This window comes from Variovorax sp. GW823-FHT04F07, from assembly GCF_058795995.1.
In genome coordinates, this window is record NZ_JBXAIG010000003.1 from 560,061 (window position 1) to 615,855 (window position 55,795).

A 55,795-nucleotide genomic window follows, 5' to 3' on the forward strand; every position below is an offset into this window, starting at 1 on the left:
ACGTCGAGACCGGCATCGCGCGCTTCAACGGCCCCTTCGACAACCCCGCGCTCGACATCCTGGCCATCCGCCCGAACATCGCGCAGCGCGCCGGCGTGCAGATCACCGGCTCCGCGCAGTCGCCGCGCGTGAAGCTCTACGCGGAGCCCGCGCTGTCCGACGCCGAGACGCTGTCATGGGTCATCCTGGGCCGCGCCTCAGCCACCAGCGGTGGCGAGTCGGCGCTCTTGCAGCAGGCCGCCCTGTCGCTGCTCGGCAAGATCGGCGGCACCACCACCGGCGGCAGCCTGGCCAGCCGCTTCGGTCTGGACGAACTCGGCTTCAAGGGCCCCGGCAACGGCGGCGACCTGCGCGAGTCGGCCGTCACGCTGGGCAAGCGGTTGTCCAAAGACTTCTACATCACCTACGAACGCAGCCTGGGCGGCACCTTCGGCACCCTCTTCATCTTCTACGACCTGACCAAGCGCCTCACGCTGCGGGGCCAGGCGGGGCAGACGAGTGGGGTGGACCTGATCTACACGGTGAAGTACGACTGAGGGCCGGGATGCCCCAAACTGGTAAAGTGCGGGCCGCGCTGCAGCAGCGGCGCACACCGTCTTCGTAGTTCAATGGATAGAACGGGGTCCTCCTAAGACTCAGATACAGGTTCGATTCCTGTCGAAGGCACCAGCAAGCCGTTGATTCTCAGAAACGCCTTGCTTGGCCAAACAGATCCAGGACACGTGGCCCTTGCTTCTCTTCCTGGCGTCGATCAAGCCCACTGGCTTTCCTCCTTGGCGCCCAGCCGTCCGGTAAACGCGTTCATCCACAAAAGCACCAGGTGCGACGTCGGGTAGCGCTCTTCAATACCCCGTCAAACGAATGAAGAGCATTGCAGGCGCCGTCGATAGATTGGCCGGCTGTTCAACAGCAACCAACGGCGATCATGAAGCTTTCAGTACCGCTTTTCCCATCTCGCATCCTTTGCGCCGTGCGCACAATCAAACCTCTCGCCATTGCGATGTCGTTAGGCCTCAGCTTTGGCATCGGGCCAACCTTTTCCGCACACGCCCAAGGGCCACAGAACTTTGCGTCGTCTCAGCGATTGATTGATCTGGACTTCTTTGCTGCAGGACTGAAGGAGAACACCAGGAATGTTCGTCCATTCATAGAAAAGATGGATGCGGCGATCCACGCCGGCGCCGACATCGAAGCTGCGAACGCTCACGGGAACAACCCGTTGTTGAACGCGACATATTGGGCAGCCTGGACGACGGTCAGTGACTCGGGGGTCAATGATGTCGTGGCCTTCTTGTTGGCGCGGGGAGCCAACCCCAACCGAGAACACTCAGGCATGGGCAACATGACACCCATGCACATTGCCGCCCACTCTCTTTGGCCCAACGTCGAGTTGGTGGAGCTGTTGTGTGCAGCGGGCGCAAAGGCCAACAACCTCATGGTGATACCCGAAGACAGCTTCCCAGGAAACGATGGACCGATCACGGTCTCGGGATTCCCGCAGGTTCAGGAGGCGATTCGAGCCTGCGCTCGAAAACAGTAAAGCTGGTTGCAAGGAGGCCCCATCTTGTCGATTCGAATCGAGCGGCAACCCGTCTCACGGCATTGGCCACGAAGCGAGGGCCCTCGCAGCGCTCCAGCACTCTGAGCCCCCTGTGGCTGTAGATCGGCGGAACAGAGGGTCATGCGCGTACGCCCCGCCCCGCGCAGGAAAAAGGCGCCCCTCTACGACCCGACGGCGCGCCGGACTACTTTTGGATGCACCACGTAACGGCATGCTGCCCTTCGTAGCAAGAGACAAACAACAGGGGGCAAGCGATGAACAAGACCGAGGCCTTGGCGGCCATGGTGGAAGTGGCACGGATCGGGCGCGGCATGACGCCCGCCGATGCACTCACGCAGCTGGGCGAGCTGATCGCGCAGGAGTCGCCGGACGATCCGGCGCATGACGTGAAGGTCGAGAAGCTGCTGCGCCTCGGCGCCTGCATCTGGTCGCTGCGGCGCGGGGTGTTCCTGCCCGAGCCGCCCGGGCGCAGCGACGAACCGGAAGCCCCGCCGGTGCAGCGGCCCCGCGAGATCGCACCCATCGGCACAGTGCCCGCGCGCGCATCGCACCCCGTCTCCCACCACCCGGTGATCCCGGCCCTGAGCACCTCGGTGCACTACGGGCTCGCGTCGGCCTTCACACCACCCGAAACTCCTCCACCACAAAGGCCGTGATCTCCGCCAGGAAAGTCTTGGCGTGCGCCATGGTGCGCTGGCCTTCGGGCGAAGCAAAGGCGGCGTTCAGCGTGTCGGTGTTCTCGAACCACAGTTCCACGATGCCGTCGATCGGCAGCTCGGCGTAGCCGCAGGGCGTGCCCTTCTCGAACTCGCGCGCGACCACCACGTTCTGGCGGTAGCCGGCCACGCCAGGCATGCGGCGCACGTGGTCGGCGTGCACCTTCCATTCGCGGCGGAAGTCTTCTTCCGACTGCGCGACCGGGCGTCGCAGGGTCGAGATGCGCTTGAGCATCGCCGGCCCCGCCGACGATGCGGGCGACGGCGGCGCGATGACCTCGGTCTGCTCGACCGTCACGATGTGCAGCCCGCCCAGGAAGTGGCGCTCGTCGGCGCGGATCTCTGCAGCCAGCTCACCCGTGTTGAAGGCCGCATCGGCCTGTGCCGCCGCATCGAACTGCAGCTGCGAGAAACCATCGAAGTCCCACGGTCCGCGCACGAAGTCGATGCCGCGCTGCAGGCGGTCGGTCACGCGGTTCTGGCGGTAGGCGCGCAGCGTGGGCAGCCGCGCGACGAGCGGGCCGTGGCGTTCGCGCCAGTGGCGGCTGAAGGCCTCGTCGGTCCAGCCGGGCTGCTTGCGGATCAGGCCCATGCGCAGGGTCGTCGTCGTGGGTTCGGTCATCGGTCGGTCTCCTTGTGGGGTTGCGCGTTCTGCGCTTCGGCGCGCGCACGCGCCAGGCCGGGCGCACGTTTGGCGAGCCACACGCCGTGGCGCACGGGCCAGCGCTGGTACTGCGGGTCGGCGCCGAGCGCGGCGGCCGCGTGGTGCGGCCAGTAGGGGTCGAACAGGGCTTCGCGGCCGAGCGCGACGAGGTCGGCCTGCCCGGCGGCGAGCACGGCCTCGGCCTGTTGCGCGTCGACGATCATCCCGACGGCCTGCGTGACCACGTCGGCCTCGCGCCGGATGCGCTGCGAGAACGGCACCTGGAAGCCCAGGCCGCGCGGCACGGGCAGTGCGCGCGTCTCTTCGGTGAGGCCGCCGGACGAGCAATCGATCACGTCGACTCCGCAGCGCTTCAGCTCGCGCGCGAGCGCCACCGAGTCGTCGAGGTTCCAGCCGTCGAGCGTGCCGTCCACGGCCGAGAGGCGGCAGAACAGCGGCTTGCCGGCGGGCCATGCGGCGCGCACGCGCTGCGCGATTTCCAAGGCGAGCGACATGCGGTTCTCGCGGCTGCCGCCGAGCGCGTCGTCGCGATGGTTGGCGTTGGGCGACAGGAAGCTCGCCACCAGGTAGCCGTGGCCGAAGTGCAGCTCGACCACGTCGAAGCCGGCCTGGTCGGCGCGCACGGTGGCATCGACAAAACGCTGCACGACCTCGGCCATGTCCTGCGCATCGAGCGCGCGCGGCGCCGACCAGCCCGGGCCGGCCGCGAGTGCGCTGGGGCCCAGGCGCTCCCAGGGTTCGTCGTCGGCCGCCATGCGCGCCGGGTCGATGGCCGCCCCACCCTCCCACAGCGGCTCGCTGCCGGCCTTGCGGCCCGCGTGCGCCAGCTGCACGCCGATGGCGCTGCCTTGCGCGTGGACGAAATCGACCACGGCCTTCAGCGGCGCGATCTGGCTGTCGTTCCACAGGCCGAGGTCGGCGGTGCCAATGCGCCCGCGCGGATCGACGGCGGTGCTCTCGGTGAGGATCAGGCCCGCGCCGCCGAGCGCGAACTTGCCCAGGTGCACCAGGTGCCACGGCGTGGCATGACCGCGCTCGGCGGCGTGCTGGCACATGGGCGAGATGACGATGCGGTTGACCAGCGTGAGCTCGCGCAGCTGCAAGGGCTGAAACAGCAGGGGAAGAGATGAATCAGGCATGTGAAGGAATCAAGGGGCCGGCGCAGCCACGGGCCGCGTGCCGAGCCAGGTGCCGCTCATCACCGCGGCAAAGCCGAACAGGTGCCACCACGTGAGCACTTCGCCCAGCAGCAGCGCCGCGAACAGCACGCCGAACACCGGCACCCAGTAGAGAAAGACGGCCGTGCGCGCCACGCCGATGACGGAGATCGCACGGTTCCAGATGAGGTTGCCCGCGGCGGTGGCCGCGATGCCCGAGAACAGCACCAGCGCCCACGGCCACAGGCCGGGAAAGAGCTGCGCCGCCCCGAGCCGCGACGGCCCGAGCAGGGTGTGCACCACGAGCATGAACGTGCCGATGAGGTAGATGACCCAGCTGATCGACAGCGGGTCGACCTGCCGCGCCAGCCGCTGCACGCCCGCGCCGCCGACCGCGAAGCTCACCACCGACAGCGCGAGCATCAGGTCGCCGATGCCGGCGCTCGACAGTCCCGCGCCCGGGTGGCTCAGCACCACCGCCGCCACGCCCGCGAAGCCCAGCGCCACGCCCACCATGCGGCGCGCCGTGAAGCGCTCGCCGAAGACCAGCGCGGCCATCAGCGCCGACACCAGCGGGCTCAGCGCCATGATGAGCGCGCCGTTGGTGGCGGTGGAACGCAGCAGCCCCTGCGCGAACAGGATCTGGTTGCCGTAGACCATGAGGAAGGCGCAGCCCGCCATCACCGCGAGCTGCCGCGCCGTGAGCCGGGGCACGCCGCCGCGCCGCCACAGCACGATGGCGCTGAGCGCGATGCACGCCACGCCCATGCGCAATGCCGCCAGCGGCAGCGTCTCGAAGGAGCCGGTGAGCGCCTTCACGGCCGAGACGTTCACGCCCCACACCAGCATCGCGAGCAGCATCCAGCCCTGCACGGACGCGGGCGTGGCGCCGTGCGAAGGCGCGGGTTGGTTCACCTCAGCTTTCGAGGGCGTTCCACATTTCGATGTCGCGCTCGGCCGTCCAGATGCGCGGGTGCACGTGGCCGGTGGCCTCGTCGTAAGCACGGGTCACGTCGAAGGGCATGCAGTGGTCGAAGATGACCCAGTGGCCGTAGGTCGGGCGCAGCGCGGCCACGGTTTCCTTGTAGATCACGTTGAGCGACTTGCCCTCGGCCACGCCGTTGTTCACCAGCGTGTAGACGTCGGAGATGAAGGCGCGCGTGGAGGCGATGGCCTTGCGCACGTCGGCGGCGTTTTCCAGTGCGGCGCCGCGGCCGGGCACCAGCTTCTCGAAGCCGAAGCCGGCCAGGCGATCCAGCGTGGTGGGCCAGTCGCGGAAGTAGCAGTCGCCCGCGTAAGCGGTGCTCTGGTATTCGACGAGGTCGCCCGCGAAGCAGATCTTCTGGTCTTCGAGGTAGGCGATGGTGTCGCCCTTGGTGTGGCCGCGACCCACCTGCGCGATCTTCACTTCGAGCTTCTTGCCCAGCCACACGCTCATCGTGCCGTCGAAGGTCATGGTGGGCCAGGTGAGGCCAGCGGGCACCGACTCGACGTTGCGGAACAGGCGCGGGAAGCGGCCGATCTCGCTGGCCTTGTCCTGCTCGCCGCGCTCGACGATCAGGTCGTAGGTGTCGCGGCTGGCCAGGATCTGCTCGGCGCCTTCCTTGAAGTACGCCGACGCGCCCAGCACGCGCACCGCGTGGTAGTGGCTCAGCAGCACGTACTTGATGGGCAGCGGCGTGACTTCGCGGATGCGGCGGATCACGTCCTGCGCCATCGCGGGCGTGGCCTGGGTGTCGACCACCATCACGGCCTCGTCGCCGATGAAGACGCCGGTGTTGGGGTCGCCCTCGGCGGTGTAGGCGTAGGCGTTCTCCGAGAGGCGGGTGAACGAGACCTTCTTTTCTTCGAGGTCGGCCTGGCTGGCGAATTTCTTGGTGGTCATGAGTGGTCCTTTGAAGTGAGAGGGAAAGTCAGTGCGTACCGAGGTACGCGGACTTCACCTTGGGGTTGTCGAGCAGCTCGCGGCCGGAGCCTTCGAGCGTGATGCAGCCGGTTTCGAGCACGTAGGCGCGGTCGGCCACGCCCAGCGCCTGCTTGGCCATCTGCTCCACCAGCAGGATCGTGAGACCCGAGCTGCGCAGCTGGCGGATGGCATCGAAGATGTCCTTGATGATGAGCGGCGCCAGGCCCAGCGAGGGCTCGTCGAGCAGCAGCAGGCGCGGCTCGCTCATGAGCGCGCGGGCAATCGCGAGCATCTGCTGCTCGCCGCCCGACAGCGTGCCGGACAGTTGGTGCGCGCGTTCCTTCAAGCGTGGGAAGCGCGCGAACTCGCGTTCGATGGCGCGCTCCACGAAGGCCTTGTCGCTGCGGCGCGAGTAGGCGCCGAGCATCAGGTTCTCGCGCACGGTCTGGTCGGGGAACACGCCACGCCCCTCGGGCGACAGCGCCACGCCCAGGCCCACGCGCTGGTGCGCGGGCACGTGCGTGCAGTCCTTGCCGTCGATGAGCACGCGGCCTTCGGCCACGGGCTCCAGCCCGACGATGCTCTTGAGCAGCGTGCTCTTGCCGGCGCCGTTGGCGCCGATGATGGTGACGACCTCGCCCGCGCGCACTTCCAGGCTCACGCCCTTGACGGCCTCGATGGCGCCGTACGAGACCTTCACCGATTCGATTTTCAACATGATGGTTTCGGTCCTCTGGCTCAGGCGGGCACGGCGGCCATGTCTTCTTCGTCGTCCACGCCCAGATAGGCCTCGACCACGCGCGGGTTCGACTGCACCTCGGCGGGCTTGCCTTCGGCGATCTTCACGCCGTAGTCGAGCACGATCACGTGGTCGGAAATCGACATCACCAGGTCCATGTGGTGCTCCACCATCAGGATGGACACGCCGCACTTTCCGATGCGCACCAGCAGTTCGCCGAGCTCGGCGGTTTCCTGCGGGTTGAGGCCGGCGGCGGGCTCGTCGAGCAGCAGCAGCTGCGGCTCGGTGGCCAGCGCGCGCGCCAGCTCCACGCGGCGCTGCAGGCCGTAGGGCAGGCTGCCGGCGGGCCAGTGCGCCAGGTGGCCCAGGCCCACGAGGTCGAGCAGCTGCAGCGCGCGCTCGCGCGTGGCGCGCTCCTGCTTGCCGGCTGTGGGCCAGGCCACGAGCGACGACAGGAAGCCGTTGCTCATGCGGCTGTGCCGGCCGAGCATCACGTTGTCGAGCACCGAGAGGTCGGCGAACAGGCGCAGGTTCTGGAAGGTGCGGCCCATGCCCAGGCAGCAGATGGTGTGCGCCGGCTGGCCCACGATGTTGCGGCCCAGGAAGCGGATCACGCCCGCGTCGGGTTCGACCACGCCGGTGAGCATGTTGATCATGGTGCTCTTGCCGGCGCCGTTCGGTCCGATGAGCGCATGGATGTGGCCGCGCTGCAGGCGGAACGACACGTCCTGCGCCGGCTTCACGCCGCCGTACGACTTGGTCACGCCCTGCACCACCAGCAGCTCGCCTTCGCCGCCGGGACCGATCCGGCCCGGCACGCCGTTGCCGGCCGCCCCTTCGCCGCGGTGGCGCGACTTCAGGAACCACTTGTTGAACAGGCCCACCACGCCGCCCGGCATCACGTACAGCGCGAACAGCAGCAGGAAGCCGTACAGGAAGTGCTGCGCCGAGGGCCAGCGCGCGAGCAGCGCGTCGGTCGCCGTGAGCAGCACCGCGCCCACGATGGGGCCGTACATCGAGCCCGCGCCGCCGAACAGCACCAAGAGCAGGATGAAGATCGACAGGTGGAAGGTGATGAAGTCGGAATTGATGTACTGGTTCTGCTGCGCCACGAGCGCGCCCGCGATGCCGCAGGTGACGGCCGCGACCACGAAGGCCATGACCTTGGCGCGGTACACGCGCACGCCCACCGACGACGAGGCGATCTCGTCCGCCTGCAGCGACAGCAGCGCGCGGCCGAAGCGGCCCTGCAGCAGGTTGCGCAGCAGCAGGTGCAGCGCGGCGCTGAGCACGATGCCCAGGATCACCCATTGCACGCTGCTCAGCGGCTGGCCGTTCCAGGTCAGAGGGCGAATGCCGTAGATGCCTTGCGCGCCGCCGAACACGTCAGTCCATTCGCCCACGAGCTTCTCGACCACGATGCCGAAGGCCAGCGTGACCATCGCAAGGTACGGGCCCTTCACGCGCAGCGAAGGCAACGCGATGAGCACGCCGCACACGCCAGAGACAACCGCCGCGATCACCAGCGCGAGCCACGGGCTCAGCTCGGTGCGCGAGGTGATGAGCGCGACCGCGTAGGCACCGGCTGCGAACAGGCCGGCCTGGCCCAGCGATTTCTGGCCTGCGTAGCCGACCAGCACGTTCATGCCGGCCGCGCACAGGTAGTAGACGCACATCATGAAGGCGATGCGCAGGTAGTAGTCGTTGCCGGACAGCGAGACGAGGCCGCACAGCACGGCCGCCACCAGCACCACGGCGGCGGGATGGGCGAGGCGCTTCATACCTTCTCCACCGTCGAGCGGCCGAACAGGCCCGTGGGACGGAAGGCCAGCACCAGGATCACGAGCGCGAACACCGCGACCTCGCGCCACTGCGCCTGCCAGAGGTTCACCATCGACTCGAGCACGCCGAGCAGGAAGCCGCCGATGACGCAGCCGCGCGGGTTGCTCAGCCCGCCGATCATGGCGCCCGAAAAACCCTTGAGCCCCACGGTCAGGCCCATGAAGAGCGAGGCCTGCGCGATGGGCGCAAGCAAGAAGCCCGACAGCCCCGCCAGCGCCGAGCTGACGACGAAGGCGCCGATCATCATGGCGTTGGTGTTGATGCCCATGAGGCTGGCCACATTGCCGTTCTGCGCCACGGCGCGCATGGCCTTTCCGATCATGGTGCGGTTCATCACGCGGTCGAAACCGATCATCACGACCACGGCCACGCCCAGCGTGAGCAGTTCCTGCGGGCGCACACCCACGCCGAACATGCGGATCACGGTGTCGCCCACGGGCGCGGGCACCACCACGGGCTTCGGGCCCCAGATGGCCAGGCCCACGCTCTGCAGGATGACGCCGAAGCCCAGCGTGCTCATGACCCAGGCCATGCCCGGGCGGCCTGCGAACGGGCGCACGCCGAGCACGTAGAGCAGCCAGCCCAACAGGCCCATCACGCCGAGCGCGGCGACCAGCGCAAACAGCTGCGCGCCCGCGCCGGGCACGGCATCGCCGAAGGTGGTGGAACTGAGCGGCTTGCCCAGCACGAGGAACAGCGCGCTCATGCCGATGAACGCACCGGCCGAGACGAACTCGCCGTGCGAGAAGTTCAGCGTCTTGGTCGTCGTGAACGTGATGCTGAATCCCAGCGCCACCAGCGCATAGGCACCGCCGACGGCGAGCCCGCTGATGAGCGCCTGCAGGAGCGCTTCAACCATGGTGTGTATCTCCGTTGCGGAACGAGGCGGTGCCCCGTTCCTTTTGTGTCTCAGACGTTTATTGCTTGAAGTCGGCCGGCTTGAGCGCACCGATCAGCGCGTCGCTGTAGGGCAGCAGCTTGCCGTCCTTCCAGCGGATCCAGACCAGGTCCTTGGCCGTCAGGGCTTCGTGGTTGGTCTTGCTGAAAGGCTTCTCGTAGGTCTTGAGCACGCCCTGCACCGGCGTCTTCAGGTCTTCGAGCGCGGCACGCACGGCGGCTCCGTCGGTGCTGTTGGCCTGCTTCATGGCCTGGGCCAGCAGCAGCACCGAGTCGTAGCCGTGCAGCGCGAACGAGAACGAGCCCGGTGCCTTCAGCTTGCTGCCGATGCGGTCGAACAGTTTCTGCTGCACGGGCGTGCGCGTCTCGCTCACGGTGCGCATGAAGATCGGCTTCTCGGCCAGGGCCTTGCCGGCTGCGTCGTAGAAGGTGATGTTGTCGGCGGCCCACGAGGTGAGCGTCAGTGGGAAGTAGTTGATCTTCTCCATGCTGCGCACCAACTGCGCGATGGGCGTGCCCTGCGCCCACACCACCACGGTGTCGACGTTGGCGGCCTTCATCTTCGAGAGCTGCGAGGTCATGTCGGTGTCGCCGACGCCGAAGCGCTCGGTGGCCGCGATCTTGATGTCCTGCAGCTTGGCGATTTCTTCCATGTCCTTCAGGCCGCCCTGGCCGTAGCCGGTGGTCTCGGCCATGAGGCCCACGACCTTGGAGCCGGCCGTGTTGCGCTTCACGTAGGCCATGAGCGCGGCGACCTGCTCGCGGTCGACCATCGAGACGCGGAACATGTAGTTGTCGGCGCCGGCACTCATCGGCTTGGTGATGTCGGTGCCCGAGCCCACGTTGCCCAGCACGGGGATCTTCTTCTGGTTGGCGATGTGCTTCCAGGCCATGGCGTTGCCCGAGTTGGTGGGGCCGAACACGGCGACGACCTTCTCGTTGTCGACCAGGTCGCTCATGTTCTGGATCGACTTCGGCGGCGCCGAGACGTCGTCGCGCGTGACCAGCGTGAACTTCCGTCCGAGCGCGCCGCCGGCGGCGTTCAGGTCGGCAATGGCCGCTTCCATGCCCAGCACCGCGGCCTGGCCGCTCTGCGCCGAAGGCGATGCCGAGAGGTCGCCGTTGTAGCCGAGCTTGATGTCTTGCGCGTAGGCGCCTGCCGAGAACGCAGCGAAGGCGGCGGTCGCGAGCAGGGTCTTGTACAGACGGATCGTTTTCATTCTTTGTCTCCTAAGGGTTGACGGACGGGGAACGGGAAATCGAAAAGGAAGGGGCGTGGCTCAGACGGCGAGGAAGCCGCCGTCCACCGGCAGCGTGATGCCGGTGACGTAGCGCGACATGTCGCTCGCCAGGAAGATCACCGGGCCCACCAGGTCTTCGGTCTGGCCGACGCGGCCCAGCGGGATGCGCGTCATGAACGACTCGAGGCGCTGCGGGTTCTCGCGCGTGGCGGCGGTCATGGGCGTCTCGATCACGCCAGGTGCCAGTGCGTTCACGCGCACGCCGGCCGGCGCGAGCTCCTGCGCCAGCGACTGCGTGAGCATCTTGATCGCCCCCTTCGAGGGCGAGTAGCCCAGGCTCGCGGCCTGCCCCGCGTAGGCGGCGATGGAGGCGATGTTGATGATCGAGCCCTTCGTCTGCTTGAGCACGGGGATGAAAGCCAACGTGGTGTTGAAGGTGCCGTGCACGTTCACGTCGATGGTCTTCTTCCAGTTGGCCGCGGCGTTCGGGCTGCTGGTGGTCTCGCGGATGATGATGCCGGCGTTGTTCACCAGCAGGTCGACATTGCCGACCTCTTGCGCCACGCGCGCCGCCAGCGCCTGGCAGGCCTCGGGCGCGGTGACGTCGAGCACGAACGACCAGGCCTCGCCGCCTTCGTTGCGCACCAGTTGCGCGGTCTCGGCCACGGTGGCTTCGTTCATGTCGGTGACGACGACGCGCGCGCCCGCCTGGGCCAGGCCGAGCGCGAGCGCGCGGCCGTTGCCCTGGCCGGCGCCGGTGATCAGCGCGAGACGGCCTTCGAGCAGGCGCGGTGCGACGTGAGGAGAAAAGGGCATGGTCGGCTCCTTGGGTTGAATATCGGAACGGGGATCAGGCGCCGCGCGGCACCGCCACGGCTTCGCGCTGCTCGACGTGCAAAGGCGCGGCGGCCTCGGCCTGCGCCACCTGCAGGCCCGCGACATAGCCGAAGGTGAGCGCCGGGCCGAGCGTGATGCCCGCGCCGGGGTAGTTGCCGCCCATCACGCTGGCCGCATCGTTGCCGACGGCGTACAGGCCCTTGATCGGCTGGCGGTCGGCGTCGAGCACGCGGGTCTTCTCATCAGTGACGAGGCCGGCGAAGGTGCCGATGTCGCCGATGACGAGCTTGATCGCGTAGTACGGGCCGTTGTCCAGCGGCGCGACGCAGGGGTTCGGCGTGACGTTGGCGTCGCCCTGGTAGCGGTTGTAGGCCTTGCTGCCCTTGCCGAAGGCGGGGTCGTCGCCGGTGCGCGCGCCCTGGTTGAACTCCTGCACGGTGGCTTCGAGCGCGGCCGGGGCGATGCCGATTTCCTTGGCCAGTTCGCCGATGCTCGCGCCGCGCTTGAGGTAGCCGGTCTTCAGGTGGCGGCCGATGGGCAGCGGCGCGGGCGCGACGCAGCCCAGGCCGTAGTCGCGCAGTGCCTTGTGGTCGCACAGCAGCCAGGCCGTGACCTCGGGCTCGCCTTCGCAAGCCTTGACCATCGCCTGCACGAAGTCGTGGTACGAGTTGCCCTCGTTGGCGAAGCGCTTGCCCTTGGGCGTGACCGCGATCACGCCGGGCTTGGCGCGGTCGATGAAGTGCGGCATGACGCCCTTGCTGCCGTCGGGCCGCGTGGTGACCGAGGCCGGCACCCAGGCCGCGGCATGCGGGATGGTGCCGTCGACGCGGCCGCCCACGGCCTCGGCCAGGCGCAGGCCGTCGCCGGTGTTCGTGGAAGGCGACGGCGAGTAGTGCTCCTTGCCGGTCGGCGCGTGCGGGAACAGCTGCTTGCGGCGCTCCACGTCGTAGGGGAAGCCGCCGCAGGCCAGCACCACGCCGCGCCTGGCGGTGATGCGCACCGTCTTGCCTTCGTGCTGCACCACGGCGCCCGAGACGCCGTCGTACTCGACCACGAGCTTCTTCACGGGCGACGAGAGCCACACGGGAATGTCCAGGTCCATCGCGGCCTTGGCCAGCCGCCCGGCCAGCGCGTTGCCGTTGGTCAGCGTCATGCCGCGGCCGTGGCGCACCACGTCCAGGAAGTGCCGGGTCAGGCGCTTGGTCACGTACCAGAACGAGGTCGGCGACTTGAAGGCCCGCATGAAGTGTTTGATCTCGGGGCCCGAGCCCAACATCATCCCGAACACCGTGAGTTCGGGCAGCGGCGGCGCCAGGTGCTTGATGCGCGCACCGAGCTCACGGCCGTCGAACGGGCGCGTGACCATCGAACGCCCGCCGGGCTGGCCGCCGGGCGCTTCGGCGTGGTAGTCGGGGAAGACGGCCGGCATGTCGAACTGCACGCAGGTGTTGCGCGTGAAGAAGTCGATGGCCTTGGGGCCCATGTCGAGGAAGGCGCCCACGCGCGCCGCATCGAAGTGCGTCGTGGTCTCGTGCTTCATGTAGTCGAGCGCCGCGCCGGGCGGCTCATGGATGCCCTGCTCCGTGGCCAGGCGCGTGCCCGGAATCCACAGCCAGCCGCCCGAGCGCGCGGTGGTGCCGCCGAAGCGCGGCTCTTTCTCGACCACCAGCACCTTCAAACCCTGCGACGCCGCCGTGACGGCGGTGGCCATGCCCGATGCGCCGCTGCCGACGACGAGGACATCGCATTCCCACGTGTTCTGTTCCATCTCTGCCTCTGTTCGCTCTCGTGTTGTGTGTACGACTTAAGTTGCGGCGGAGTGTAGGCAGCGATGTTGATATGGTCAAGTCGTTTAGTTACTATCAGATGATCAGTCATCGTCGATTGAACACGACAATATCAGTAGAAACCCTGATGGCTATACTCGCTCCCACTCTCAACCCCCACGCCGGGCGCCCCATGGAAAAGCCAAGACGTGGCATTCAATCCGTCGAAATCGGAACGCAATTGCTGGTCGCGCTCGGCCGGCACGTGGCGCCCATGGCGCTGCGCGATCTCGGCAAGGCCGCGGGCGTGCCGGTCGGCAAGGCGCACCCCTACCTGGTGAGTTTTCTGAAGGTCGGCTTCGTGGTGCAGGACGGCACCGGCCGCTACGAGCTGGGCCCGCTGGCCCTGCAACTGGGCCTGGCCAAGCTGCAGCGGCTCGACCCGATCAAGGAAGCGTCGCCCCTCATCGAGGCGCTCGCGTCCGAGACCGAACAGAGCATCGCGGTCGCGGTCTGGGGCAACTTCGGGCCGACCGTGGTGCGGCTGGAAGAACCGATCCACCCGCTGCACGTGAACCTGCGCACCGGCACCGTGATGTCGCTGGCCTACACGGCCACGGGCCGGCTGTTCGCGGCCTACCTGCCGCCGAAGGTGGTGGAAAAAATGATGCTCGAAGACCTGGCGCGCACGCGCCCGGCCGACGGGCGCGGCGCCAGCGAGGAGCTGTCGAAGTCGCAGATCGAGGCGCTCCTGGTCGAGACGCGGCTGCACGGCGTGTCGCGCACGCTGGGCCAGCCGATTCCGGGCATCGACGCCTTCTGCGCGCCGGTGTTCGACTCGACCAACAACCTGGTGCTGGGCATCACGGCCATGGGCCCCGAGGCCACCTTCGACAGCGACTGGAACGGCCGCGTGGCCGTGCCGCTGAAGGCCTGCGCACTCGAAATCTCGCGCCGCCTGGGCTTCGTGCCCACCGACGAAGCGGGCTGAACCGCCGGCCCGTGCCGTGTAGGCAGGCGCTCACGCGCTTGGTTTGCCTTATCCCGCACGCGCGGGCCGCAGACGCGGCCACCGTAGAGGCCTACCTACCTCACGGAGACCGGTCATGAAAAGCATCATCCTTTGGCTCTGCGGCGTCCCGCTGATCGTGATCATCGGGCTGAAGGTGTTCGGCATTCTCTGACCGGCCACGAGCCACGACGAACGATCCCGCTTCCTCCTCACGGCGCTTCTTGCGTCGTTACAGCGCCCCTCCCGGGGCGCTTTTTTTGCGGATCGATCCGGTCAGTGCCGCTCAGTGGGTATTGCGCCGCAGCTGCTGCACGTCTTCATGCAGCGAATGCGCCCAGCTGCGGCGCTCGCGGCTGTACGAGGGCTGCGGCTCGCCGAAGCGCACGATGGCCAAGAGCGGCGGCGCGCGCAGCGTGTTCCACACCGAGGCCAGCAGGCTGTCGTCGTCGATGTAGCGCGGCGCCTGGCTGGTCTCGCCGGTGGCGGCGTCGGCAAAGCGCAGCGCGGCCGGGATCACCGGCGCGCCCGAGGAAATCGCGGCCTGCAGCAGGTTGGCATGGAACGGCAGCAGCCCGCGCCCGTCGCTCGTGGTGCCTTCGGGGAACACGCCGATCAGGTCGCCGCCGCGCAGCGCCTCGGTCATGTGGTGCACCACGCGCATGGCATCGCGCCGGCGTTCGCGCTCGATGTAGAGCGTGCCCGAGCCCGTGGAGAGCGTGCCGATCACCGGCCACTGCTTGACGTCCGACTTCGACACGAAGCGCACATGGCGCGCCGCATGGATGGCGGTGATGTCGAGCCACGACAGGTGGTTGCAGATGAGCAGCGCCGGCCCGTGCGCGGGCGGCTCGCCCTGCACGCGCAGCGTGACGCCCATGATCTGCAGCATGCGCGCCGACCAGGCCTGCACGCGCGCGTTGCGCTCGTCCTGCGGCAGGCGGGGGAAGGTGAAGCGGATCGTCCACCAGCCCGACAGCGCATGCGAGGCCGCATGCAGCAGGCGCCAGCCGGCCTTCAACGAGTGCAGCATCTGGACGCGGGCCCTCTTCTTCTTTTTGACGACGTGCCGTGTGGCGGGCGGCTGTCGCTCAGCCGTGCACGACGCGACCGGCCACCAGCGTGTGGCGCGCGCGCCCTTGCATCGGGTAGCTGGAGAACGGCGTGTGCTTGCCCTGGCTGCGCAGCGCCTCGGGCACCACCTGCCATTCGAGCGACGGATCGGCGATGCACAGGTCGGCCACGCCGCCCTCGGCGATGCGGCCGATGCCGCTGGCCGCGTCGGCCGCGTTCAGCAGGCGCGCGGGCGCCGAGGTGACCACCTCGATGGCGCGCGACAGGCCCGCGCCGCTGCGCTCGCCCCACTGCAGCGCGAGCGGCAGCAGCAGTTCGAGGCCGGTGGCGCCGGGTTCGGCTTCGGCAAAAGGCAGCGTCTTGGCGTCGGCCTCGACCGGCGTGTGGTCGGACACCAGCGCGTCGATGGTGCCGTCGGCCAGCGCGGCCGAGAGCGCGTCGCGGTCGCCCTGCTGGCGCAGCGGCGGGTTCAGGCGCGCGCGGCTGTCGAAGAAGCCGATGTCGGTGTCGGCCAGGTGCAGCGAGTTGATGCTGACGTCGCAGGTGATCGGCAGGCCCTGCGCCTTGGCCTCGCGCACCAGCGCCACGCCGCGGGCGCTGGAGATGCGGCACAGGTGCACGCGCGCGCCGGTGCTCTTCATGAGCTCGATGATGGTGAAGATGGCGATCGTCTCGGCCGCCACCGGCACGCCGCCCAGGCCCAGGCGCGTGGCGAGCGCGCCGCTGGCGGCGACGCCCTTGCCCAGGTCGCGGTCCTGCGGACGCAGCCACACGGTGTAGCCGAAGGTGCTGGCGTACGACAGCGCGCGCTGCAGCACCTGCGTGTCGGCCAGCGGCACGTCGGCCTGGCCGAAGCCGATGCAGCCGGCCTCGGTGAGCTCGGCCATCTCGGTGAGCACGCCGCCAGCCAGGTTGCGCGTGAGCGCGCCCAGCGGGAACAGGCGCGCGCACTGCAGCTTTTCGGCGCGGAACTTGAGCATCTCGACCAGGCCGGGCTCGTCGAGCACGGGGTCGGTGTCGGGCGGGCACACGAGGCTGGTCACGCCGCCCGCGATGGCCGCGGCCATTTCGCTTTCGAGCATGCCTTCGTGCTCGTAGCCGGGCTCGCGCAGGCGCGCGGCGAGGTCGACGAGGCCGGGGGTGACGATGCAGCCCGTGGCGTCGAGGGTGCGCTCGGGCTTGAAGCCCGCCGGTGCGCGTCCGATGCCGGCGATCTTGCCGTCGGCGATGGCGATGTCGGTGGGCTTGTCGATGCCCGAGGCGGGGTCGATGACTCGGCCGTTGGTGATGAGGATGTTCATGCTTCGTTACCGGCGACGATGCTCATGACGGCCATGCGGACCGCGATGCCGAAAGTGACCTGCGGGAGGATCACGCTCTGCTTGCCGTCGACCACGGCGGAGTCGATCTCCACGCCGCGGTTGATCGGGCCCGGGTGCATCACGATGGCGTCGGGCTTGGCCAGCTGCAGCTTTTCCTGCGTGAGGCCGAAGGTCTTGAAGAACTCCTGCGACGAGGGCAGCAGCGCGCCGCTCATGCGCTCGTTCTGCAGGCGCAGCATGATGACGACGTCGCAGTCCTTGATGCCTTCTTCGAGCGTGTGGCACACGCGCACGCCCATGCCGGCCATGTCGGCGGGCACCAGCGTCTTCGGGCCGACCACGCGCACTTCGGCGCAGCCGAGCGTGGTGAGTGCGTGGATGTCGGAGCGCGCCACGCGCGAGTGCAACACGTCGCCGACGATCGCGACCGTGAGGTTCGAGAAGTCTTTCTTGTAGTGGCGGATCGTGTACATGTCGAGCAGCCCCTGCGTCGGGTGCGCGTGACGGCCGTCGCCGGCGTTCACCACGTGCACGTGCGGTGCGACGTGCTGCGCGATCAGGTAGGGCGCGCCCGACTCGCTGTGGCGCACCACGAACAGGTCGGCGGCCATGGCGCTCAGGTTGGCGATGGTGTCCAGCAGCGACTCGCCCTTGGTGGCCGAGGAGCGCGCGATGTCGAGGTTGATGACGTCGGCGCTCAGGCGCTTGGCCGCGATCTCGAAGGTGGTGCGCGTGCGCGTGCTGTTCTCGAAGAACAGGTTGAACACGCTCTTGCCGCGCAACAGCGGCACCTTCTTCACCTCGCGGTCGCTCACGCTCGTGAAGTTGGCGGCCGTGTCGAGGATGTGCGTGACGATGTCCTTGGGCAGGCCCTCGATCGACAGCAGGTGGATCAGCTCGCCGTTCTTGTTGAGCTGCGGATTTCGCTTGTAGAGCATTACGTGTTGTCCTCCACCTTGAGGCTGAAGGCGCCGTCGTCGGCGCGCGCGAGGGCTAGCAATTGGGTGTCGGGCAGCTTGAGCGTCGTTGCTGCGAAGTCGGCGGCGACGGGCAGTTCGCGGCCACCACGGTCGACCAGCACGGCGAGCCGCACACAGGCGGGGCGGCCGAAGTCGAACAGCTCGTTGAGCACCGCGCGGATCGTGCGGCCGGTGTAGAGCACGTCGTCGAGCAGCAGCACGTCGGCGCCGTTCACGTCGAAGGGCAGCGCGGTCTGCGCGCTGGCCGAAAGGCCGCGGCGTGCGAAGTCGTCGCGGTGCATGGCCGACGAGATCACGCCGGGAGCACCGGCCAGGCCCAGGTCTTTTTGCAGGCGCTCGACCAGCCAGGCGCCGCCGGAGGTGATGCCCACCAGTTTCGTCTCGGGGCGCATCAGCGCCTTCACGCCGGACAGCAGCGTCGTGTAGAGCGCTTCGGCATCGGGAATTGAACTCACGGGAGACTCCTCAAAAACTGTTCCAGGATGATGCAGGCCGAGGCGGCGTCGGCGTCGCGGGCGCCGGACGACAAGGCCTCGGTGGTGCTGTAGCGCTCGTCGACCTCGAACACCTGGAGATTGAAACGGCCGCGCAGCTGGCGCGCGAACTTCTGCGCGCGGCGGGTGTTCTCGTGCGGGGCGCCGTCGGGGTGGTAGGGCACGCCGACCACGAGCGCGTCGGGCTGCCATTCCTTGATGCGCGCCTCGACCTGGGCAAAGCGGGCGTCGGCGCCCTCGGCCTTGATGGTGGCCTGCGGGGTCGCCGTGCGCAGCAGCCGGTTGCCGCTGGCCACGCCGGTGCGCTTGGCGCCGAAGTCGAAGGCCAGGAAGCTCTGGAAATGCGCGGGAACGGCGGCGGGGACTGGAACAGGAGCGGATGCAGGCGCGTCGGACATGACGTCGCTCATGCGTGGCCCGCGTCGGGAGACAAGGTCCAAGCCTCGAGCCCCAAGAGCATCAACGCCTTGTCGTAGCGCTTTTCCACCGGCGTATCGAAGATCACGGCCGGGTCGGCCAGCACGGTGAGCCAGCTGTTCTCGGCCAGTTCGGACTCCAGCTGGCCCTCGCCCCAGGCCGAATAGCCCAGCGAGACCAGCACTTTGCGCGGGCCGGCGCCGGTGGCCAGGGCCTCCAGCACGTCTTTCGAGGTGGTCATTTCGAGCCCGCCGGGGATGGTCATGGTCGAGGCGTAGACCGATTCCTCGGGCTTCTCGGCCTGGGTGAACACCGGCTCGTGCAGCACGAAGCCGCGCTCGGTCTGCACCGGGCCGCCCTGGAAAACGGGGGCCTCGCCCAGCTCGGGGCGGGCCAGGTGCAGCTCGATCTTCTCGAACAGCACCTTGAGGTTGATGTCGCTGGGTTTGTTGATCACCAGCCCGAGCGCACCGCGCTCGCTGTGTTCGCAGAGGTAAACGACGCTGCGGTTGAAAGTTTTGTCTTCCATCCCCGGCATCGCGATCAGAAAGTGATGCGTCAGGTTCATCGGGGCAGAATCGGCAGCCATATGCCCCCGATTTTACTGGCCGTCGACAAGACCTATCCCAAAGGGCTCATGTGGTTTCGCCGGGACCTGCGGGTGGACGACAACGCGGCGCTTTACCGGGCCTTGCGGGCCTGCCGGCAGGTGGTCTGCGTTTTCGTGTTCGACCGGGCGATCCTGGACGCCCTGCCCCGCGCGGACCGGCGGGTCGAATTCATCCGCGAATCGCTGGTGGAGCTCGAAGCCGAGCTGCGCGGCCTGGGCAGCGGGCTCATCGTGCGGCACGCGGTGGCCGCCGAGGAGATTCCGGCGCTGGCCCACACGCTCGACGTGCAGGCGGTGTTCGCCAACCGCGACGACGAACCCGACGCCCTGGCGCGCGACGCCCGCGTGCTCGGCGCGCTGGCCAACACGGGCATCAGCTTCCACACCTTCAAGGACAGCACGGTCTTCGACCGCGACGAGGTCATGACCAAGGCCGGCCTGCCCTACACGGTGTTCACGCCGTACAAGCGGGCCTGGCTGGCGAAGGTGGATTCGTTCTTCCTGAAGCCGTACCCGGTGCGCAGCCACGGCGACGCGCTCGCCCCGCCGCCCCCGGCCCTGAACGGGCCCGTGCCCACGCTGGGCGAGATCGGTTTTGAAAGCACCAACCTCCAGACGCTGGAGATTCCCACCGGCACGCGCGGCGCGGGCGCGCTGTTCGAGGATTTCTTCGAGCGCATCGACCGCTACGACGAGGCGCGTAACTTCCCGGCCGTGCGCGGGCCCAGCTACATGGGCGTGCACCTGCGCTTCGGCACGGTGTCGATCCGCCAGCTGGCCAGCGTGGCGCACCAGCTGGCGCTGCAGGGAAACACCGGGGCCGCGACCTGGCTCAGCGAGCTGGTCTGGCGCGACTTCTACTTCCAGATCCTGGCGCACTTTCCGCATGTGCATGCGAACGGCGAGTCGAAGAGTTTTCGCCCCGAGTACGACAAGATCGCCTGGCACCACGGCAAGCACGCCGACCAGCTGTTCGACGCCTGGTGCGAGGGCCGCACCGGCTACCCGCTGGTCGATGCCGCAATGCTGCAGATCCGCCAGAGCGGCTACATGCACAACCGGCTGCGCATGGTGGTGGCGAGCTTCCTGTGCAAGGACCTGGGGCTGGACTGGCGGCGCGGCGAGCGCTACTTCGCGCAGCACCTGAACGACTTCGAGCTGGCCTCGAACAACGGCGGCTGGCAGTGGGCCAGCTCGACCGGCTGCGACGCCCAGCCCTATTTCCGCATCTTCAACCCGGTGACGCAGAGCGAACGCTTCGACCCCGAAGGCAAGTTCATCCGCCGCTACCTGCCGCAGCTCGCGGGCCTGTCGAACGTGGCGATCCATGCGCCGTGGATGGCGTCGCCGGTCGAGCTGGAGGCGGCAGGCGTCAGGCTGGGCGAGAACTACCCGAAGCCCGTGGTGGACCACGCGGAGGCGCGGGAGAAGACGATGCAGCGCTACGCGGCGGCGCGCGCCAAGGCCTTGCAAAAGCCGTAACCAAGAAAAAAGGGCCCCGAGGGGCCCTTTTCTTTTGCGCGCCGATTGCCGGCGCTGCCGAGGCCGGTCAGGCCACCGCCAGCGCGGCCGGCTCGCTCGTGTACGCACGCACCAGGCGCAACAGTTCCTCTTCCGAGTACGGCTTGCCCAGGTAGTGGTTCACGCCCAAGTCGCGCGCGTACTCGCGGTGCTTCTCGGCGATGCGCGAGGTGATCATGATGATCGGCAACTCGGCCAGGGCCACGTCGGCGCGGATGTTGCGGGCCAGGTCGAAGCCGTCCATGCGCGGCATCTCGATGTCCGACAGCACCACGGCCGGGCGCTCCTGCTGCAGGCGCTCGAGCGCCTGCAGGCCGTCGGCCGCGAGCGACACGCGATAGCCTTCGCGCTGCAGCAGACGCTGCGTGACGCGGCGCACGGTGATGGAGTCGTCCACCACCAGCACGAGCGGGATCTGCGGCACCACCGGGGCAAAGGCGGCCGGCGTCTGCGGCGCGCCGGTGTCCACCGAAGCGGCATGCGTCGGCGCGGCCAGCGCGGCGGTCTGGCGCGCACGCGCCTGGTCGCCGTGCACCGCGGCCAGCGCCACCGGGTTGTAGATGAGCGCCACCGCGCCCGAAGCCAGCACCGAGATGCCAGCCAAACCGGGCAGCCGCGCGAGCTGCGGGCCGAGGTTCTTCACCACGACTTCCTGGTTGCCCAGCACTTCGTCCACGTGCAGGGCCACGCGCTGCGCCGCGCTTCGCACGATCACCAGCGTGTTGTTCTTGGTGGCGGCGTGCTCGCTGCGGATGGAATGCTGCAGCAGCGCGCCGGCCCAGTAGAACGGCACCTGCTCGGTGCCGAAGGCGAAGCTGTGGTTCAGGTAGGCGGCCTCGAGGTCGGCACCGCTCACGCGCTGCACGAGTTCCACGAGGTTCGACGGCACGCCGATCGAAACCTCGCCCGCGCGCAGCATCACCACGTGCGTCACGGCGGTGGTCAGCGGCAGCACCAGCTTGAAGGTGGTGCCCTGGCCCGGCGTGCTGTGCGTTTCGATGCGGCCGCCGAGCGCGGCGATCTGCGCGCGCACCACGTCCATGCCGATGCCGCGGCCGGCCAATTCGGACACCTGCCCGGCCGTGGAGAAGCCGGGCTTGAAGATCAGCTCGGTGGCTTCTTCGGGCGACAGCTCCTGGTCGGGCCCGAGCAGGCCGAGGGCGCGGGCGCGTTCGGCGATGCGCTTCTGGTCGAGGCCGGCGCCGTCGTCGCGGAAGCTCACCGACACGTCGTTGCCTTCGTGGTGCAGGTCGATGACGATGAGGCCGCTGGCGTCCTTGCCGGCCTTCTCGCGCGCCGCCACATCCTCGATGCCATGCGCCACGCAGTTGCGCAGCAGGTGTTCGAAGGCGGGCGTCATGCGGTCGAGCACGCCGCGGTCCATTTCGATGGAGCCGCCGACGATGTCCAGGCGCACCTGCTTGCCGGTGTCCTTCGAGGCCTGGCGCACCACGCGGTACAGGCGGTCGGAGATGCCTTCGAACTCCACCATGCGCGTGCGCAGCAGGCCGCGCTGCAGTTCGCGCGTCTGGCGTGCCTGCACGCTCAGGTCGTCTTCCGTGGCCTGCACGGTCTTTTGCAAGGTGCGCTGCACGGTGGCCACGTCGTTCACCGACTCGGCCATCATGCGCGTGAGTTCCTGCACGCGGGTGAAGCGGTCGAACTCGAGCGGATCAAAGCTCTGCTGCGAATCCTTGGCTTGCGCCAGGCGCGACTGCATCTGGCTTTCGGCCTGCACCTCGATGTCGCGCAGCTGCTGGCGCAGGCGATCGAGGTTGCCCGTGAGGTCGGCGAGCGAGCCGCGCAGCTGGCCGAGTTCGGCCTCGAGGCGCGAACGCGTGATGATGACCTCGCCGGTCTGCGCGACCAGCCGGTCGAGCAGCTGGGTGCGGATGCGCACCGCCTGGCCCGAGGCAGCGCGCAGCGGCGCGAGCAGGGCCGGCGCGGGGCGCGGCAGCAGGGACGACGGAGCGTCAACGGCGGATTCGGCGGAAGCCGCTTCGGCCTGGTCGTCGTTCGCCGACTCGCGCACCTCGGGCGCCGCCTGCACGCGCTGGATGGCGGGTGCGGTCGGGCTGGCGGTGGCGATCAGCTGGGCCACTTCGACCTGGGCGGCGTCGTCGGCCGCGCGCAGGGCGTCGAAGGTGTGTTGCAGCGTGTCCAGGCGCGTGAGCAGCTTCTCGATGTCGGCCCGCTCGGCCCCCTGGGAGCCCAGCAGTTCGATCTCGGACTCCATGCGGTGCGCGCGCTCGCCCAGGCGCATGGCGCCGGCCAGCCGGGCACTGCCCTTGAGCGTGTGCAGCGTGCGCAGCACCGAGGCGCGCGGCGCGGCGTCGTCGGGGTGATGCGACCACTGGCGCAGCGCCTCGCCCAGCTGGGGCATCAGTTCGGCAGCCTCTTCCTCGAAGATCGGGAACAGGTCGACGTCGACCGCATCGGCCAGGTCGATGGCGTCTTCGTTGTCGTCCAGTACCACGTCGGCAAAGGCGTCGTTGGCGACGACCTGCTTGGGCAGCAGCGTCTCGAAACGGGCCGCGGCGATTTCGGGCGGCATCGGTGCGGCGGCGATTTCGCGCAGCGCCTGCAGCGTGGCTTCGGACGGGTCGCGCAGGAAGCCGACCGCGAACTGGTGCAGCAGGCGACGCAGTTCGTCGGCCGCGGCGACCAGCACGACTCCCTGCTCGCGCGTGCCGCTGCCCTGCATCTGCAGGTGCTGCAGCGCCGATTCGAGCAGGCGGGCCATGCCCGACAGGCTGTGGAAGCCGACGGTGGCCGAGCTGCCGGCCAGCGAATGCGCCAGCGCGATGGTCGAGTCGGGCAGGCGCTCGTGGGTTTCGAGCGCCCATTCGCCGACATCGGTCGCCAGCTGGCGGGACCATTCGTCGGCTTCGTTGAGGTAGACGTTGTACAGCGCGATGCCGATGCGCAGCGGGCCGATCACCTTGACCTGGTCTTCGGCGCTCGGGGCGATGGAAGACTCGGGCTCGGGAACCGCCTCGGCCAGCACGGGCTCGGGCTCCGGCACGGGTTCTGGTTCAGCCACGACGGCTGCTGGCAGCTCTTCGACGACAACGGGGGCCTCGGGGGCGACTTCGACAGTCGCCGACACAGGCTCCGGTTCCGGCTGCAGTTCAGCCGGCACTTCCAATGCGGGCAGTTCTTCGGCGGCCTCGATGACTTCGACAGGTGCCACCGTCTCGGCGACAGGCTCAGCAGCAGCAGCCAGCGGCAGCGGCTCCGGCGCCCATTCGAGATCGGGCAGGCCCGATGCGGTCGGCACCGTCGCTGCGATTTCCGGGGCGGGCTCGGGCTCGGCGTGCGACACGGCGGGCTCGGCCGGTGCATGCGTCTTCGGGGGCGCGAGGAAATCGAAATCGTCGCCGCTGGGCAGCGCTTCGAGCGGCGCGGGCGCTGTGCTCTGCTTGCCCTCGAAGTCGAGGAAGTCGGTGGAGGCGAAATCGTCGTCGGGCTCGGGTGTGACAGGCTTGGTCGGTGCGTGTGGCGCTTCTTGCGCCTGCTGCCAGTCGGAGAAGTCCAACGTGGCGTCAGGGGCTGCCACATCTTGCGGTGTCAGCGACAGGTCGGGGAGCTCAGGCAGCTCCGGCAGTGCGAGCGGCGCCGGCTCGGCGGCGATGTGGCGTGCGGCCACCGCGAGCGCTTCGGCGTCGGCCACGCGCACCGGTGCGGGCACGGGCTCGCCGGCCAGCAGCGCGTTGGCCACGCGGCTGAACGGTGCCGAGTGCCAGGTGCCTGCATCGCCGGCGGCGATGGCTTCGACCCACTGGCTGAAATCGCGCAGCATGCGCTCGGTGCTCGACAGCAGCTCGGGCGTGGCATCGCGCTGGTCGGCCAGCCAGGTGTTGAGCACCTGCTCGAGCGACCAGGCGGCGTCGCCGAAGTCGGTGAGGCCGACCATGCGCGAGCTGCCCTTGAGCGTGTGGAACGCGCGGCGCAGGATGGTGAGTTCTTCGGTGTCGCCGGGACGGTTGCCGAGCGCGGCGATGGCGGCCAGGCCGTTGCCCACGACTTCGCGGGCTTCGTCCAGGAAGATGTTCTGCAGGTCGTCTTCTTCGAGCTCGGTGACCTCGGTGTCGGGCAGCGCCGACGGGCCCGTGATCTTGGTGGTCCAGCTCTCGGCCTTGCGGCTGAATTCCTCCAGCGGCGACGGCTTGGTCTTGCGGTTGGGCGTGGCCAAGGCGGCAAGCTTGGAAGCGATCTGCGCGTCGACCTCCTCGATGCTGAGCACGGGCTCGGCGGCCGGTGCGGCAGCGCCTTCGGCCGGGGCCGCGGCATCGATGGCCTGGCGGCCCATCAGCGGCTTGAGTTCACCGGCTTCGGCGTCGAACACGAACAGGCGCTTGGCCAGTGCGGGCTGGTAGCCCAGCATGTCGATGAGGAAACCGAGCGCGCCCAGGTTGTTGCCGAGCGCGTCGAAGGTGGCCATTTCCTCGACGGGCGAGCGGTTGACCTGCAGCATCTGCTCGACGTCGTCGCGCATGCGTTGCACGGTGTGCGCGGCCTGCTCGAGCCCCAGCACCGAGAACACGCCGCGCATCTGCATGAGCTGGGTGGGCACGGTGCGCAGCAGCGGCTTTTCGGCCGGGCGGCGGAAATACTGGTCGAGCGACTTCTCGAGTTCGCTCAGGTGGCTGCGCAGCTCGTCGACCACGGTGCCCATGGTCTGGCGGTCGCTGACGCGGCGGTACAGGTCCTCCATCCACGGCTCGAGCGGCTCGGAACGGCCGCCGTCGCGCACGCGTTCGATGCGGCCGGCCAGCTGCAGCGTGCGGGCCGTGAGCTGCGGATCGCTGGGGTCGAGGTCTTCGAGCGCGGCTTCGAGGTACAGCACCGAGGTGGCGACTTCCATCGCCAGTTCGGTGTCGGGCGGCTGGCCGGAACGCACCGAGGCGTCCACGGCGTGCGTCAGCGCCTGCACCATCGGCTGGCTCGGCGGGTGCAGCTTCAGCAGCGATTCGCCGAGCTGCGCGAAGGTGTCGGCCACCTGGCGCGTGCGGGTGATGTCGCCGCCCGAGAGCGCCGACCACATTTCCTTGGCGGTCTCGATGCGCTTGCGCGCCTGCGAGAGCACCAGCGGATCGAAGCGGCCGAACTGCACCACGGTGTAGTCGACGCGCGGCTCCTGCGTCACGCCCCAGGCGCTGCGCACGGTGCGCAGCGTGGCGGCGTCGTCCTGCGCGCCCGGCACGGCCTGGGCGCAGAAGAAGAGCAGGTCCTGGCCGAGGCGGTCGGACACCACGCTGTCGCCGCGCGCCAGCGTGGCGTACTGCAGCAGCACGCGCGAGGCGGCGCGCTTGACGTAGGTGTCGGCGGGAATCAGGCCCAGCGCGAGGGCTTCGAAGAAGCCCGCGGCCAGCGTCCAGAAGCTCGCGACGCGCGGCAGCAGCGCGCCACGCCCGAGCCCCAGGCACAGCGCATGCAGCCGTCGCGCGGCCTGTGCGTCGCCGCTCTTGACCAGCTGCAGCACCTCGCGGTCGAGCCGCGAACGCACGGCCGGGTCGTAGGCCAGCGCCGCCTGCGTGAGGGCAGGCTTGACCTCGACCCAGCGCCACGCCGTGCTCCACAGGTCCGCCGGATGGACGCGCTCATTGCCGCCCAGCTCCAGCACGTCGCGGTACTGCGGAAACAGCGCCACCGACGACACGGCCTTGCCGGCCAGCAGTGCGCTGAGGAAATCGGTGACGGCAAAGCCGGCACGCTCGATCTTGTGCACGGCACTCTCGGTGCAGCGCTGCGGTTCGGCAATGAAGCCCTGCACCGCGAATTCGATGGTGCCCAGCACCAGTGCGGGCGAGCTGTGGCCGACCATCTGCAGCGCGCCGACGGCCTGGTGCAGTTGCTGGCGGGCCATCTGCAGCGGGCCGCTCTCGGGCTCCGTGGCACTGCCCACGTCGCGCACGAAACGCCGCAGCGACTTGCCGACACCGTCGAGGGATTTCTGGATTTCTCCCAGCACCCAGGCCAGCGGCCCGAGGTCTTCGGTGGCCGGCATGTTGCCGGCGAGGGGGGCCGTGGCAGGGGTTTGAATCGACACGTTGATTGCTCGCCGTTCTTTATCTGTCAGTTTTTCACTGGGCGCCACGCGCCCTCAATGCATCCAACCATCGCGGTCACTTCAAGGGACACCGCGGAACCGGCTTTGCCGGGCCGCTGGTGTCGCCCCCGGAAGGGGGTTGCCGAAGCGACACGAAGTGCGCGAAGGCTGGGGGAGAGCTTCATCACGCGATCTTGAAACGGGCCACCGAGCGACGCAGTTCTTCGGCCATCTGCGAGAGCTCGCGCACCTGCTGGGCCGTGGTCCGAGTGCCTTCTCCGGTCTGTTCCGTCACCGCAAAAATGTGCTGGATGTTGGCGGCCACCACGTTGGCCGAATCGGCTTCGCGGGAGGCGGACTGCGAAATCTGCTCGATGAGGTCAGCGAGTCGGCGCGACACGCGGTCGATCTCGGACAGCGCGGTACCCGCGTTGTCGGACAGCTTCGCCCCTTCGACCACACCCTGCGTGGAGCGCTCCATGGCGCCCACCGCATCCTGCGTGTCGGTCTGAATCGCCTTCACCAGCGCCGAGATCTGGCGCGTGGCGTCTGCGGAGCGTTCGGCCAGTCGCTGAACTTCTTCCGCCACCACCGAGAAGCCTCGGCCGGCTTCACCGGCGGATGCCGCTTGAATGGCGGCGTTCAGGGCCAGCACGTTGGTCTGTTCGGTAATGTCCGAGATCAGCTCGGTGATTTCGCCAATCTCCTGCGACGATTCGCCCAGGCGCTTGATCCGCTTGGAGGTTTCCTGGATCTGGTCGCGGATGGAGTTCATACCGCCGATGGCGTTCTGCACGGCCTGCAGGCCCGACGATGCGGCTTGCAGCGACTGGCGCGCCACCGTGGCGGACTCTTGCGCTTGCGAGGACACGCCGTTGATTCGCTCGGCCATGGTCAGCACCGACTGGCCGGTTTCGCGAATTTCGCGCAGCTGCTCGGTCGAGGCGGCGAGCAGTTCAGTCGAGGTGTTTTCCACCTGCGACGTCGTCTGCGCCACGCGGGTTGCCGTGTTCTGCACGTTGCCCACCAGCAAACGCAGTTCTTCCACCGTGTAGTTCACCGAGTCGGCGATGGCGCCGGTGATGTCCTCGGTCACGGTCGCTTCCTGCGTCAGGTCGCCTTCGGCCACTGTCTGCAGTTCGTTCATCAGCCGAAGAATGGCGGCCTGGTTGGCGTTGTTCACGCGGCCGGCTTCTTCAGACGCCTGCTCGGCAGCCAGACGCTCGCGTTCGGCGACGGCGGCACGTTCGCGGCCTTCGCGCACCTGCACGAAACCGATGGCGCCGGCCAGAGCCAGGGCGGCCAGCGACAGCACGAACAGCAGCACGATGGTGCCGGCGCCCAGGCCGGTGCGTGCCGAGAGCTTCTCTTGCAGTTCGCCCAGCGACTTACGCAGCGGCTCGCTGTCGGTCAGGATGGACGCCTGTGCTTCGCGCGCGGCCACCAAGCCTTGCAGGTTGCCCAGAATGGCCGAGGCCTGCGTGCGCATCTGTTCGTAGGTCTTCAGGATGGCTTCGAGCTGCTGGCGCGTCTGCGGGTCTTTCGAGCCGGGGAAGCGCTGCTGCGCGTTGCCGTCGAGCAGGCCGCGGGTGGTTTCCTGGAAGGTGTTCAGGTCCTTGCCCAGCAGGAACACGGCGTCGGGGTTCACACCCTCGACCGTGAAGAACTCGTTGGTCGACTTGCCGATGCGCTGCGTCAGCATCACGAGCTGGCCGGCGGCCGAGATCTCGGGCAGCGTGGCGTTCTGCTGCATCTTCAGCGACGCGACGGTTTCCGTCATTTCGAGCAGCGTGGACGACTGCTGGTTGATGTCGCGCAAGGCGGCACCCACCTGCGTCAGGATCTGGCGCTGGGCCAGCACGGCCTTGGCGCTCGCGTCGGCGCGGGCGACCAGCGGGTTGATCTTGTTCATCTCCTCGTCGTACTGGTTGCCGACGGCTTCCAGGCGCAAGGCGTCGTCGCCGTTGGTCAGGCCCTGCACGCGGCGCGAGAGGTCGTCGGCGCTGTCCTTCACTTCGACGAACGCCGAGGCGCTGCCGACGAGGGCCTGCGAGATCGACTTGGCCAGGCGCTGCGACTGCATCAGCGACTGGCCGGTGGCCGCCACCTGCTGCGCCAGGCGTTCCGCGCGAAGGATGGCGGAGCCGGCCACCAGCAACAGCGCCAGCACCACGATGGCCAGCATGATGGCCAGCACGCGCTGCTGCTTGGCGGGGTTGGCGCCCATGCCGCCCGCGGCGGGGGCCAGCGGAACCGCTTCGAGCGTGGCCGCGTTGGCGGCTTCGACGGACGCCGGGTCGCCCAGCGCGTCGATGCCGCCGAAGCCGGTGTCGGCCGTGGCGGCGGATGCGCCCTCGCCCTTCTTGGCGAGGCGGATCGTTTTTTCGTCCGGAACCTGAACCGTGTCGACATCGTCGAGCGATATCGAACCGGAGCCGTCGACGCGGGCCTTGTCGTTCCCGTTGGTCGCGGGGAGTAATTTCTTGAACTTGTCGGCGATCGAGCTCACGGTCGGTCCTTCAGGTGGTTGCCAGTGCCATGTGCCGAAGCACTACGCACCAATACTCAAAAACTGGGGTTGCTGCGAAAGCGCCTGCAGGTTGACTTCCTGCCAGCGCTCTCCTGCTGCGTCGGTGTACAGATGCCCGTGCCAGGCCGGGGCCTCTGCGCCCGGAGCGTCGGCGGCCGTGAAGGCCTCCGCACCCCGCAACCCCGCCAGTCGATCGACCAGCAAAGCGCAGTTGACTTCCAGCAGCTCGTTGAATGCCACGAGCCGCGATTGGATGCGTGCCGCCTCGGTGGCGGCGGGGGCGCCCGGCGCACCGGACGCAAACGCCGACAGCTGCACGACGCCGTACAGGCCGCCGCGCAGGTTGGCGACGCCGAGGAACCAGGGCTCCGTGTAGGGCACGGGCTGGGGCGGCGTCCAGGGAAAGATTTCGCCGGCGTGCGCCAGCGGAAAGAGGTACTTGCCCTCACCCGCCTCGACCGCCAGCCAGCTCGCGGCCACGCCCGTGGTGCGCGCGGCCTGGAGGCGGCTCGCAAGCCGGGACTGGAAGGCGCGCAGCGCGTCGCGATTCGCCATGGAGTGCGCAGGTTCCCGCTCAGGCGAGCGCGCTGATCTTGGACATCAGATCGGCCGCGTTGACCGGCTTCACGATGTAGTCGCGTGCGCCCTGGCGCATGCCCCAGACACGATCGGTTTCCTGGTTCTTGCTGGTGCACAGGATGATCGGGATGGCGGCGTACTTCGGGTCGCGGGCGATGGCGCGCGTGAGCTGGAAGCCGTTCTGGCCGGGCATGACCACGTCCATGAGGATCAGGTCGGGGTGGTCTTCCTCGAGGCGGCGCATCGCGTCGTCGGCGTTTTCGGCCGTCTTCACGGAGAAACCGTTCTTCTGGAGGAGGTCGGTCAGGAACACCAGTTCCGTCTTGGAGTCGTCGACGACGAGGATTTTTCGAATGGGCATTACTGCACTTCCTGTTGAACAATGCCAAACTGCTGCACGGCCTGCAGCAGCTGGTCTTTGGTGAATGGCTTGGTGAGATAGTCCTGGGACCCGACCATGCGGCCGCGGGCCTTGTCGAATACGCCATCTTTCGAAGACAGCATGACGACCGGGACATTGGAGAAATGCGCGTTGCGCTTGATGATGGCGCAGGTCTGATAGCCGTCGAGGCGAGGCATCAGGATGTCGCAGAAAATCAGGTGAGGCTTGTGGTCGTTAACCTTGGAGAGCGCGTCGAAGCCGTCTTCCGCGAGAAGAACCTCGTGCCCACCCTGCTTCAGAAAAATCTCGGCACTGCGCCGGATGGTGTTGCTGTCATCGATGACCAGCACCTTGTAACCAGATCCATTCGGGCCCATTGCAAACGCTCCTGCTCATGAGACTTGGATGCCCGCCGCGCCGAACATCGACGCAGATCGCGTAGCCCTATGCCATGCTTGTCAGATCTCAACCATTTCGAAGTCTTCCTTGCGCGCACCGCACTCAGGACAGGTCCAGTTCATCGGCACATCGGCCCAGGCCGTGCCTGCCGCGATGCCGTCTTCCGGTACACCAACCGCTTCGTCATAGATCCACCCACAAATCAGGCACATCCAAGTTTTCGTGTTCATCGGAGCTTAAAGTCCTTGTTCATTAAATGCAACGAGTGTATCTATGCGTATCTCACTGGCAGACCGTAAACGTCGCGCCTATGCCACCATCCAGGGGATTTCGCTAGGCGTATGACCATCTACTTACATCCAGACGAGAACACCCGCAAACCGGGCAATCTTAACGACCCCTCGCAGGACGACGAGGCGCTGAGCGAACGCGACCTGAATCCCCCCTGCGTGCTGGTGTTCAATGCCAGCGATCCGAGCGGCGCGGGCGGCCTGGGCGCCGACGCCCTGGCCATGGGATCGGTGGGCGCTCACATCCTGCCGGTGGTGACGGGCGCCTACGCCCGCGACACGGCCGAGATCTTCGACCACTTCGCCTTCGAGGAAGAGGCCGTGGCCGAGCAGGCCCGCGCCATCCTGGAAGACGTCGAGGTCCAGCTGATCAAGGTGGGCTTTGCCGGCACCCCCGAGGCGCTGAGCACCATCGCCGAGACCGCCGCCGACTACCCGGACGTGCCCGTGGTGGCCTACATGCCCAACCTGTCGTGGTGGGACGAGAACCTCATCGAGGCCTATCTCGACGCTTTTCGCGACCTCGTGCTGCCCCAGACCACGGTGTTGGTTGGAAACCACAGCACCCTGTGGCGCTGGCTGCTGCCCGACTGGAGCGGCGAGCGCCCGCCCGGCGCGCGCGACATCGCCAAGGCCGCCGGCGAGTTCGGCGTGCCCTACACCCTGGTCACCGGCATGGTGCTGCCCGACCAGTTCATCGACAACGTGCTGGCCTCGCCGCAGTCGGTGCTGGCCAGCGAGAAGTACGAACGGCTCGAAGCCGTCTTCGCCGGCGCCGGCGACACGCTCTCGGCCGCGCTCGCCGCCCTGCTGGCCAGCGGCACCGACCTCGTGGCTGCCACGACCGAAGCGCTCGCTTACATGGACCGCTGCCTCGACGCGGGCTTTCGCCCCGGCATGGGCCACGTGCTGCCCGACCGCCTGTTCTGGGCCGAGCCCGAGGACGACGAAGACGATGACGACGCGCCCGACACCCCTCCCGATTTCGCTTTACCCCCGCACGACACGCGACACTGATGACTGACCAGAACGACCTTCTTTTCGAGCGCGCCCGCGCCGTGATCCCCGGCGGCGTGAACTCGCCCGTGCGCGCCTTCAAGGCCGTCGGCGGCACGCCCCGTTTCATCCAGCGCGCGCAAGGCGCCTATTTCTGGGACGCCAACGACAAGCGCTACATCGACTACATCGGCTCCTGGGGTCCGATGATCCTGGGCCATGGCCACCCCGCCGTGGTCGAGGCGGTGCAGAAGGCCGTGCTCGAAGGCTTCTCGTACGGCGCGCCGACCGAGCGCGAGATCGAACTGGCCGAAGCCATCCTGGCCTTGGTGCCGTCGATGGAGATGGTGCGCCTCGTGAGCTCGGGCACCGAAGCCGCCATGAGCGCGCTGCGCCTGGCGCGCGGCGCCACCGGCCGCAAGACCATCGTCAAGTTCGAAGGCTGCTACCACGGCCATGCCGACGCGCTGCTGGTGAAGGCCGGTTCCGGCCTCGCCACCTTCGGCAACCCGACCTCGGCCGGCGTGCCGCCCGAGGTGGTGCAGCACACGCTGGTGCTCGAGTACAACAACCTGCAGCAGCTCGAAGAAGCCTTCGCGCTGCACGGCAAGGACATCGCCTGCCTGATGATCGAGGCGATCGCCGGCAACATGAACTTCGTGCGCGCCACGCCCGCTTTCGCGAAGCGCTGCCGCGAGCTGTGCACGCAGCACGGCGCGCTGCTGATCTTCGACGAAGTGATGACGGGCTTCCGTGTCGGCCTGCACGGCGCGCAGGGCGTGCTGGGCATCACGCCCGACCTCACGGTCCTCGGCAAGGTCATCGGCGGCGGCATGCCGCTGGCGGCCTTCGGTGGCCCGCGCGCCATCATGGAACAGCTCGCGCCGCTGGGCCCGGTCTACCAGGCCGGCACGCTGTCGGGCAACCCGGTGGCCACCGCCTGCGGCCTGGCCACGCTGAAGGAAATCTCGAAGCCCGGCTTCTACGAAGCGCTGGCCCAGAAAACCCGCACGCTGGTCGACGGCCTGAAGGCCGCCGCGGCCGCCGAGGGCCAGCCCTTCAACGCTGACAGCGAAGGCGGCATGTTCGGCTTCTTCCTCATGAACGAACTGCCGCAAAACTACGCGACGGTGATGACCACCGACAACGCACAGTTCAATGCGCTGTTCCACGGCCTGCTCGACCGCGGCGTGTACATCGCGCCGGCGCTCTATGAAGCAGGCTTCGTGAGCGCCGCGCACAGCGAGGACGACATCGCGGCCACCATCGCCGCGGCGCGCGACATCTTCAGTAAGCGCTGACGCGCACCCTCCCCGCTCAGGCGGGGTCGACCGCCGCCACCGGTCCGGCCTCGGCTTCGAGCACCTCGGCCGCGGCCAGGCACAGGTCTTCCCGGAAGCGGTCGCTCACGAGCTGCACGCCCGTGGGCAGCCCGTGGCGCAGCCCCATCGGCACCGACAGCCCCGGCAAGCCCAGGATCGCGGTGGACAACAGCGGGCTCTGCGCATCCAGGATCTCCCGCATCGCGGCGCTGCCGCGCTGGTCGGCGTCGACCGGGAACGGATGGCGCCACGACACCGGCATCAACAGCAGCGGATGGCGCTGCAGGAACAGCGCCCATTCGCGCATCAGCCCCGTGCGCGCGGCCAAGGCGCGCATGTAGCTGGCCGTGTCGAACTGCGGCGCGTGCGCGTCCATGGCGCGGTAGGCCTGGCGGATGGTGTCGTCGCCGTCGCGCATCAGCGCCTCTTCCACCAGCAGCCGGCTGTCGGCCATCGTCAGCGACAGCCAGAGGTCGGCCGTCTCGCGCAGGCGCGGCGGCTGCGCAGGCTCGACACGGTAGCCGGCGCGCTCCAGACGGCGTGCGGCGCGCTGCAACGCATCGGCTACTTCGGGGTCGCAGGCGTAGCCGGGCAACTCGGTACACAACGCCACGCTGACGGGCCCGGTCGACGCAGACTCCAGCGGCGCGGGCGCCCACCACGGGTCGCGCACATCGCGTTGCGCCATCGCGGCAAAGGCCAGCTGCAGGTCGCGCACGCTGCGCGCCAGCGGCCCCTGCACCGACGTGAGCTGGACCACCATCGGCCGCTCGCCCGCACCCGAAGGGTTGAAGGCCGGCACGCGGCCGAAGCTCGGGCGCAGGCCGTACACGCCGCAGGCGTAGGCCGGGTAGCGGATCGATCCGCCCTGGTCGTTGCCGTGCGCGATGGCGCCGATGCCCACCGCCACCGCCGCCGCCGCGCCACCGCTGGAACCGCCCGGCGTGACGTCGGCGTCGTACGGATTCAGCGTGCGCCCGTGCGCCGCGTTGTCGGTGAACCAGCGCATCGAGAACGCGGGCGTGTTGGTGCGGCCGACCACGATCGCGCCGGCGCGCTGCAGGTTCGCGACCACGGGGCTGTCGTCCTTCGCCACGACGCTGCGGTAAGCCTCCACGCCGTTGGTGGTGGCATGCCCGCGCTGGTCGACGTTGACCTTGATGGTGACCGGCACGCCGTGCAGCGGCCCGGTCGCCTCGCCCTTCGCGAGCACGGCATCGGCCTGCGCCGCCGCGCCGAGGGCCTCGTCGGCGCAGCCGTCGACCACCGCGTTCACCCGCGGGTTGACGGCCTCCAGGCGCGCCAGGCTGCTGCGCACCGCCTCGACGCACGAGACCTCGCGCGCCTTGATGCGCTGCGCCAGGTCGGCGGCTTCCAGTTGCCAGAGTTGCATGCGTTGTCTCCTTGGGAAAAATGAAATCGATCGATCGGACGCGTTAGTCGCCCTTGACGCCCGCGCGCCGCACGGCATCGGCCCAGCGCGGCTTCTCGCGCTTCATCAGCGCGCTGAGTTCCTCGGGGCTCGAGGGCAGCGCCTCGATCGACAGCGCGGCGTTGGCGCGCACCACGGCCGGGTCGGCGAGCGCGGCGCGCAACGCGGTGTTGAGCCGGTCGACTGTCTTGCGCGGCGTGCCCGCCGGCGCCATCAGCGCGCCCCAGGCCACCACCTCGAAACCGAGCACGCCGCTCTCGGCCACCGTCGCCACCTCGGGCAGCACCCCGGCGCGCCTGGCGCTGGTCACGGCAATCGCCTTGACCCGGCCTTGCTGGATGAACGGCAGCACCGCCGAGATGTTCTCGATGGTCACGTCGAGCTGGCCGTTGACCATGTCGCCGACCGCCTGCGTGCCGGTCTTGTAGGGCACCTGCACCATCGTCAGCCCGGTCTCGGCCTTCAGCAGTTCGCCGGTCAGGTGGCCCGCGCTGCCGATGCCGGGCGAGCCGGCCGAGAGCTTGCCGGGATGCTCGCGACCGTAGGCGATGAGCTCCTGCAAGTTGCGCACCGGCAGGTCCTTGCGCACGATCAGCACGTAGGCGTTGCTCGAGATCAGGCCGACCGGCACCAGGTCTTTCTCGGGCGCGTAGGGCAGCTTCGAGAAGAAGGCCGGGTTGATGCTCAGCGTGACGAGGTTGCCGTAGCCGACCGTGTAGCCGTCCGGCGCGGAGGTGGCCAGCGCCTGCGTGCCGACGATGCCGCCGGCGCTGGGGCGGTTGTCCACCGCCAGGGCCTGGCCCAGCTCGCGCCCCATGGCGTCGGCGACCGGCCGCACCGCGACGTCCACGCCCGACCCGGCGGCATAGGGCACGATGAATTTCAACGGGCGCTCGGGAAACTGGGCCGAGGCGCCCATCGAGGCGCCCAGGGCAACGGCGGCCAACCCGGCCAGGACGGTGCGGCGGGTCCACGCGAATGACAGTGCAGGCACGAAGCGATCTCCTGTGAGAGTCCCGCCGCTCACCATGAGACGACCGGTGCGCAAAGTCTAGAAATCGGCCGCGCGCCGGAAAAGACAATCGCTTGTCGCGATGACAACCTGCGTTTGTCTGGGGATCACCCGGTGGCGCCGGGCGGCAGAATGCGCCGCATGAAGGACCACCAGCTCAAGGCCTGGCTGCGGCTGGCCGACACCGGCAGCATCCGCGCCGCCGCGCGCAGCCTGCACCTGAGCCAGGCGGCAGTGACCAAGGCGATCCGCGAACTCGAGGCCGAGGTCGACGCCCAGCTGGTGCTGCGCAGTTCGCGCGGCATCGAGTTCACCGAGTGCGGCCGCCAGCTCACCGTGCGCGCGCGGCTGGCGCACCAGCAGCTCGAACTCGCGCGCCAGGACATCCGCATCCTGCAGGGCAGCCAGCACGGGCGCGTGGCCGTCGCCGTGACGCCAATGGTGTTCCTGGGCGTGCTGCCCGAGGTGGTGCGCGCCTTCCGCAAGGCCATGCCGCATGCGCAGCTCAAACTCTTCGACGGCCTGATCCCCCAGGTGCTGCCGCTGCTGCGCGAAGGCACGATCGACTTCGCGGTGGCGGGCCCGGTGGCCGCGGCGCTCGATGCCGACTTCGCGTTCGAACGGCTCGACATGATCGAGATGGCGGTGCTCTGCCGGCGCGGCCATCCGCTGAACCGCGCCACCCGCTGGGAAGAAGTGGCGGGCGCCGAATGGCTGATGCACCTGGCGCCGGGCAGCCAGCACACCTTCTTGCTCGAGCAGTACGCCGCGCAGGGCCTGCCGCTGCCGGAGCACCGCATCGAGGTGGCCTCGTTCGGCGTGAGCTGGGGCCTGCTGACCCGCAGCGACGCGCTGATGGTCGGGCCGGCCGGCATGCTCACCATGCCGCCGTATGCCGATCTGGTGGAGCGCGTGCCGCTCGCGATGCCGGTGCCGCCGCTGGAGCTGGGCATCGTCTCGCCGCGCGGCAAGCCGCTGTCGCTGGCGGCGCTGCGGCTGGCCGAGCTGTTTCGCAAGTACCTGGCGCGGCCCGCCTGAGCGATGTCATCGTTTTCGCGATCGCCGCGTGTATATTGCGCCGGCGTTCGCGGGGCCGTGCCCACGCACGCAGACCCAAGGGAAGCCGTCATCGCAGCCACCATCGAAGCCGCGAGACAGACCAATTTCAGGATGCCCCGCCCATGACCCCCTTGCGCATGCTGCCGCTGCTGAGTGCTCTTCTTTTGCCGGGCCTCGCGCTGGCACAGTCCTTCGAGCCGAAGAACATCTGGATCAACCCCGGCTTCTACTCGGCCCACTTCGACAGCAGCAAGGGCCTGGAAAACGCCAACCCGGGCCTGGGCTTCGAGTACCCGCTGAACGACACCTACCGCGTCACGGCCGGCACCTTCCACAACAGCAACCGGCGCCAGTCGCACTACGTCGGCCTGTACATCCTGCCCTTCGAGTTCTACGGCGTGAAGTTCGGCGCGGTGGTGGGCGGCTTCGACGGCTACCCCGACTACCGCAACGGCAACTGGTTTCCGGCCATCATTCCGACGGCCGCCATCGAGGGCAAGAACTGGGGCCTGAACATCGCCTACGTGCCGACGATCAGGAATCGCCTCTACGGCGCGATCAGCTTCCAGCTCAAGTACCGCTTCGGCACGCACGAGTAACGACGACGATCACAAAAAAGGCCAGGGCCGCGTAAGCGACCCTGGCCTTGTGTGCGAAGGCCCCGCAGGGCCGCAGGCTCAGTGCCGGAAGTGGCGCACGCCCGAGAACACCATCACCACGCCGCGCTCGTCGGCCGCGTCGATCACTTCCTGGTCGCGCATCGAGCCGCCCGGCTGGATGACGCAGCCCGCGCCCGCGTCCACCACCACATCGAGGCCGTCGCGGAACGGGAAGAAGGCGTCGCTCGCCACCGCCGTGTCCTTGAGCGACAGGCCCGCGTGCTCGGCCTTGATGCTGGCGATGCGCGCCGAATCGAGGCGGCTCATCTGGCCCGCGCCCACGCCCATGGTCATGCCGTCGGCGCAGAACACGATCGCGTTGCTCTTGACGTACTTCGCGACCTTCCAGGCGAACAGCAGGTCTTGCAGCTGCTGCGGCGTGGGCTGCTTCTTGCTGACCACCTTGAGGTCGGCCAGTGCCAGCTCGTGGTTGTCGGCGGTCTGGATCAGGAGGCCCGAGCCGACGCGCTTGACGTCCATCGCGTTGCGGCCGTTGTCCCAGTCGGTGGCGCCACCCTGGGGCAGTGCGATCTCGAGCACGCGCACGTTGAGCTTGGCCTTGGTGGCCTGGAACACTTCCAGCGCCTCGGGCGTGTAGCCCGGTGCCATCAGCACTTCGACGAACTGCTTGTTGACGGCCTGCGCGGTGGCGAGGTCGACCGGGCGGTTGAAGGCGATGATGCCGCCGAAGGCCGAGGTCGGGTCGGTCTTGAAGGCCTTGCTGTAGGCCTCGAGTGCATCGGCGCCCACGGCCACGCCGCAGGGGTTGGCGTGCTTGACGATCACGCAGGCGGGCACGTCGAAGCTCTTCACGCATTCCCACGCCGCATCGGCGTCGGCAATGTTGTTGTAGCTCAGCTCCTTGCCCTGCAGCTGCTTGGCCGACACGAGCGAACCGGGCGCCGGGTACAGGTCGCGGTAGAACGCGGCCTGCTGGTGCGGGTTCTCGCCGTAGCGCAGGTCCTGCACCTTCACGAAGCGGCCGTTGCTCTGTGCCGGGAACAGCGAGCGCGTGGGCGCGGGCTGGCCGATGCTGGCGTCGAAGTCGATGGCCGAGAGGTAGTCGCTGATGGCGCCGTCGTAGTCGGCGATGCGGTTGAACGCGGCCACCGAGAACGCGAACTTGGTCTTGTCGCTGAGCTTGCCGTCGGCCTTGAGTTCGGCCAGCGCCACGGCGTACTGCGAGGCGTCGGTGAGCACGCCCACGTCCTTCCAGTTCTTGGCGGCGCTGCGCACCATCGCCGGTCCGCCGATGTCGATGTTCTCGATGGCGTCCTCGAGCGTGCAGCCGGGCTTGGCCACGGTGGCTTCGAACGGGTACAGGTTGACCACCAGCAGGTCGATGGTGTCGATGCCGTGCTCTTTGATGGCGGCGACGTGCGCGGGCAGGTCGCGGCGCGCCAGCAGGCCGCCGTGGATCTTCGGGTGCAGCGTCTTCACGCGGCCGTCGAGCATTTCGGGAAAGCCGGTGTGGTCGGCGACCTCGGTCACCGGCAGGCCGGCGTCGGCCAGCAGCTTGGCGGTACCGCCGGTGGACAGCAGCTTGACGCCCAAGCCATGCAGGGCCTGCGCGAATTCAAGGATGCCGGTCTTGTCGGAAACGGAAAGGAGTGCGGTCTGAGCCATGGGATATGCCGTGGAGTTATTTCAAAAGTTTGTGCTCGACCAATTTCTTGCGGAGCGTGTTGCGGTTCAGGCCCAGCCATTGGGCGGCCCGGGACTGGTTGCCTTCGGCGCGCGTCATGACGACGTCGAGCAGGGGTTTCTCGACCACGCGCACGAGCATCTCGTACATGCCGTCGGGTTCGGTGCCCCGCAGATCGCGAAAGTAGCTGTCCAGACTGCTGCGAACGCAGTCCTCGATGTGTTTCTTGCTCATTGCTTCTTCTCTTTTTGTCTTCGCTCAATCGACGGCGCAGGCCGTCTCCTCTTCTCCCGCCGGCTCCTCGTCTGCCGTCGGGGCGGGCATGCGGTCCATGCGGTCCGCAAGCCCCTGGAAATAGTCGTCGACCGCGCGCAGCTGGCCGGCGCAGTCTTCGATGGCGTTCATGCGTGCGCGGAACGCCTCGCCATCGGGCAGCGCGCGCACATACCAGCCGATGTGCTTGCGCGCCGTGCGCACGCCGCTGAACTCGCCGTACAGCGCGTAGTGCTCCACCAGGTGATCGAGCAGCAGCCGGCGCACCTCGGCCACCAGCGGCGGCGCCAGGTGGGTGCCGGTGTCCAGGAAATGCGCGATCTCCCGGAAGATCCACGGCCGGCCCTGCGCGGCGCGGCCGATCATCACGGCGTCGGCGCCCGTGGCCGCGAGCACGTCGCGCGCCTTCTCGGGCGAGCGGATGTCGCCGTTGGCCACCACCGGCACGCGCACCGCGGCCTTCACGGCGGCGATGGTGTCGTACTCGGCGTGGCCCTTGTAGCCCTGCTCGCGCGTGCGCCCGTGCACGGTGAGCATCTGCACGCCGGCCGATTCGAAGTCGCGCGCGAGCTTCACCGCGTTGCGGTGGTCTTCGCTCCAGCCGGTGCGCATCTTGAGCGTGACCGGCACGTTGAATGGTTGCGCCGCATCGACCACGGCCTGCACGATCTCGAGCGCCAGCGGCTCGTCGCGCATCAGCGCCGAGCCGGCCCACTTGTTGCAGACTTTCTTGGCCGGGCAGCCCATGTTGATGTCGATGATCTGCGCGCCGCGCTCGATGTTGTAGACCGCGGCCTCGGCCATCATGGCCGCGTCGGTGCCGGCAATCTGCACCGCAATGGGGCCCGGCTCGCCGTCGTGGTTGGCGCGCCGCGAGGTCTTCAGCGTGTTCCAGAGTTCCTTGCGCGAGGTGACCATCTCGCTGACCGCATAGCCCGCGCCGAGTTCGCGGCACAGCATGCGGAAGGGCCGGTCCGTCACGCCGGCCATGGGCGCGACGAACAGCCGGTTTTCCAGCGTGTGGGTGCCGATCTGCAAGGTCATGGGAAGGAGTGCTGTGCGGGTCGGCTGCTGAAAAATGAGGCACGATTGTAGCCACGTGGCATTTCAGCGACTGAAACGATTTACGCCTTTTTGCGCTTGCGACACAGGCGTAAACACCAGTATTTCGCGGGGCCTTCTCCCACGCGCTTGCGACGTGAGCGCTGCCTATACTTCGCCGACCTTATGCAAGCCTGGCTCGACGCACTCCTGGCGCTCCTCGCGCTCCCCCAGTACGGACTTTCGACGCTGTTCATCGCGGCCTTCGTATCGGCCACGCTGCTGCCGGTGGGCTCCGAACCGATCTTGTTCGGCCTGCTGAAACTCAACCCCGAGATGTTCTGGCAGGCCATTGCCGTGGCCACCATCGGCAACACGCTGGGCGGCGCGGTCGACTGGTGGATGGGCTACGGCGCGCACAAGGTGGCCGACAAATACTCGCACTCGAAACACCACCTGCGCGTGCTCGGCTGGCTCGAGCGGCTGGGCCCGAAGGCCTGCCTGCTGAGCTGGCTGCCGATCGTGGGCGACCCGCTGTGCGCGGTCGCGGGTTGGCTCAAGCTGCCGTTCTGGCCCTGCGTGGGCTACATGGCGATCGGCAAGTTCCTGCGCTACGTGACGATGACCTACGCGCTTCTATACGTCTTTCCGTCATGAAGCGCGTGGTCGAAAAAACTCAGCTCAGCAGTTCGTAGGGGCCGCCGCGTTCCAGCGCGCGCTGGTAGGCCGGGCGCGCATGGATGCGCTCCAGGTAGGCCATGAGCTTGGGCCGCCGCGCATCGAGCCCGCCGCGCGCCTGCGAGGCTTCGACCACGAAACTCATCTGGATATCGGCGCCCGTGAATTCATTGCCCGCGAACCACTCGCTGCGGCCGAGTTCGGCCTCCATGAAATTCAGATGGCCCGTGATGTTCGGATGAATGAAGGCCGACTTCGCCTTCGCCGCGATGGCCTTGGCGATCGGCTTGGCGAAGAAGGGCATCTTGCTCGTCTCGATGCGGTCGAACACCAGCTTGAGCAGCAGCGGCGACATCGCCGTGCCTTCGGCGAAGTGCAGCCAGTAGCGGTAGCGCAAGGCTTCGGGCGAACCCGGCGCGGGCGCGAGCCGGCCCTGGCCGTAGCGCTCGATGAGCGACTCGATGATCGCGCCCGATTCCGCCAGCGTCGCGCCGTCGTCGGTCGTCACCACGGGCGACTTGCCCAGCGGATGCACGGCCTTCAGCGAAGCGGGCGCCAACATGGTCTTGGGGTCGCGCTGGTAATGGACGATCTCGTAGGGCAGCTCGAGCTCTTCGAGCAGCCAGAGCACACGTTGCGAGCGCGAGTTGTTCAGGTGATGGACAGTGAGCATGGCGAATGAAGGCCTTCCGGCAGAGGATGCAGCGGGCGCGCAGTCTAACCACAACACGTGCGGGCTTCAGGCGCCCGCTGCGACAGCGTCATCGCCTACGGCAAACCGTAGGGCCGCTTCCTACACTGACCCGGATGGCCCCTCACTCCACGCGGCGCCGCCGCATCTCGCTGTTCATCACCGGACTCTGGCTCAGCCTCGCGGCCTGCCAGGCCTGGGCACTCACGCCCGAGGAGGTGTTCCGCAAGGTCGCGCCCGCCGTCTGGACCGTGAAGGGCGAACGCGGCAACAACCAGACCGCCATCGGCAGCGCGGTGGCCGTGACCCCGGGTGCGCTGGCCACGGCCTGCCATGTGGTCGACGGCGCCGTCGCCGTCACCGTGGAGCAGGGCCCGACCACGCTGCGCATCGCCCGCATCGTGCGCGACCCCGACCCGTCGCGCGACCTGTGCGTGCTCACGAGCGAAACGCCGCTGCAGTTGCCCGCCGTGCAGATCGTGCCCGCCAGTGAACTGCGCGTCGGCCAGCGCGTGTTCGCCGTCGGCAGCCCGCACGGCCTCGAACGCACGCTGAGCGAAGGCCTGATCTCCGCGCTGCGTCCGCGCGCGCCCGGGCAACTGCCGATCGTGCAAACGTCAGCGCCCGTGTCTTCAGGCTCCAGCGGCGGCGGGTTGTTCGACACCGAGGGCCGGCTGGTCGGCGTGAGCGACAGCGTGGCGCCCGGCGGCGCGAACCTCGGCTTTGCCTATCCGGCGCAATGGGTGATGGAACTGCCTCAGCGCGTGACCACGGAGCTGGCGACATGGCGCGATCTGCTGAAGACCACCGGCGTGGTGTTCGGCCCCAACGGGGAACCCGCGCCGTCCGGCCACGCCGAGCTGTCGGACCTGCAGGCCCTGCCGCCCATCGGCGCCGACCCGACCCCGGTGCGCAATGCGTACCGCCAGTTCCTGCTGCAGGCCCGGCCCCGGATCTTCCTGATCACCGGCGATCAGAAGTTCGGCACTGCCACCAGCTCGGCCGCGCTGACCGAGCATCTGAAAGGCTGCACCGAACGCAAGGTGACGTGTGCCGCCTATGCGGTGGACGACACCGTGGTGTGGGGCAAGCAGAAGACCAACTGATCGACGAGGCAAGCGACAGCGAAGCCCCTTCGTGAAACACCGAGGAACCGGCTTTGCCGGGCCTCAGGTGTTGCCCCCGGTAGGGGGTTGGCGTAGCGGACACGCAGTGCCGCGCAGCCTGGGGGCGAGCTCAATTACGAGCTGAACAGGAAGTTCATCACGTCGCCATCCTTGACAACGTATTCCTTGCCTTCCGACCGCATCTTCCCCGCATCCTTGGCGCCTTGCTCGCCCTTGAAGGCGATGTAGTCGTCGAACGCGATGGTCTGGGCGCGGATGTAGCCCTTCTCGAAGTCGCCGTGGATCACGCCGGCAGCTTGGGGGCCGGTGTCGCCGATGTGGATGGTCCAGGCGCGCACTTCCTTCACGCCGGCGGTGAAGTAGGTCTGCAGGCCCAGCAGCTTGAAGGCCGCGCGGATCAGGCGGTTCAGGCCCGGTTCTTCCTGGCCGATTTCGGCCAGGAACATCTTCTTGTCTTCGTCGTCCATCTCGGCCAGGTCGGCTTCGATCTTGGCGCAGATGGCGACCACGGGCGCGCCCTGCTTGGCGGCGTACTCGCGCAGGCGGTCCAGGTAGGGGTTGTTCTCGAAGCCGTCTTCCGACACGTTGCCCACGAACATGGCGGGCTTGGCGGTGATCAGCGTGAAGCTCTTCACCAGCGGCAGCTCTTCCTTCGTGAACTCGAGCGCGCGCACCGGCGTGTTCTCGTTCAGCGCGGCCTGGCAGCGTTCGAGCAGGCCGACGAGCTTCTGCGCGTCCTTGTCTCCCGAGCGGGCCACCTTGGTGTGGCGGTGCAGCGCCTTCTCGACCGTGGCCAGGTCGGCCAGGCAGAGTTCGGTCTGGATCACCTCGATGTCGGAGATCGGGTCGACCTTGCCTGCCACGTGGATCACGTTCTCGTCGTCGAAGCAGCGCACCACGTTCACGGTGGCGTCGGTCTCGCGGATGTGCGCCAGGAACTTGTTGCCCAGGCCTTCACCGGTGCTGGCACCGGCCACGAGGCCGGCGATGTCGACGAACTCGACGATGGCGGGCACCACGCGCTCGGGCTTGACGATCTCGCTCAGCTGGTCGAGCCGCGGATCGGGCACTTCCACCACGCCCACGTTGGGCTCGATGGTGCAGAACGGATAGTTTTCCGCTGCGATGCCGGCCTTGGTCAACGCATTGAAAAGGGTGGATTTACCGACGTTGGGCAGGCCGACGATGCCGCATTGCAAACTCATGGGAGGTCCTCTTGGGTAACCCCCGATTTTAGGCTGACCGGGTTCTCCCCCGGGTCGGGCGCCCTTCCCGCCACGCCGGCGCGCCCTTTTCCCGACGCGCTCGACCCTGCGCGAAAGCCCTCTGGCAGCGGCTTCGAGGCCCGAAAGGCTCAGGGTTTGACCCGACTGGCAAACGTTTGCGCAAACGTTTCCCTCGATTAACATCGGAGCCCCCGGCACAGACCGGCGTTCCGCTCTGACCCCTCATTTCAGGAGACATCCACCATGAAGTTCACCCGCCGTACCCTGCAAAGCGCTGCCGCACTGACCTTGCTGGGCGCCATCGCCGGAACGCCCGCCTTCGCGCAGGACAAGCCGAAGGTCGCGCTGGTCATGAAGTCGCTGGCCAACGAGTTCTTCCGCACCATGGAAGACGGCGCCAAGGCGCACCAGAAGGCCAACGCCGCGCAGTACACGCTGGTGGCCAACGGCATCAAGGACGAGACCGACACCGCCGCCCAGATCAAGATGGTCGAGCAGATGGTGGCGCAGAAGATCAACGCGCTGGTCATCGCGCCGGCCGATTCGAAGGCGCTGGTGCCGGTGATCAAGGCGGCCATCGACAAGGGCATCCTGGTCGTGAACATCGACAACCGGCTGGACGCCGACGCCCTGAAGGAAAAGGGCATCCAGGTGCCCTTCGTCGGCCCCGACAACCGCGCCGGCGCCAAGCTGGTGGGCGACGCGCTCGCCAAGGAGCTGAAGTCGGGCGACAAGGTCGGCATCATCGAAGGCGTGTCGACCACCTTCAATGCACAGCAGCGCACGCTGGGCTACCAGGACGCCATGAAGGCCGGCGGCATGACCGTGGTCGGCGTGCAGTCGGGCCAGTGGGAAATCGACAAGGGCAACACCGTGGCCGCCGGCATGATGCGCGAGCACCCCGACCTGAAGGCCCTGCTGGCCGGCAACGACAGCATGGCGCTGGGCGCCGTCGCCGCCGTCAAGGCCGCGGGCAAGACCGGCAAGGTGCTGGTGGTGGGCTACGACAACATCGGCGCCATCAAGCCGATGCTGAAGGACGGCCGCGTGCTCGCCACCGCCGACCAGTTCGCCGCCAAGCAGGCCGTGTTCGGCATCGAGACCGCGCTGAAGGCCATCGCCGACAAGAAGAAGCAATCGGAAATGCCGGCCGAAGTGAAGACCGACGTGGTGCTCGTCACCAAGTCGTCGAAGTAAGCCGCTCCGCTCCCCCAAAAAAGAAGAAGACCTCGTTTTGACCGCCGCACCCGACGCCGCCATGAATCCGCCCTTACCCACCGCCGTGCTCGCCCTGAGCACGGTCGGCAAGGATTACGCGGCGCCGGTGCTCGACGGCGTCTCGCTCGAGCTGCGCGCGGGTGAGGTGCTCGCGCTCACGGGCGAGAACGGCGCGGGCAAGAGCACGCTGTCGAAGATTGTCTGCGGGCTGGTGCAGCCTACGCGCGGCGGCATGCAGCTCGATGGCCAGCCCTTTGCGCCGGCCTCGCGCCGCGATGCCGAGCGGCTGGGCGTGCGCATGGTCATGCAGGAACTCGGCCTCGTCACCACGCTGTCGGTGGCCGAGAACCTGCTGCTCGACCGCCTGCCGCACAAGAGCGGCTGGATCCGCCGCGCCACGCTGCACGAGCTGGCCGAGCGCCAGCTCGCCAAGATCGGCCTGGACGGCATCGACCCGGCCACGCCGGTGGCGCGGCTGGGCATCGGCCAGCAGCAGATGGTCGAGATTGCGCGCAACCTGCAGGACGACACGCGCGTGCTGGTGCTCGACGAGCCCACCGCCATGCTCACGCCGCGCGAAACCGCGCACCTGTTCGAGCAGATCGAGCTGCTGAAGCTGCGCGGCGTGGCGATCGTCTACGTGTCGCACCGCCTCGAAGAGCTGCAGCGCATCGCCGACCGCGTGGCGGTGCTGCGCGACGGCAAGCTGGTCGACGTGCGCGCCATGGCCGGCGTGCGCGAATCCGAACTGGTGCAGCGCATGGTCGGGCGCGCGGTGCACGAGCACGAAGGCCGCGCGCGCCGCGTGGCGGGCCCGGTGCTGCTGAGCGCGCGCGGCATCGGCCGGGCGCAGGTGGTGCGCGACGTCGATCTCGAACTGCGCGCGGGCGAAGTCATGGGGCTGGCCGGCCTGGTCGGCTCGGGCCGCACCGAGCTCGTGCGGCTGCTGTTCGGCGCCGACCGCGCCGACCGCGGCGAGGTCGTGCTGCACGACGGCACGCCGGCCGCACAGCCCGTGCAGCATGCGCGCAAGGGCTGGCGCTCGCCAATGCAGGCCATTCGCGCGGGCATCGGCCTCGTGACCGAAGACCGCAAGTCGCAGGGCCTGCTGCTCACGCAGCCGATCCGCGTCAACGCCACGCTGAGCGACCTCGGTGCGATCTCGCATGCCGGCTGGCTGCGCCGCGCCAAGGAGCGCCAGATCGCGCGTCGGCTGGTCGAGCTGCTGCGCATCCGCTCGCGCAGCATCGAACAGCCCGTGTCCACGCTCAGCGGCGGCAACCAGCAGAAGGTGGTGTTCGCGCGCTGGCTGCACCGCGAATGCAAGGTGCTGCTGCTCGACGAACCCACGCGCGGCGTGGACGTGGGCGCACGCGCCGACCTGTACGCCGAACTCGACCGCATGACCGACGCCGGCAAGGCGCTCCTGATGGTGTCCAGCGACCTGCGCGAGCTGATGGCCATGTGCGACCGCATCGGCGTGATGAGCGCCGGCCGGCTGGTCGCGGTGTTCGAGCGCGGCGAATGGAGCGAACAGTCGCTGCTCGCCGCCGCCTTCAGCGATGCCACGGGCCGCGTGCCCGGCTCCCCGGCGGATTCCACCGCCCCTGCCCCGACTTCTGCCGACGCATGACGACCATGAACGCCGCCTCCCCTTCTTCTTCCGCTGCCACCAGCAAGCCGCCGTCCGCACTCAAGGGCCAGCTCGGCACCTACCTCGGCCTCACGGTCGTGCTGCTGGGCATGATCGCGCTCTTCGGCTCGATGAGCGAATACTTCCTCACGCGCGAGACCTTCATCTCCATCGCCAACGAAATCCCGGCGCTGGCCGTGATGGCGGTGGGCATGACCTTCGTGCTGATCATCGCGGGCATCGACCTGTCGGTGGGCTCGGTGCTCGCGCTGAGCGCGGCCGTCACGGCCGCCGCCATCCTCGAATGGAAGCTCTCGGTGCCGCTGGCCGCCCTGCTGGGACTGGCCACCGGCCTCATCTGCGGCACGGTGACGGGCGCGGTGTCGGTCGCCTGGCGGCTGCCGAGCTTCATCGTCTCGCTGGGCATGCTCGAAGCCGTGCGCGGCGGCGCCTACCTGGTCACCGACTCGCGCACACAGTACGTGGGCGACGCCATCTCGGGCCTGGCCGCGCCGTGGATCGGCGGCATCTCGGCCGCCTTCGTGCTCGCGGTGGTGCTGGTGGCCGTGGGGCAGCTGGTGCTCACGCGCAGCGTGTTCGGCCGCCATGTCGTGGGCATCGGCACCAACGAGGAAGCCATGCGCCTGGCGGGCATCGACCCGCGACCGATCCGCATCATCGTGTTCGCCGTGACCGGCCTCTTGGCCGGGCTCGCGGGCCTGATGCAGTCGGCCCGCCTCGAAGCGGCCGACCCGAACGCGGGCGTGGGCATCGAGCTGCAGGTGATCGCGGCCGTGGTCATCGGCGGCACCAGCCTCATGGGCGGGCGCGGCTCGGTGGTCAACACCTTCTTCGGCGTGCTGATCATCGCGGTGCTCGAAGCCGGCCTGGCCCAGGTGGGCGCGAGCGAACCAAGCAAGCGCATCATCACGGGCGCGGTGATCGTGGTGGCCGTCATCATCGACACCCTGCGCCAGCGCCGGGCCGATCGTCGACTGGCTTGAGAAGGTGTGAACGAACCCGCCATGCCCGCTCATCCCACCCAGACACGGCCCCTCTGCGTTGCAAATGCTCGCCATAGCCCAAGCTATGGCTGCGCTTTGCGCCTTGAGGGGACGCGCCTGGGCGGGCTGCTCGGCCGCGCCGGATTCATTCACACCTTCTGAGCCTCAAGGAACCCACACAACCATGGCCACCATCAAGGACGTCGCACTCCAGGCGGGCGTTTCCGTCACCACCGTGTCGCACGTCGTCAACGACACGCGCCACGTGAGCGCCAAGGTGCGCGAGCGCGTCGAGCTGGCGATCCGCGAACTGGGCTACGTGCCCAACGCGATGGCGCGCAGCCTCAAGAGCAACACCACCTCGACGCTGGGCATGCTCATTCCCAACAGCTCGAACCCCTACTTCGCCGAGATCGTGCGCATCGTGGAAGACCGCTGCTTCGGCGCCGGCTACACGCTGGTGCTGTGCAACACCGACGACGAGCCCCGGCGCCAGAGCGTGTACCTGCAGGTGCTGGCCGAGCGCCGCATCGACGGGCTCATCGTGGTGTCGACCGGCGCCGACGAAGACGACTCGCTCGCCACCCAGCTGCGCGGCCTGCGCATTCCCACCGTGCTGGTCGACCGCGAGATCGCCGACCCCGCCTGCGACCTCGTGGAAACCGCCCACATGCAGGGCGGGCTGCTCGCGGTGCGGCACCTGCTGTCGCTGGGCCACAAGCGCATCGCCTGCATCGGCGGGCCGCTGGGCGTGACCTCGAGCGAGCAGCGCATCGAAGGCTGGCGCATGGCGTTGGCGGAAACCGGCTCACCGCCGAACGCCGACGCGCTGCTGTGGCGCGGCGGCTTCACCAGCCAAGGCGGCTACGAGGCGATGCACGCCATCCTGCGCACCGAGCAGAAGCCCTCGGCCGTGTTCGTGTGCAACGACCTGATGGCCATCGGCGCGCTGCGCGCCGCGCACGAAAGCGGCGTGCGCGTGCCCGACGAACTGTCCATCGTGGGCTTCGACGACATCGAACTGTCGGCCTACACCAGCCCGCCGCTCACCACCGTGGCCCAGCCCAAGGAGCGCATCGGCGCGCTGGCGGTCGACATGCTGCTGGAGCGCATGGGCGGCAAGCGCCGCGACGCCCGCAAGGTCGTGCTGCAGCCCGAGCTGCGCGTGCGCGCCTCGACCGCGCGCCACGCGGGCTTTCGCGAAGCCGGCGTGACGCCCGCCGCTTCCCCTACCGCCACATCTTCCAAGTCCCGCACCTCGTGAGCCTTCAGCCTCTCTCTTCCTCCACGCCACCGCGCATCGTGGTGCTCGGCAGCCTGAACATGGACATCGTGCTGCGCGTGCCCCACGCGCCGGCCGCGGGCGAAACCCTGCTGGGCCGCTCGATCGACGCCATCCCCGGCGGCAAGGGCGCCAACCAGGCCGTGAGCTGCGCACGCGAAGGCGCGCAGGTGCAGATGATCGGCTGCGTGGGCGACGACGCGCATGGCGCGGCCCTGCGCGATGCGCTCGCGCGCGACGGCATCGACACCGCCGCGCTGCGCACCGTGGCGGGCGAGCCGACCGGCACGGCGCTGATCCTCGTGGAAGACAGCGGCCAGAACCGCATCGTGATGATCCCCGGCGCCAACGCGCGCGTCGCCATCGACGAGGCTTCGCTGACGCAGCAGGTGCAGGGCGCGGCCTTCCTCGTCGCGCAGTTCGAGACCCCGATGGACCAGGTGACACGCGCCATCAACGCCGCGCACGACGCGGGCTGCGCGGTGATGCTCAACCCCTCGCCGGTGCAAGCCATCGCCGAGGCGCTCTGGCCCCGCATCGACACGCTGGTGGTCAACGAGATCGAGGCGCAGACCCTGTCGGGCCAGAACGCCGACAGCCCCGAAGAAGCCGCGCAGGCCGGCCAGGCACTGCGCGCGCGGGGCATCGCCCGCGTGGTCGTGACGCTGGGTTCGCGCGGCGCCGTGGCGGTCGACGCCGACGGTGCGCGCCACCATCCCGCGCCGAAGGTGCAGGCGGTCGACACCACCGCCGCCGGCGACACCTTCCTGGGCGCGCTCGCCGTGGCGCTGGGCGAAGGCCAGTCCTTCGACGAGGCCGTGCGCCTGGGCATCCGCGCCGCGGCGCTGTGCATCCAGCAGCCCGGCGCCCAACCCTCCATCCCGCTGCGCGACGCCGTGCTGCGCAGCCCCCTGCCCCCCGACTGGATCACGCTGTGAAACGCTCCCCCCTGCTGCACGCCGAACTCTCCCACGTGATCGCCTCGATGGGCCACGGCGACATGCTGGTGATCGGCGACGCCGGCCTGCCCATTCCCGACGGCCCGCGCCGCATCGACCTGGCCGTGGCGCGGGGTGTGCCGGGGATCAGCGATGTGCTGAAGGCGGTGCTGTCCGAGATGCAGGTCGAGGCCATCGTCGTGGCCGACGAAGCGCTGCAAGGCGATGCGAAGGCGCTGCCAGACTGGTACCCGCAGACGCTGGGCATCGCACCGCAGACGGTGCCGCACGAAGAATTCAAGCGCCGCAGCGCGAAGGCTCGCGCCATCGTGCGCACGGGCGAATGCACGCCCTACGCGAACATCATCCTGATCGCCGGCGTGAAGTTCTGAGGCTCTGAGCGACTGCCCACGGTCTGTCTGGGGTCAGATCGGGCATTGTTCGGGGCGCGCTCCCGCCGACGGGGCACCTTGCTCCGCGAATGTCCTCCGGCCTTCGGCCTCCCCCTTGATTTCGCTGCGCAAGGCACCCCATCAGCGTGAGCGTTGTTCGCAGCGGTCGTTGATCGTCCGCAAACGCAGAGCGTGCCCTCGTGCGCAGGGCATCGGGTGCTCCCCGCAGCGAAATCAAGGAGGAGGCCGCAGGCCGGGGGACATTCGCGGAGGGGAGTACCCGGTGTCCTGTGCACGCACCCCGAGTTGACCGCACGCCGCTCAGGCGCGCGCCATGCCCTTCACTCGAAGCGGTAGTTCGCGCCCACCACCTGCCCCACCTTGAGCATGTGCTCCACGCCCCGCACCACGATGCAGTTCATGCCGAAGGTGATGCCGCCATCCACGCGCGCGTCGGCGCGGTAGGTGCGCAGCATGTCGCCAACCTCGGGGCTGCTGAGCGCGGTGGCCGGGTCGATGTCGGGAATGGGGCAGCGCGTGCAGGGCTTGACCGGGCGCAGCTCGGCCTCGCCTTCGCCGGTGGTGACGTGCAGCGCGTCGACCCGGTCTTCGTCGTGCGACTCGATGCCGGCCAGCACGATGTTCGGGCGGAAGCGCTCGATGCCGACCGGGCCGTGGCCGGCCGCCGCCAGGCGCTCGTTGAGCTCGGCGATCGAGCCTTCGCTGGCCACCAGCAGCGGAAAGCCGTCGGCGAACTGGTTCAGTGCCTCGACGCCGTCGGTCCACTTCAGGCTCGACAGGCGCTGGTGCTCGGGGTCGAAGCGCACCAGGCGCAGCGTCTGCGGCTTGCCGGGCTCGGAAAGAAAGTCGCTGAACCACTGGGCGGCGATGTCGCCCATGTCGTAGGCCGCGACTTCGTCCTTCCACACGCGCACGCGCACCGGCTGCTCGACGCGGTCGAAGGCCAGGTGCAGCGCCAGCATGCCGGGCGCGCGCAGCACGACCTCGGTGTGCTTCATCTGCGGCTGGATGAGCGCCATGCGCGGCAGCTGCCGCTGGGTGACGAACTCGCCCTGCGCGTCGACCACCATCCAGGCGCGGTCGAACTCCAGGCCGGTTTCGGTGAGCAGCATCTCGTCGAGCTCGACGCCGGCACACGACTTGACGGGGTACACGAACAGGCGGGCGATGGTGGCCTGGAGATCGAAAGCGGGCGGCTGCGACACGGTGGGGGGTTCCTTTGAAATCGCCGGCCATTCTCCTGCATGAACGGGTATCGGCGCCCGCGCGCGAGGCAACTCCTACAATCATCCGATGGCCCTTTCTCCCGAAGTTTGTATCCGCGGCGCCGGCATCGTCGGCCGCACGCTGGCGCTGCTGCTGGCGCGCGAACGCGTGCGTGTCGCGCTGGTGGTGCCGCCGGCCCCGCCGGGCAAGGAAGACATCCGGGCGTACGCGCTCAACGCGGCGTCCCGCACCATGCTCGAATCGCTGCGCGCCTGGCCCGACACGGCCCATGCCACGCCGGTGCACGAGATGCAGGTGCATGGCGACGACGGCGGCCGCGTGCAGTTCAGCGCCGCGCGCCAGAAGGTCGAGGCCCTGGCCTGGATCGTCGACGTGCCCGCGCTCGAGCAGCAGCTGGCCGACGCGGTGCGCTTCCAGCCCCTGATCGACGTGGTGACCGAGCCCGTGGCCGCGCCGCTCACGGTGGTGTGCGAAGGCAAGGCCAGCGCCTCGCGCGCGGCGCTGGGCGTGAGCTACGAGGTCACGCGCTACCCGCAACACGCCATTGCCGCGCGGCTCGAGGCCGCGCACACGCACGACGGCATCGCACGCCAGTGGTTCAACGACCGCGGCGAGGTGTTCGCCCTGCTGCCGCTGGGCGGCGTGCACGGCAAGACGCTGGCGCTGGTGTGGTCGGTCGACCAGCTGCGCGTGCCCGAGCTGGTCGCGCAAGGCGTCGACGAATTCAGCGCCGCCGTGAGCGAGGCCAGCCACGGCGAGCTGGGCTCGCTGCGGCTCACGAGCGAACGCGCCGTGTGGCCGCTGTCGCGCGCCATCGCCGACCGCTGGTCCGGCACGATGCCCGGCCAGCCCACCCAGTCCTGGGTGCTCGCGGGCGACGCCGCGCACACGGTGCATCCGCTGGCGGGCCAGGGCCTGAACCTCGGCCTGGCCGATGCGGCCGCGCTGGCCGACGTGATCCGCACCCGCGACTACTGGCGCAGCGTGGGCGACGCCCGGCTGCTGCGCCGCTACGAACGCGCCCGCCGCGCCGACGTGCTGCAGATGAGCCTGGCCACCGACGGATTGCAGCAACTTTTCTCGCACAACCTGGGTCCACTGCCTGCGTTGCGCAACTGGGGCATGCGCGGTTTCGACCGCACGCGCTTCGTGAAGCACTGGATCACCGCACAAGCCATGGGCCTGAAGGCCTGACGCCCCGCGCCCACCAGCCCTCCACCTTTTTCCCGAAACCTTCCCGATGACCTTCGTCCGCCACCTTCTCGTCGCCGCCTGCGCGCTGCTCACGCTCTCCACCGCCGGCGCGGGCGAGGCCGAGATCCGCAAGAACCTGCCGACGCACATCCCGCAACTGCCGGCCATCGAGGAAGTCACCAAGACGCCCGTGCCGGGCCTGTACGAAGTGCGCGTCAACGGCAGCCAGATCCTGTACACCGACGAGCAAGGCGGCTACCTGTTGCAGGGCAGCCTGATCGACGCCAAGACCCGCCGCAACCTCACCGAGGAACGCGTCGAGAAGCTCACCGCCGTCGCCTTCGACAAGCTGCCGCTGAAAGACGCGATCAAGATCGTGCGCGGCAACGGCAAGCGCAAGGTCGCGGTCTTCGAAGACCCGAACTGCGGCTACTGCAAGCGCTTCGAGAAGGACATGAAGAAGGTCGACAACGTGACCGTCTACATGTTCCTGTACCCCGTGCTCGGCCCGGATTCGACCGCCAAGTCGCGCGACATCTGGTGCAGCAAGGACCCGGGCAAGGCCTGGGCCGACTGGATGGAAGGCAACGTCAAGCCCGCCGCCGCCGCCGCCAGCTGCAACGTGACGGCGCTGGAGCGCAACGTGGAGTTCGGCCGCAAGTACAACATCACCGGCACGCCCACGCTGATCTTCACCGACGGCAGCCGCGTCCCGGGCGCCATTCCCGCCGAGCAGGTCGAGAAGCAGCTCGCCGCTGCCAACTGATCCGATGGCGACGACCTCCGCTTCCCGGCGCGCAGCCGCGGCTGCAACCGCCACGCCCGCCGTGCATTGCCGCGTCGAGTGCGCCGACCTGCATGCGCGCCTGTTCGCCGTCACGCTGACCATCGCCGCGCCCGCCGCGCAGCAGCGCGTGGCGCTGCCGGTGTGGATTCCGGGCAGCTATCTCGTGCGCGAGTTCGCCAAGAACCTGCAGGGCCTGCGCGCCACGCAGGGCCGCCGCAAGCCGGTGCTGACGCAGCTCGACAAATGCGGCTGGCAGATCGACTGCGTGCCGGGCCAGCCGCTGGTGCTGCACTACCAAGTGTGCGCCTACGACAACTCGGTGCGCACCGCCTGGCTCGACGCCACGCGCGGCTTCTTCAACGGCACCAGCGTCTGCCTGCGTGTCGAAGGCCAGACCGAGGCGCCGCACGCCCTGGAAATCGTGCCGCCCGCGCTGCCGGCCGACGCCGCGCGCTGGTCGTGCGCCACCGCGCTCGTGCCGACGAAGACCGACAAGCACGGCTTCGGCAGCTACCGCGCCGCCGGCTACGACGAACTGGCCGACAGCCCGGTCGAGATGGGCGCCTTCTGGAGCGCCGAGTTCGACGCCTGCGGCGTGCCGCACCGCTTCGTGATCGCGGGCGCCGCGGCCTCGTTCGACGGCGATCGCCTCATTGCCGACACCAAAGCGATCTGCGAAGCCGAGATCCGCTTCTGGCACGGCGACAAGGCGGGAAAGCGCGGCGGCCCGAAGCTGCCGATCGACCGCTACGTGTTCATGCTCAATGCGGTGGACGACGGCTACGGCGGGCTCGAGCACCTCCATTCCACCGCGCTCATCTGCAACCGCCGCGACCTGCCGCTGCGCGGCGAAAAGAAGAAGCAGCCCGAGGGCTACACCACGCTGCTGGGCCTCATCAGCCACGAGTACTTCCACACCTGGAACGTCAAGCGCATGCGCCCGGCGGAGTTCGCGAGCTACGACTACAGCCGCGAGAACTACACGCAGCTGCTGTGGTTCTTCGAGGGCTTCACGAGCTACTACGACGACCTGCTGCTGCGCCGCGCCGGCCGCATCGACGACGCGGCCTACCTGCGCCTGCTCAACAAGACCATCAACCAGGTGCTGCAGACGCCCGGCCGGCTGGTGCAGCCGGTGGCCGACGCGAGCTTCGACGCCTGGGTCAAGTACTACCGCCAGGACGAACAGACGCCCAACAGCACCGTCAGCTACTACACCAAGGGTGCGCTGGTGGCGCTGTGCTTCGACCTCACGCTGCGCCAGGAAGGCAAGGGCACGCTCGACGACGTGATGCGCCACCTCTGGACGCACAGCAACGGCGGCCCGATCAGCGAGGCCGACATTGCCGCCGCGCTCGACGCCGTGGGCGGACGCTCGTACGCCCCCGAGCTCGCGCGCTGGGTGCATTCGACCGATGAACTCCCGCTGGCCGACCTGCTGCGCGCCCACGGCGTGGCCACGCTCGACGACCCCTCGCAACCCGCGCAGGCGCTCGGCTTGCGCGTGGCCGAAACTGGCGGCAGCGTGCAGATCAAGGTGGTGCTGCGCGGCGGCGCCGCCGAAAAGGCCGGCTTCTCGGCCAACGACGAATGGCTCGGTATCGAGTTGCCGGCCGTCGGTGGTCGCGGCAAGGGTGCGTCGCAACCCGCGCAGGCCTGGCGCCTCACGAAGCTCGACGACCTGGCGCTGTACCTTGGCGATGCCACCAAATGCACCGCCCTCGTCGCGCGCGACCGCCGGCTGCTGCGCCTGCCGCTCACGCTGCCGACAGGCTCGACCACGTGGCGGCTGTTCTCGCACGACGCGGCCAAGATCACGGCCTGGCTCGCCGCCAAGCCTTGATTTCTTCCGTTCAGGCCAGGTGATCGACGGCCGCCGCCAGCGGCGGCCGCACGAACAGCATCGGCTGCGGCTCGCCCACCAGCACGCAGGGCTTGCCGGTGCGGCGGCAG

General features: G+C 68.6%; 51 protein-coding genes and 1 tRNA gene (2 of these 52 only partly in view). 21 read left to right on the forward strand and 31 right to left on the reverse strand.

Features of this window, described 5'->3' with window-relative positions; all coding sequences use genetic code 11:
• From AC1RAA_RS17920 to AC1RAA_RS17935, 4 genes are all read left to right on the forward strand, one after another.
• On the forward strand, positions 1–536 hold the 3' end of the coding sequence (locus AC1RAA_RS17920) for a translocation/assembly module TamB domain-containing protein (RefSeq protein ID WP_492730922.1). The gene continues 3,562 nt to the left of window position 1, outside the view; the window shows 536 of its 4,098 coding nt (coding positions 3,563–4,098); its start codon lies off the left edge, out of view; the stop codon is at positions 534–536.
• Positions 537–594: 58 nt separating this feature from the next.
• Positions 595–669 (forward strand) — tRNA-Arg (locus AC1RAA_RS17925).
• 256 nt (positions 670–925) lie between these two features.
• Positions 926–1,540 (forward strand): ankyrin repeat domain-containing protein, encoded by a 615-nt coding sequence (locus AC1RAA_RS17930; RefSeq protein WP_492730920.1) that lies wholly within the window; start codon positions 926–928, stop codon positions 1,538–1,540.
• 275 nt (positions 1,541–1,815) lie between these two features.
• A complete protein-coding gene (locus AC1RAA_RS17935; protein ID WP_070062744.1) occupies positions 1,816–2,217 on the forward strand; it encodes a hypothetical protein in 402 nt (133 codons plus the stop codon).
• Here the strand turns inward: AC1RAA_RS17935 and AC1RAA_RS17940 are convergent.
• Genes AC1RAA_RS17940 through AC1RAA_RS17985 form a run of 10 tightly spaced genes read right to left on the reverse strand, consistent with a single transcriptional unit; the run spans position 2,180 to position 13,328 of the window.
• Entirely contained in the window at positions 2,180–2,899 is a 720-nt protein-coding gene (locus AC1RAA_RS17940; RefSeq protein ID WP_492730919.1) for an EthD domain-containing protein, read from the reverse strand. The genes AC1RAA_RS17935 and AC1RAA_RS17940 overlap by 38 nt on opposite strands.
• Positions 2,896–4,080, reverse strand: a complete 1,185-nt coding sequence (locus AC1RAA_RS17945) for an NADH:flavin oxidoreductase/NADH oxidase (RefSeq protein ID WP_492730918.1) — start codon at positions 4,078–4,080, stop codon at positions 2,896–2,898. The genes AC1RAA_RS17940 and AC1RAA_RS17945 overlap by 4 nt, the downstream gene beginning before the upstream one ends.
• A gap of 9 nt (positions 4,081–4,089) precedes the next feature.
• Positions 4,090–5,013, reverse strand: a complete 924-nt coding sequence (locus AC1RAA_RS17950; RefSeq protein ID WP_492730916.1) for a DMT family transporter — start codon at positions 5,011–5,013, stop codon at positions 4,090–4,092.
• 1 nt (position 5,014) lies between these two features.
• Positions 5,015–5,983, reverse strand: coding sequence for an MBL fold metallo-hydrolase (locus AC1RAA_RS17955; protein ID WP_095746773.1), 969 nt, complete (start codon positions 5,981–5,983; stop codon positions 5,015–5,017).
• 28 nt (positions 5,984–6,011) lie between these two features.
• A complete protein-coding gene (locus AC1RAA_RS17960; RefSeq protein ID WP_492730914.1) occupies positions 6,012–6,722 on the reverse strand; it encodes an ABC transporter ATP-binding protein in 711 nt (236 codons plus the stop codon).
• Positions 6,723–6,742: 20 nt separating this feature from the next.
• Positions 6,743–8,524 (reverse strand): branched-chain amino acid ABC transporter ATP-binding protein/permease, encoded by a 1,782-nt coding sequence (locus tag AC1RAA_RS17965; RefSeq protein ID WP_492680158.1) that lies wholly within the window; start codon positions 8,522–8,524, stop codon positions 6,743–6,745.
• Positions 8,521–9,444 (reverse strand): branched-chain amino acid ABC transporter permease, encoded by a 924-nt coding sequence (locus tag AC1RAA_RS17970; protein WP_062469725.1) that lies wholly within the window; start codon positions 9,442–9,444, stop codon positions 8,521–8,523. The genes AC1RAA_RS17965 and AC1RAA_RS17970 overlap by 4 nt, the downstream gene beginning before the upstream one ends.
• Positions 9,445–9,502: 58 nt before the next feature.
• Entirely contained in the window at positions 9,503–10,702 is a 1,200-nt protein-coding gene (locus AC1RAA_RS17975; protein WP_062469728.1) for an ABC transporter substrate-binding protein, read from the reverse strand.
• 60 nt (positions 10,703–10,762) lie between these two features.
• Positions 10,763–11,539, reverse strand: coding sequence for an SDR family NAD(P)-dependent oxidoreductase (locus AC1RAA_RS17980; protein ID WP_492730912.1), 777 nt, complete (start codon positions 11,537–11,539; stop codon positions 10,763–10,765).
• Between the two features lie 34 nt (positions 11,540–11,573).
• Positions 11,574–13,328, reverse strand: coding sequence for an FAD-dependent oxidoreductase (locus AC1RAA_RS17985; protein ID WP_492730910.1), 1,755 nt, complete (start codon positions 13,326–13,328; stop codon positions 11,574–11,576).
• Positions 13,329–13,519: 191 nt separating this feature from the next.
• Here AC1RAA_RS17985 and AC1RAA_RS17990 point away from each other — a divergent pair, with 191 nt between their 5' ends.
• Positions 13,520–14,317: an IclR family transcriptional regulator gene (locus tag AC1RAA_RS17990; RefSeq protein WP_492697678.1), complete on the forward strand. Its 798-nt coding sequence runs from the start codon at positions 13,520–13,522 to the stop codon at positions 14,315–14,317.
• Between the two features lie 304 nt (positions 14,318–14,621).
• Here AC1RAA_RS17990 and AC1RAA_RS17995 read toward each other — a convergent pair whose 3' ends face one another.
• The 6 genes from AC1RAA_RS17995 to AC1RAA_RS18020 are packed head-to-tail and all read right to left on the reverse strand — an operon-like array spanning position 14,622 to position 19,211.
• Entirely contained in the window at positions 14,622–15,368 is a 747-nt protein-coding gene (locus tag AC1RAA_RS17995; RefSeq protein WP_095948045.1) for a lysophospholipid acyltransferase family protein, read from the reverse strand.
• A gap of 58 nt (positions 15,369–15,426) precedes the next feature.
• The gene (locus AC1RAA_RS18000; RefSeq protein WP_492730907.1) at positions 15,427–16,710 is read right to left on the reverse strand and encodes a dihydroorotase; all 1,284 of its coding nucleotides are present in this window, start codon (positions 16,708–16,710) and stop codon (positions 15,427–15,429) included.
• Complete coding sequence (locus tag AC1RAA_RS18005; protein ID WP_056577783.1) at positions 16,707–17,669, reverse strand: aspartate carbamoyltransferase catalytic subunit; 963 nt, start codon at positions 17,667–17,669, stop codon at positions 16,707–16,709. The genes AC1RAA_RS18000 and AC1RAA_RS18005 overlap by 4 nt, the downstream gene beginning before the upstream one ends.
• The gene (gene pyrR, locus AC1RAA_RS18010) at positions 17,669–18,166 is read right to left on the reverse strand and encodes a bifunctional pyr operon transcriptional regulator/uracil phosphoribosyltransferase PyrR (RefSeq protein ID WP_492697681.1); all 498 of its coding nucleotides are present in this window, start codon (positions 18,164–18,166) and stop codon (positions 17,669–17,671) included. Before pyrR ends, AC1RAA_RS18005 begins: the two co-directional genes overlap by 1 nt.
• Positions 18,163–18,615 carry a Holliday junction resolvase RuvX gene (gene ruvX / locus AC1RAA_RS18015; protein ID WP_070062755.1) on the reverse strand — a complete coding sequence of 151 codons (453 nt, stop codon included), beginning with the start codon at positions 18,613–18,615 and terminating at the stop codon, positions 18,163–18,165. Before ruvX ends, pyrR begins: the two co-directional genes overlap by 4 nt.
• Positions 18,612–19,211 carry a YqgE/AlgH family protein gene (locus AC1RAA_RS18020; protein ID WP_062479100.1) on the reverse strand — a complete coding sequence of 200 codons (600 nt, stop codon included), beginning with the start codon at positions 19,209–19,211 and terminating at the stop codon, positions 18,612–18,614. The genes ruvX and AC1RAA_RS18020 overlap by 4 nt, the downstream gene beginning before the upstream one ends.
• On the opposite strand from AC1RAA_RS18020, the gene AC1RAA_RS18025 reads away from it, so the two are divergent.
• Positions 19,212–20,714: a cryptochrome/photolyase family protein gene (locus AC1RAA_RS18025; RefSeq protein WP_492730904.1), complete on the forward strand. Its 1,503-nt coding sequence runs from the start codon at positions 19,212–19,214 to the stop codon at positions 20,712–20,714.
• 67 nt (positions 20,715–20,781) lie between these two features.
• Here AC1RAA_RS18025 and AC1RAA_RS18030 read toward each other — a convergent pair whose 3' ends face one another.
• The 6 genes from AC1RAA_RS18030 to AC1RAA_RS18055 form a co-directional block, all read right to left on the reverse strand.
• Positions 20,782–26,805 carry a hybrid sensor histidine kinase/response regulator gene (locus tag AC1RAA_RS18030; protein ID WP_492730902.1) on the reverse strand — a complete coding sequence of 2,008 codons (6,024 nt, stop codon included), beginning with the start codon at positions 26,803–26,805 and terminating at the stop codon, positions 20,782–20,784.
• A 184-nt stretch (positions 26,806–26,989) separates the two neighbouring features.
• Positions 26,990–29,314, reverse strand: a complete 2,325-nt coding sequence (locus tag AC1RAA_RS18035; RefSeq protein WP_492730900.1) for a methyl-accepting chemotaxis protein — start codon at positions 29,312–29,314, stop codon at positions 26,990–26,992.
• 42 nt (positions 29,315–29,356) lie between these two features.
• On the reverse strand, positions 29,357–29,890 hold the full coding sequence (locus AC1RAA_RS18040) for a chemotaxis protein CheW (RefSeq protein ID WP_062479111.1): 534 nt from the start codon (positions 29,888–29,890) through the stop codon (positions 29,357–29,359).
• A 19-nt stretch (positions 29,891–29,909) separates the two neighbouring features.
• Positions 29,910–30,275 (reverse strand): response regulator, encoded by a 366-nt coding sequence (locus AC1RAA_RS18045; protein ID WP_062479114.1) that lies wholly within the window; start codon positions 30,273–30,275, stop codon positions 29,910–29,912.
• Entirely contained in the window at positions 30,275–30,673 is a 399-nt protein-coding gene (locus AC1RAA_RS18050) for a response regulator (protein ID WP_021012487.1), read from the reverse strand. The genes AC1RAA_RS18045 and AC1RAA_RS18050 overlap by 1 nt, the downstream gene beginning before the upstream one ends.
• A gap of 81 nt (positions 30,674–30,754) precedes the next feature.
• Positions 30,755–30,925, reverse strand: a complete 171-nt coding sequence (locus tag AC1RAA_RS18055) for a rubredoxin (RefSeq protein ID WP_007838397.1) — start codon at positions 30,923–30,925, stop codon at positions 30,755–30,757.
• A 111-nt stretch (positions 30,926–31,036) separates the two neighbouring features.
• On the opposite strand from AC1RAA_RS18055, the gene thiD reads away from it, so the two are divergent.
• Both thiD and hemL read left to right on the forward strand, forming a co-directional pair.
• Positions 31,037–32,002, forward strand: a complete 966-nt coding sequence (gene thiD, locus AC1RAA_RS18060) for a bifunctional hydroxymethylpyrimidine kinase/phosphomethylpyrimidine kinase (RefSeq protein ID WP_492730898.1) — start codon at positions 31,037–31,039, stop codon at positions 32,000–32,002.
• Positions 32,002–33,282, forward strand: a complete 1,281-nt coding sequence (gene hemL, locus AC1RAA_RS18065; RefSeq protein ID WP_492730895.1) for a glutamate-1-semialdehyde 2,1-aminomutase — start codon at positions 32,002–32,004, stop codon at positions 33,280–33,282. Before thiD ends, hemL begins: the two co-directional genes overlap by 1 nt.
• 16 nt (positions 33,283–33,298) lie before the next feature.
• Here hemL and AC1RAA_RS18070 read toward each other — a convergent pair whose 3' ends face one another.
• Positions 33,299–34,696, reverse strand: a complete 1,398-nt coding sequence (locus AC1RAA_RS18070; RefSeq protein WP_492730892.1) for an amidase family protein — start codon at positions 34,694–34,696, stop codon at positions 33,299–33,301.
• A 43-nt stretch (positions 34,697–34,739) separates the two neighbouring features.
• Positions 34,740–35,729, reverse strand: coding sequence for a Bug family tripartite tricarboxylate transporter substrate binding protein (locus AC1RAA_RS18075; protein ID WP_492730890.1), 990 nt, complete (start codon positions 35,727–35,729; stop codon positions 34,740–34,742).
• A gap of 159 nt (positions 35,730–35,888) precedes the next feature.
• Between AC1RAA_RS18075 and AC1RAA_RS18080 the strand changes: the two genes are divergently transcribed.
• Both AC1RAA_RS18080 and AC1RAA_RS18085 read left to right on the forward strand, forming a co-directional pair.
• A complete protein-coding gene (locus AC1RAA_RS18080; protein WP_062479122.1) occupies positions 35,889–36,785 on the forward strand; it encodes a LysR substrate-binding domain-containing protein in 897 nt (298 codons plus the stop codon).
• 143 nt (positions 36,786–36,928) lie between these two features.
• The gene (locus AC1RAA_RS18085; RefSeq protein ID WP_492730887.1) at positions 36,929–37,405 is read left to right on the forward strand and encodes a hypothetical protein; all 477 of its coding nucleotides are present in this window, start codon (positions 36,929–36,931) and stop codon (positions 37,403–37,405) included.
• A gap of 78 nt (positions 37,406–37,483) precedes the next feature.
• Here the strand turns inward: AC1RAA_RS18085 and purH are convergent, their stop codons facing one another.
• From purH to dusB, 3 genes are read right to left on the reverse strand one after another with little or no spacing between them, the layout of a single operon-like run.
• The gene (gene purH / locus AC1RAA_RS18090; RefSeq protein WP_492686534.1) at positions 37,484–39,091 is read right to left on the reverse strand and encodes a bifunctional phosphoribosylaminoimidazolecarboxamide formyltransferase/IMP cyclohydrolase; all 1,608 of its coding nucleotides are present in this window, start codon (positions 39,089–39,091) and stop codon (positions 37,484–37,486) included.
• Between the two features lie 16 nt (positions 39,092–39,107).
• Positions 39,108–39,344 (reverse strand): Fis family transcriptional regulator, encoded by a 237-nt coding sequence (locus AC1RAA_RS18095; protein ID WP_056577757.1) that lies wholly within the window; start codon positions 39,342–39,344, stop codon positions 39,108–39,110.
• A 24-nt stretch (positions 39,345–39,368) separates the two neighbouring features.
• Positions 39,369–40,427: a tRNA dihydrouridine synthase DusB gene (gene dusB, locus AC1RAA_RS18100; protein ID WP_070062764.1), complete on the reverse strand. Its 1,059-nt coding sequence runs from the start codon at positions 40,425–40,427 to the stop codon at positions 39,369–39,371.
• 183 nt (positions 40,428–40,610) lie between these two features.
• Here dusB and AC1RAA_RS18105 point away from each other — a divergent pair, with 183 nt between their 5' ends.
• Positions 40,611–41,081, forward strand: coding sequence for a YqaA family protein (locus tag AC1RAA_RS18105; protein ID WP_056577751.1), 471 nt, complete (start codon positions 40,611–40,613; stop codon positions 41,079–41,081).
• 19 nt (positions 41,082–41,100) lie between these two features.
• Here AC1RAA_RS18105 and AC1RAA_RS18110 read toward each other — a convergent pair whose 3' ends face one another.
• Positions 41,101–41,775 (reverse strand): glutathione S-transferase, encoded by a 675-nt coding sequence (locus AC1RAA_RS18110; protein WP_159279323.1) that lies wholly within the window; start codon positions 41,773–41,775, stop codon positions 41,101–41,103.
• A gap of 134 nt (positions 41,776–41,909) precedes the next feature.
• On the opposite strand from AC1RAA_RS18110, the gene AC1RAA_RS18115 reads away from it, so the two are divergent.
• Positions 41,910–42,899 (forward strand): trypsin-like peptidase domain-containing protein, encoded by a 990-nt coding sequence (locus AC1RAA_RS18115; RefSeq protein WP_492730884.1) that lies wholly within the window; start codon positions 41,910–41,912, stop codon positions 42,897–42,899.
• A gap of 134 nt (positions 42,900–43,033) precedes the next feature.
• Here the strand turns inward: AC1RAA_RS18115 and ychF are convergent, their stop codons facing one another.
• Positions 43,034–44,125, reverse strand: coding sequence for a redox-regulated ATPase YchF (ychF, locus tag AC1RAA_RS18120; RefSeq protein WP_062479140.1), 1,092 nt, complete (start codon positions 44,123–44,125; stop codon positions 43,034–43,036).
• A 264-nt stretch (positions 44,126–44,389) separates the two neighbouring features.
• On the opposite strand from ychF, the gene AC1RAA_RS18125 reads away from it, so the two are divergent.
• The 6 genes from AC1RAA_RS18125 (at position 44,390) to rbsD (ending at position 50,613) form a co-directional block, all read left to right on the forward strand.
• Positions 44,390–45,343: a sugar ABC transporter substrate-binding protein gene (locus AC1RAA_RS18125; RefSeq protein ID WP_062479141.1), complete on the forward strand. Its 954-nt coding sequence runs from the start codon at positions 44,390–44,392 to the stop codon at positions 45,341–45,343.
• A 61-nt stretch (positions 45,344–45,404) separates the two neighbouring features.
• Positions 45,405–46,997 carry a sugar ABC transporter ATP-binding protein gene (locus tag AC1RAA_RS18130; RefSeq protein ID WP_492731297.1) on the forward strand — a complete coding sequence of 531 codons (1,593 nt, stop codon included), beginning with the start codon at positions 45,405–45,407 and terminating at the stop codon, positions 46,995–46,997.
• A 5-nt stretch (positions 46,998–47,002) separates the two neighbouring features.
• Positions 47,003–48,001: an ABC transporter permease gene (locus tag AC1RAA_RS18135; protein ID WP_307696999.1), complete on the forward strand. Its 999-nt coding sequence runs from the start codon at positions 47,003–47,005 to the stop codon at positions 47,999–48,001.
• Between the two features lie 184 nt (positions 48,002–48,185).
• Positions 48,186–49,265 (forward strand): LacI family DNA-binding transcriptional regulator, encoded by a 1,080-nt coding sequence (locus AC1RAA_RS18140; protein ID WP_492730881.1) that lies wholly within the window; start codon positions 48,186–48,188, stop codon positions 49,263–49,265.
• Positions 49,262–50,221 carry a ribokinase gene (gene rbsK, locus AC1RAA_RS18145; protein WP_492730879.1) on the forward strand — a complete coding sequence of 320 codons (960 nt, stop codon included), beginning with the start codon at positions 49,262–49,264 and terminating at the stop codon, positions 50,219–50,221. The genes AC1RAA_RS18140 and rbsK overlap by 4 nt, the downstream gene beginning before the upstream one ends.
• Positions 50,218–50,613, forward strand: a complete 396-nt coding sequence (gene rbsD / locus AC1RAA_RS18150; protein ID WP_492730877.1) for a D-ribose pyranase — start codon at positions 50,218–50,220, stop codon at positions 50,611–50,613. Before rbsK ends, rbsD begins: the two co-directional genes overlap by 4 nt.
• Positions 50,614–50,954: 341 nt before the next feature.
• On the opposite strand, the gene AC1RAA_RS18155 is transcribed toward rbsD, so the two are convergent.
• A complete protein-coding gene (locus AC1RAA_RS18155; protein WP_492730875.1) occupies positions 50,955–51,839 on the reverse strand; it encodes an MOSC domain-containing protein in 885 nt (294 codons plus the stop codon).
• Between the two features lie 88 nt (positions 51,840–51,927).
• On the opposite strand from AC1RAA_RS18155, the gene AC1RAA_RS18160 reads away from it, so the two are divergent.
• From AC1RAA_RS18160 to AC1RAA_RS18170, 3 genes are read left to right on the forward strand one after another with little or no spacing between them, the layout of a single operon-like run.
• Positions 51,928–53,055, forward strand: coding sequence for an FAD-dependent monooxygenase (locus tag AC1RAA_RS18160; RefSeq protein ID WP_492730873.1), 1,128 nt, complete (start codon positions 51,928–51,930; stop codon positions 53,053–53,055).
• A gap of 46 nt (positions 53,056–53,101) precedes the next feature.
• Entirely contained in the window at positions 53,102–53,821 is a 720-nt protein-coding gene (locus tag AC1RAA_RS18165; RefSeq protein ID WP_492730871.1) for a DsbC family protein, read from the forward strand.
• A 4-nt stretch (positions 53,822–53,825) separates the two neighbouring features.
• Entirely contained in the window at positions 53,826–55,685 is a 1,860-nt protein-coding gene (locus AC1RAA_RS18170; protein WP_492730869.1) for a M61 family metallopeptidase, read from the forward strand.
• 10 nt (positions 55,686–55,695) lie between these two features.
• Here the strand turns inward: AC1RAA_RS18170 and AC1RAA_RS18175 are convergent, their stop codons facing one another.
• Positions 55,696–55,795 carry the 3' portion of a DUF2325 domain-containing protein gene (locus AC1RAA_RS18175; RefSeq protein WP_492730867.1) on the reverse strand. Its footprint extends 509 nt past the window's final position, so only the last 100 of its 609 coding nucleotides appear in the window; its start codon lies off the right edge, out of view; the stop codon is at positions 55,696–55,698.

Excerpts from the sequence above, each read along its gene's own strand:
- AC1RAA_RS17930 (WP_492730920.1), top strand. The coding sequence starts at position 926 with ATGAAGCTTTCAGTACCGCTTTTCCCATCTCGCATCCTTTGCGCCGTG.
- AC1RAA_RS17935 (WP_070062744.1), top strand. The coding sequence starts at position 1,816 with ATGAACAAGACCGAGGCCTTGGCGGCCATGGTGGAAGTGGCACGGATC.
- AC1RAA_RS17940 (WP_492730919.1), bottom strand. The coding sequence starts at position 2,899 with ATGACCGAACCCACGACGACGACCCTGCGCATGGGCCTGATCCGCAAG.
- AC1RAA_RS17945 (WP_492730918.1), bottom strand. The coding sequence starts at position 4,080 with ATGCCTGATTCATCTCTTCCCCTGCTGTTTCAGCCCTTGCAGCTGCGC.
- AC1RAA_RS17955 (WP_095746773.1), bottom strand. The coding sequence starts at position 5,983 with ATGACCACCAAGAAATTCGCCAGCCAGGCCGACCTCGAAGAAAAGAAG.
- AC1RAA_RS17960 (WP_492730914.1), bottom strand. The coding sequence starts at position 6,722 with ATGTTGAAAATCGAATCGGTGAAGGTCTCGTACGGCGCCATCGAGGCC.
- AC1RAA_RS17965 (WP_492680158.1), bottom strand. The coding sequence starts at position 8,524 with ATGAAGCGCCTCGCCCATCCCGCCGCCGTGGTGCTGGTGGCGGCCGTG.
- AC1RAA_RS17970 (WP_062469725.1), bottom strand. The coding sequence starts at position 9,444 with ATGGTTGAAGCGCTCCTGCAGGCGCTCATCAGCGGGCTCGCCGTCGGC.
- AC1RAA_RS17975 (WP_062469728.1), bottom strand. The coding sequence starts at position 10,702 with ATGAAAACGATCCGTCTGTACAAGACCCTGCTCGCGACCGCCGCCTTC.
- AC1RAA_RS17980 (WP_492730912.1), bottom strand. The coding sequence starts at position 11,539 with ATGCCCTTTTCTCCTCACGTCGCACCGCGCCTGCTCGAAGGCCGTCTC.
- AC1RAA_RS17985 (WP_492730910.1), bottom strand. The coding sequence starts at position 13,328 with ATGGAACAGAACACGTGGGAATGCGATGTCCTCGTCGTCGGCAGCGGC.
- AC1RAA_RS17990 (WP_492697678.1), top strand. The coding sequence starts at position 13,520 with ATGGAAAAGCCAAGACGTGGCATTCAATCCGTCGAAATCGGAACGCAA.
- AC1RAA_RS17995 (WP_095948045.1), bottom strand. The coding sequence starts at position 15,368 with ATGCTGCACTCGTTGAAGGCCGGCTGGCGCCTGCTGCATGCGGCCTCG.
- AC1RAA_RS18000 (WP_492730907.1), bottom strand. The coding sequence starts at position 16,710 with ATGAACATCCTCATCACCAACGGCCGAGTCATCGACCCCGCCTCGGGC.
- AC1RAA_RS18005 (WP_056577783.1), bottom strand. The coding sequence starts at position 17,669 with ATGCTCTACAAGCGAAATCCGCAGCTCAACAAGAACGGCGAGCTGATC.
- ruvX (WP_070062755.1), bottom strand. The coding sequence starts at position 18,615 with ATGAGCGACGTCATGTCCGACGCGCCTGCATCCGCTCCTGTTCCAGTC.
- AC1RAA_RS18020 (WP_062479100.1), bottom strand. The coding sequence starts at position 19,211 with ATGGCTGCCGATTCTGCCCCGATGAACCTGACGCATCACTTTCTGATC.
- AC1RAA_RS18025 (WP_492730904.1), top strand. The coding sequence starts at position 19,212 with ATGCCCCCGATTTTACTGGCCGTCGACAAGACCTATCCCAAAGGGCTC.
- AC1RAA_RS18040 (WP_062479111.1), bottom strand. The coding sequence starts at position 29,890 with ATGGCGAATCGCGACGCGCTGCGCGCCTTCCAGTCCCGGCTTGCGAGC.
- AC1RAA_RS18045 (WP_062479114.1), bottom strand. The coding sequence starts at position 30,275 with ATGCCCATTCGAAAAATCCTCGTCGTCGACGACTCCAAGACGGAACTG.
- AC1RAA_RS18050 (WP_021012487.1), bottom strand. The coding sequence starts at position 30,673 with ATGGGCCCGAATGGATCTGGTTACAAGGTGCTGGTCATCGATGACAGC.
- AC1RAA_RS18055 (WP_007838397.1), bottom strand. The coding sequence starts at position 30,925 with ATGAACACGAAAACTTGGATGTGCCTGATTTGTGGGTGGATCTATGAC.
- thiD (WP_492730898.1), top strand. The coding sequence starts at position 31,037 with ATGACCATCTACTTACATCCAGACGAGAACACCCGCAAACCGGGCAAT.
- hemL (WP_492730895.1), top strand. The coding sequence starts at position 32,002 with ATGACTGACCAGAACGACCTTCTTTTCGAGCGCGCCCGCGCCGTGATC.
- AC1RAA_RS18070 (WP_492730892.1), bottom strand. The coding sequence starts at position 34,696 with ATGCAACTCTGGCAACTGGAAGCCGCCGACCTGGCGCAGCGCATCAAG.
- AC1RAA_RS18080 (WP_062479122.1), top strand. The coding sequence starts at position 35,889 with ATGAAGGACCACCAGCTCAAGGCCTGGCTGCGGCTGGCCGACACCGGC.
- AC1RAA_RS18085 (WP_492730887.1), top strand. The coding sequence starts at position 36,929 with ATGACCCCCTTGCGCATGCTGCCGCTGCTGAGTGCTCTTCTTTTGCCG.
- purH (WP_492686534.1), bottom strand. The coding sequence starts at position 39,091 with ATGGCTCAGACCGCACTCCTTTCCGTTTCCGACAAGACCGGCATCCTT.
- AC1RAA_RS18095 (WP_056577757.1), bottom strand. The coding sequence starts at position 39,344 with ATGAGCAAGAAACACATCGAGGACTGCGTTCGCAGCAGTCTGGACAGC.
- dusB (WP_070062764.1), bottom strand. The coding sequence starts at position 40,427 with ATGACCTTGCAGATCGGCACCCACACGCTGGAAAACCGGCTGTTCGTC.
- AC1RAA_RS18105 (WP_056577751.1), top strand. The coding sequence starts at position 40,611 with ATGCAAGCCTGGCTCGACGCACTCCTGGCGCTCCTCGCGCTCCCCCAG.
- AC1RAA_RS18110 (WP_159279323.1), bottom strand. The coding sequence starts at position 41,775 with ATGCTCACTGTCCATCACCTGAACAACTCGCGCTCGCAACGTGTGCTC.
- AC1RAA_RS18115 (WP_492730884.1), top strand. The coding sequence starts at position 41,910 with ATGGCCCCTCACTCCACGCGGCGCCGCCGCATCTCGCTGTTCATCACC.
- ychF (WP_062479140.1), bottom strand. The coding sequence starts at position 44,125 with ATGAGTTTGCAATGCGGCATCGTCGGCCTGCCCAACGTCGGTAAATCC.
- AC1RAA_RS18125 (WP_062479141.1), top strand. The coding sequence starts at position 44,390 with ATGAAGTTCACCCGCCGTACCCTGCAAAGCGCTGCCGCACTGACCTTG.
- AC1RAA_RS18130 (WP_492731297.1), top strand. The coding sequence starts at position 45,405 with ATGAATCCGCCCTTACCCACCGCCGTGCTCGCCCTGAGCACGGTCGGC.
- AC1RAA_RS18135 (WP_307696999.1), top strand. The coding sequence starts at position 47,003 with ATGAACGCCGCCTCCCCTTCTTCTTCCGCTGCCACCAGCAAGCCGCCG.
- AC1RAA_RS18140 (WP_492730881.1), top strand. The coding sequence starts at position 48,186 with ATGGCCACCATCAAGGACGTCGCACTCCAGGCGGGCGTTTCCGTCACC.
- AC1RAA_RS18160 (WP_492730873.1), top strand. The coding sequence starts at position 51,928 with ATGGCCCTTTCTCCCGAAGTTTGTATCCGCGGCGCCGGCATCGTCGGC.
- AC1RAA_RS18165 (WP_492730871.1), top strand. The coding sequence starts at position 53,102 with ATGACCTTCGTCCGCCACCTTCTCGTCGCCGCCTGCGCGCTGCTCACG.
- AC1RAA_RS18170 (WP_492730869.1), top strand. The coding sequence starts at position 53,826 with ATGGCGACGACCTCCGCTTCCCGGCGCGCAGCCGCGGCTGCAACCGCC.